This window comes from Actinomyces sp. W5033 (assembly GCF_051303165.1).
Window position 1 is genome coordinate 172384 of record NZ_JBPPGD010000003.1, and the last position, 47424, is coordinate 219807.

The window sequence follows — 47424 nt, forward strand, 5'->3', positions numbered from 1 at the left end:
CATCGCCACAAGCGACTACGACCACGCCGTGCAGGACCTCATCCGCCCGTGGGTGCCCGGCTCCTACCACGTGCTGGGTGCGGACGGCTTCGGCTTCTCCGACACCCGCAAGGCGGCCCGCCGCCACTACCTCATCGACTCGGCCTCCGTCGTCACCAAGGCGCTGCAGGCCCTGGCGCGGGAGGGCAAGGTGGACGCTTCCGTGGTCTCCCAGGCGATCGCCCGCTACGACCTGACCAACGTCAACGCCGGCACCTCCGGCTCCGACGCCGGCGACGCCTGATCCGGGCGGCACCGCCCGAGGACGCGCTCAGGGGCCCGGACCGGCCGCGTGCCGGTCCGGGCCCCTGGCCGTCCCGTCCCTCGGGTGCCCAGTCCCCTCCCGGGGGCTCAGCTCCTGACCTCGGCGGCGGGCACCGACGGGTCGGAGCCCGAGTAGTAGCGGGCGTCGCGGTAGTGGGGGTGCAGCAGGTTCTCCGGGCTCAGCAGCTCGTCCAGCGTCCGCTCGTCCAGCAGCCCCATCTCAAGGACCACCTCGCGCACGCTGCGGCCGCTGCGGGCGCACTCGCGCCCCACGAGGTCGCCGTTGCGGTGGCCGATGACCTCGTTGAGGTAGGTGACGATCCCGATGGAGGACAGCACGTGGCGCCGGCAGACCTCCTCGTTGGCCTCGATCCCGATGACGCACAGCTCGCGCAGGGTACGCATCGCGTTGGTCAGCAGACGGATGGACTCCAGGCTCGTCTGCCCGATGACCGGCTCCATGACGTTGAGCTGGAGCTGGCCGGCCTCGGCGGCGAAGGTGAGGGCGACGTCGTTGCCGATGACCTTGAAGCACACCTGGTTGACGACCTCGGGAATGACCGGGTTGACCTTGGCCGGCATGATCGAGGATCCCGCCGCCCGCTCGGGCAGGCGGATCTCGCCGAGCCCCGCGCGCGGCCCCGAGGACAGCAGCCGCAGGTCGTTGCAGATCTTGGAGAGCTTGACGGCCAGGCGCTTGATCGCGGCGTGCATGGACACGTAGGCGCCCGTGTCGCTCGTGGCCTCCATGAGGTTGGCGGCGCCCTGGACGGGCAGGCCGGTGATCTGCCTGAGGTGACGCACCGCGGTCTGCGGGTAGGAGGGAGGGGTGTTGAGCCCGGTGCCGATGGCCGTGGCCCCCAGGTTGACCTCCAGCAGCAGCGCCGAGTTGTTGCGCAGGCGCACCACCTCCTCCTGAAGCAGGACGGCGAAGGCCTCGAACTCCTGGCCCAGGCTCATGGGCACGGCGTCCTGGAGCTGGGTGCGGCCCATCTTGAGCACGTCCTTGAGCTGCAGGCCCTTGGAGTGGAAGGCGTCGATGAGCCTGAGGAGCTCGGCGACCAGCTCCTCGACGCGCGCGTAGAGCCCCAGCCGGAAGCCGGAGGGGTAGGCGTCGTTGGTTGACTGGGACTTGTTGACGTGGTCGTTGGGGTTGACGACGTCGTAGCGACCCTTGGCGTAGCCCAGGTGCTCCAGGGCGAGGTTGGCGATGACCTCGTTGGTGTTCATGTTGATGCTGGTGCCGGCGCCGCCCTGGAACACGTCGATGGGGAACTGGTCCATGCAGCGGCCGGCCTGGAGCACCTGGTCGCAGGCCCACACGATGGCGTCGGCGATCTCACCGCTGAGGGTGCCGAGCTCCCGGTTGGCCAGCGCCGCCGCCTTCTTGACCTGGACCATGCCGCGCACGACGGCCGGCTCCTCACCGACCGTGCTGCCGGAGATCCTGTAGTTCTCACAGGCACGCAGCGTGTGGATCCCCCAGTAGGCCTCCAGAGGGACCTGCCGCTGGCCGAGCAGGTCCTCCTCGGTACGAGTGGCCTGAGACATCGTCGTCCCTCCTGTCCGCGCCCGCGGCGCGCGTCATCGACTCGGTGCGGCCCGTGCACGGGCGGCGCCGGCAAGCCTATCGGCTTGCAGCCACCAGGGCCGGGTTGTGGCATTCCTACAAGGCTGCTGTCTACGATGTCGGCATGAACGAGCTGAGCCTGCCCGCGGTGGCGGCCCTGCGCCGGGCGCAGGACCCGATCATCGAGCACTCCATCGACCGCATCAGTTCCGCCCACCCCTGGTACCGCACCCTGCCGGAGGCCCAGCGCCGCCAGATCGAGAAGGTCGCGCGCCTGGGCGTGACGATGTTCGTGGACATGGTCGAGACCCCGCAGACCGCCGTCGCCCCCTCCCAGATCTTCTCCGACGCCCCCGCCGCCCTGACCGGCACGATCACCCTGGAGCAGACGCTCGCGCTCGTGCGCACCGTGCTCGACGTCGTCGTCGAGGAGGCGCCGCAGGCCGTGCCCGAGGACATGCAGGACCGGGTGACGATCCTCGTGCTCACCTTCGGGCGCGACGTCGGCTTCGCCGCCGCCGAGGTCTACGCGCGTGCTGCCGAGGCACGTGGCGCCTGGGACGCGCGCCTGGAGTCGGTGGCGGTGGACGCCATGCTCCACGACTCCCCCGAGGACGCCGCCACCCGGGCCGGCTCCGCCGGCTGGTCCGGGACCGGCCCCGTCCTCGCCGTCGCCGCCAGGGCGGTGCTCGACGCCCTGGCAGTCTCCCGCCTGCGGCACCACTGCCGCCAGGTCACCTCCGACTGCCTCGTGTCCGTGCGGGGCGAGTCCGTCATCATCATCCTGGGCGGCTCGGTGTCCTCCCAGGTCCCCGGTGAGACGCCCGAGCGGGCCCTGGACCGCGTCGCCGTCCAGGTGGCCGAGCGGCTGGGCGGTGCTGCCGTCATCGGTCCCGTCGTCGCGGGCGTGGCCCAGGCAGGGCGCTCGCTGCGCTCTGCGCTGGCGGGCCTCAGCGCCCGGGCGGGGTGGGCCCAGGCACCCAACCCCGTCCACGCCGACGACCTCCTGCCCGAGCGGCTGCTCAACGGTGACGAGCTCGCCGTCGAGCAGATCTCCGCCCTCGTCGGCGCGCCCCTGCACGCCATGGGCGAGCCCTTCGAGGAGACGGTCGCGACCTACCTCGCCCTGGGAGGCAGCCTCGAGGCGACGGCGAGGGCCCTGTTCGTGCACGCCAACACGGTGCGCTACCGCCTGGGACGGGTCGCCGAGCAGGTCGGCTGGGACGCCACCGACGCCCGTGACGGCCTCATGCTCCACATGGCGGTCATCATCGGACGGCTGGCGGCACGGCGGGAGGACTGAGGGTGCGCGCCATCCTGTGCCCGGGGCAGGGCGCGAGCCTGCAGACGCTGCTGCCCGGGCTCACCCCCAGCGCCCCGCCACCCGAGCAGGCCGGGTCGGCCGCGCTGTCGCGGGCCATGGACCAGCTCGTAAGCGACGTGGGCTGCGTCTGCGGCCTCGACCTGAGCGCGCTGGTGGGCCAGCGTGCCGGCAGCCCCGACGACGAGCCGCTCGGCACGCACGTGGCTCAGCCGCTCACCGTCCTCGTGTCACTGCTGAGCGCGCTGCGCGCGGGGCTGCTCCTTCCGGCTGCGAGCACGCAGGTGGCCGTTGCCGGAGCGCAGCCGGCAACCGTGGTCGCCGGCCACTCGCTGGGATCCGTCACCGCCCTCGCCCTGGCGGGCGCGCTCAGCCCGCTCGAGGCGGTGAGGCTGGCATCCGTGCGAGGCCGGGCGATGGAGTCCTGCTGCACCGCCGCTGACGGCACCCGCCGGGGCTCGATGACCGCCGTCGTCGGCGGGGAGCGTCAGGCCGTGCTCGCCGAGATCGCCTCCGCGGGGCTCACCGTGGCCAATGTCAACGGCGCGCAGCAGGTCGTCGCCTCCGGGCCCCTCGAGGCCCTGGCGCGCCTGCGGCCGCCCGCCCGCGCCCGGCTCGTGCCCCTCGAGGTCGCCGGCCCTTTCCACAGCCCCGCGATGGCGGGGGCGGCGCCGGCGCTGGCGCAGGAGGTCAGCCACCTGCCTGAGCGTGCCCTGCAGCGGACTGTTGTGGACGACGCGACCGGTGCGCTGCACCCGGCCGGGACCTCCTCACGCGCGCTGCTCGAGGCGCTGGCGGGCAAGCTGACGGCACCCGTGCGCTGGGACCTCGTCCAGGAGCGGCTGCTCGCCCTGGGCACCGATCAGGCCGTGGTGCTGGCCCCTGCCGCGGCCCTGGCCGGCCTGGCCCGGCGGGGGCTGCCGGGGGCTGCGGTCACACGGCTGGGCTGAGGGCGCGGGCGGTCACGCGCACCGCCGACGATGAGGGACAATCGTCCCGGACCGGGCGCACCGCCCGACGCGCCGGGCCCCGGGCACGGCGTCCAGCCCCTGCCGGGCCCTCACGGGCCCGCCCAGCCGAAGGAGCCACCATGGCAGATGAGACCAGCACCGACGTCCTCAGCGCCGTCCTCGAGTTCACCGCGCAGGAGGCCGGAGTGGACGTGAGCGAGGTGAGTGAGGCCTCCCGCTTCGCCGACGACCTCGACATCGACTCTCTGGGCCTGCTCACCATCGCCACCCAGGTCGAGGAGCGCTTCGGCGTCACGCTGGACGACTCGCTCATCCCGACCCTGCCCACGGTCGGCTCCCTCGTCGCGCTCGTCGTCTCCCTCAAGGGCTGAGGCCGGGGTGATCGACGCCGCCACGCTGGCACCGCGCACCGCGGTCGTCACCGGTCTGGGGACCACGAACCCGCTCGCGGGCGATGTCACCGGAACCTGGCAGGCGCTGCGCGCCTCGCGCAGCGCCGTGCGCGCCATCGACGAGGACTGGGCCGAGGCCCTCGCCCTTCCCGTCAGGGTCGCGGCACCGCTTGCCGTCGAGCCCGCCACCGTGCTCACGCCGCGCGAGCTGCGCCGTCTGGACCGAGCCAGCCAGTGCGCGCTGCTGGCCGCACGCGAGGCCTGGGCGCAGGCCGGTGGCGAGGCCCTGGCGGCACGTGCCGGTGCCGAGCGCCTGGCGGTGTCGCTGTCGCCCGGCATGGGGCCGGTGCTCTCGGTCATGGAGGCCTGGGACACCCTGAGGCAGCGCGGCCCGCGGCGGGTCCTGCCGACGGCGGTGCCCGCCCTCATGCCCAATGCTCCCGCCGCCACGGTCGGTATCGAGCTGGGGGCCAGGGCCGGCATCCACGCGCCCGTGTCAGCCTGCGCCTCGGGGGCTGAGGCGATCGCCTACGCAGCGGACCTCATTGCCCTGGACCGGGCCGACGTCGTCGTCGCCGGCGGCACGGACGCGGCCCTGCACCCCATGACGGTGGCGGCCTTCGCGGCGATGAGGGCCCTGTCGACGCGGAACGACGACCCGGCGACGGCGTCACGGCCCTTCGCCGCGGACCGCGATGGCTTCGTCCTGGGCGAGGGGGCGGGCGTGCTCGTCCTCGAGGCGGCCGGGCACGCCGCCGCGCGCGGTGCCAGGGTCCTGGCGGTGCTCGCGGGTGCCGGGGTGAGCGCTGACGCCTACGACGTCGCCCGGCCCGAGCCCAGCGGCGCCCAGCAGGAGCGGGCCCTGCGCCTGGCCCTGGAGCGCGGCGGTATCAACCCGGCCGAGGTGGGGCACGTCAACGCCCACGCGACCTCGACGCCTGCCGGCGACGTGGTCGAGGCCCAGGTCCTGTCCCGCACGGTCCCGTCCGCCGCGGTCTCTGCCACGAAGTCCGCCACCGGGCACCTGCTGGGCGGTGCGGGAGGCCTCGAGGCGGTCCTCGCCGTCATGGCGCTGGTCGAGGGGTGGCTGCCGCCGACGCTGCTGCCGGGGGGGATCGACCCGCAGGTCGTGGCCACGGGTCTGGACGTCGTGGGTCCCGGCGGCCGCCAGGCGCCCGGGGTGCGGGTGGCAGTGAGCACGTCCTTCGGCTTCGGCGGCCACGACGTGGCCCTGGCCTTCACGGCCTGAGCCGGGAGGCCGCCTGCCCAGTGTCCTCGCGGCAGGTGGATCAGCCGACCCGGTGGAGCCAGCGCACGGGGGCCCCCGCCCCGGCGTAGCGGAAGGGCTCGAGCTCGTCGTCCCAGGCCTGGCCGAGTGCGAGGTCGAGCTCGCGGCGCATGACGGCGGGCTCGTCGGCGTGCAGGAGGGCGGCGCGCACACGGTCCTCGGGGACGACGACGTTGCCGTGCGCGTCCGTCTGGGCGTGGAAGATGCCGAGGTCGGGGGTGTGGGACCAGCGTCCGCCGTCGGTACCGGGCGAGGCCTCCTCCGTCACCTCGTAGCGCAGGTTCGCCCAACCGCGCAGGGCGCTGGTCAGGCGCGCCCCGGTGCCGACCTGCCCGACCCAGCTGGCCTCGGCCCGCATCATGCCGGGCGCCGCGGGCTGCTCGGTCCAGTCCAGGTGCACCCGGGCACCCAGCGCCTCGGCGGCGGCCCACTCGACGTGCGGGCACAGCGCGCGGGGTGCGGAGTGCACGAAAAGGACACCGCGGGTGTAAGCACCGTTCACGACGGATCGCCTCCTGTGGTTCGAGAGTCGTCTTCCCCAACGTCCTCGAGCCGGACCAGCGGTCCTCATGACGCACGCGGCGTGCGCCACCAGTATGACGTGGGCGGGCGCACCGGTCCACCCGGCACGCCCGCCCACGCAGCCGTCCCGGGCGGGGACGGCGCCGCGTGCGCCTTACAGCCCCTTGGCCCGCAGGTCCCTCATCGCCTGGGCGCGGTGGCGTCGGTCCAGGCGGTCGAGGTAGAGGTGGCCGTCGAGGTGGTCGCACTCGTGCTGGATGCAGCGGCCCATGAGCTCCTCCCCCTCGACGACGACCTCCTTGCCGTCCAGGTCGGTGCCGACGGCCCGCGCGTACCAGGCGCGCTTGGTCGGGTACCACAGGTCCGGCACGGACAGGCAGCCCTCGTCGCCGTCCTGGTACTCATCGAAGTCGAGCTCCTGGATGCGGGGGTTGAGGATGTAGCCGATCTCGCCGTCGATGTTCCAGGAGAAGGCGCGCAGGCTCACGCCGATCTGGTTGGCGGCCAGGCCCGCGCGGCCCTCGGCGTCGACGTTCTCGAGCAGGTCCTCGACGAGCTGCTTGACGGAGCCGTCGATGTCAGTGATCCAGTCGCACTGCGTGCGCAGGACGGGGTCGCCGATGATGCGGATGTCGCGATGTGCCATGGGGACATCCTCGCACGTGCGCCCCGGGAGCACGCCGGGCGCCGGTAGCCTGTGCGCGTGCCCGCACCCCGTCTGCCCCGTCTGCTGCCCTCACGCAGGGCTCGTGCCACCGCCGTCCCACCGCAGGCGGCCATGAGGGCCCTGCCCCGGGGCACACGCGTGCTGGGAGCGGTGCCGGCCAGCGAGCAGGGCTCCTGCTGGCTGGTGGCGACCCCGGCCGCGCTCCTGGCCGTCGGCACCACCGACGCCGCAGCCGCCCCGCTGCCCGCCCGCCTGACCTGGGACCGCCTGACCCGCGGCTCCTGGGACGCCCAGGAGCGCGTGCTCACCCTGCGCCTGCTCGGCGAGGGCGCCGACCGGCGGGTGCCGGTGCCGCCGGTGCTGCGCTACGAGGTGGGGGCGGATGCGCACGGCACCCTCGAGGAGGTGCGCGACGTGGACGAGGCACCCTTCCTGCGGGCCCTGCGCGAGCGGGTCGAGGCCACGATCGTCCACCACGTGTCCACCACCCTGCCCAGTGGGGTGCGGCTGACGGCCTCGGTGCGCCGGGCGCCAGACAGCGGGCTGTACACCGTCCTGGAGCCGCAGGCACAGGCCGAGGGCGTGGCGGCCTTCCCGCAGGAGGTCACCGAGCTCCTGCGCCGCGTGAACGACGGTGTGGGGCTGCCCACACAGATTGATTCTCGCGGGATTCCGCCGTTGCGGTGAGCTCGGACGATTCGACGCCCACGGGCGCGGTTGCTAGAGTTCTACCCGCGCCCAGCGCGATTCCCGCGTAGCTCAATGGCAGAGCACTCGACTGTTAATCGAACGGTTGCTGGTTCGAGTCCAGCCGCGGGAGCCCTTCGAGGCCCTCACCCTTCCGGGTGGGGGCCTCACTCTGTGCGGGACGCCCCAGCCCCACCGGCCGGGGCGTTTTCCGTGCCCGGGGACCACTGGTCGCCCGGCCCCGGCTGAGGCAGGGCCCACGGTGCCAGGGCCCACAGCGTTGTCACCCGCCGTCGGCGCCCTCACGCCCGCTCCTGCCGGCTCAGGCCTTTGCACTCAGCTGGATGCGCCGGTTCTCCAGGCCGACGATCTCCTCGAAGACCTCACGGTAGCCCTCGTCCTCGGGCGACATGCGCCGCTGGCGCCCGCGCAGCTCGGTCAGGCGCCGGTTGACGTCCATACGGGCCAGGGAGGTGATGACCTCGCGCGCGTAACGCTCGACGGAGGGCCCGTCCACCACCCCGTTGGCGTCGCGGCGCAGGGCCAGGGGCAGCTCGACCACCGCCAGCGCGGTCAGGGCCCGGTCCACCTCGGGGGCCGCCCCCAGCCGGACCTGCGCGACCCAGCGGCTCACGGCCGTGCGCTCGACCGCCTCACGTCCAGCCCCGCCCGCGGTGAGCGCCTGGACCTCCTGCTCGGCACGGTCCACTCCCCCTCCAGCCTCCAGGGCCTCGAACACCGCGCGGTGCACCGGGGTGACGAAGGCTGCGGGCGCGATGGCGTCCGCGCCCGCCCGCGAGCACACCAGCGGCATCTGGACCATGACGGCCAGGACCTGGCGCTCGAGCGCCGTGACGCTGTCCTGGGCGGGGGGGAGGGCGGGACCCGGCCCGCTGCCGGGGCCGGGGTGGTCCTCCTGGGGCGCGGGGCCGCCTCCGCGGCGCTCGGCAGCCTGGACGGCGCCCCGGACCTCGTTCTCGGGCAGGGCGAGCCAGCCGGCAAGCCTGCGGGTGTACTCACGGCGCAGCGCCCGGTCGCGGATGCCGGCGACCACCGGGGCGGCGGTACGCAGGCCCCGCACGCGCCCCTCGGCCGTCTCGAGGTCCACCGAGGCCAGCGAGGTGCGGATGACGAACTCGAACAGGGGCTTGCGCCGCTCAAGCAGGCGCGCGATGCCGTCGGCGCCCTCCTGCAGGCGCACGTCGCACGGGTCCAGGCCGTTGGGGTCAACGGCGACGAAGGTCTGGGCGGCGAAGTGCTGGTCCTCGCCGTAGGCCCGCAGGGCGGCCTTGCGCCCCGCGGCGTCGCCGTCGAAGGTGAAGATGACCTCCCCGCCGCGCACCCGGTTGCCCATGAGGACCCCCGCGGAGGGGTCGGCGGCGTCGCCCAGCAGGCGGCGCACGATGCGCACGTGGTCCTCGCCGAAGGCGGTCCCACAGGTGGCGACGGCGCACTCGACACCGGACAGGTGGGCGGCCATGACATCCGTGTAACCCTCGACGACGACGACGCGCCGGTCCCGGGCGATGCTCCTCTTGGCCAGGTCCAGGCCGTAGAGGACCTGGCTCTTGTGGTAGACGGCGGTCTCCGGGGTGTTGAGGTACTTCGGGACGCTCGGGTCCTCATCGGACAGGCGCCGGCCGCCGAAGCCGACGGTGGCGCCGGTGACGTCGCGGATGGGCCACATCACGCGGTCGCGGAAGCGGTCGTAGACACGCCCGCCTCCCGCCCCGCCCTGGCCGCACAGGCCGGAGGCCACGAGCTCCTTCTCGGTGAAGCCCTTCGCACGCAGGTGCTGGGCGAGGCCGTCCCAGCCGGCGGGGGCGTAGCCGACACCGAAGTGCGCCAGGGCCGCGGTGTCGAAGCCGCGCCCGAACAGGAACCTGCCGGCGTCGGCGGCAGCCGGGTTGGAGGGACTGAGCTGGGCGCGGAACCACTCCTCGGCGACGCGGTTGGCCTCGAGCAGGCGCTGGCGCGTGCCGGGCTCGACGGCGCGCCGGACCTGGCCGCCGCCTTCCTCGTAGCGCAGCTGGACACCGACGCGCCCGGCCAGGTACTCGACGGCCTCGGAAAAGCCCAGGTGGTGGATCCTCTGGACGAAGGTGATGACGTCGCCGCCCTCACCGCAGCCGAAGCAGTGCCACAGGCCCTGCTGGGGCCGGACGTGGAAGGAGGGGGTGCGCTCGTCGTGGAAGGGGCACAGCCCCTTGAGGGAGCCGACGCCGCCGCTCTTGAGCGTGACGTGCTCGCCGACGACGTCCTCGATCCTGGCGCGCTCGCGCACGGCATCGATGTCCTCGCGCTTGATGAGTCCCGCCATGCGCCCATCCTAGACGGGTGCGCCCAGGCGCCGCCCGGGGCCCTGGGGGCTGTGGACGGTGCTCAGAGCTCGGAGAGCATGCCGCACAGGCGGGCGTGCCACTGGCGTGCGGAGGTGTCGGTCAGGGAGGCGATCTGGTCAACGACGGCGCGCAGGCGCCCGGCGTCGTCGTCAGCCTCGCGCCAGGCGTGGGCGAAGACGGGCTCGAGGTGGCGGTCGCCCGACTCGATGAGGGCGTCGGCGAGGTCGAACAGCTCGGTGCGCTGGCGCAGGTAGACCGGCTCGTGCTCGCGCGGCGCCATGACGTAGCGCACGGCCGCGCCCTTGAGCACGAGGATCTCGTCGGCCGTGTCCTGCGGGACGACGAGGTCCGCGTCGTAGCGTGACAGGGGGCCGTCACCGAAGGCCTGCCGCGTGGCCACGGCGACAGCGGAGACAAAGCGGCCGATGAGCTGGCTCGTGAGGTTCTTGAGCGCTGCCGCGTCGCGGGGCGAGCCGGTGTAGGAGCGGAGCCACAAGCCGGTGCCGGTCAGGCGCTCCCAGGCTGCGGCGAGACGGTCGGCGCTGGCGGCCGGCCCGTACCAGTCCCGGGTCGCGGTGATGACGGCCTGCGCCTCGGCCTCGGCCGTGACGGCCCCGGGGTCCATGCGCCCCAGGGCGATGGCGTCCTCGACGTCGTGCACGGAGTAACCGACGTCGTCGGACAGGTCCATCACCTGCGCCTCGAGGCAGCGGCGGTGGGCGGGGGCGCCCTGCCTCATCCAGGTGAAGACGGGCATGTCGTCGTCGTAGCAGCCGTACTTGCGCGCGCTCACGCCCTCGGGCCCGCCCGGTCCCCCGCCCCGGGGCCACGGGTACTTCGCGATGGCGTCCAGGCTCGCCCGGGTGAGGTTGAGGCCGACGCTGCGGCCCTGGGCGTCGAGGCTCTTGGGCTCGAGGCGGGTGACCAGCCTCATGGTCTGGGCGTTGCCCTCGAAGCCGCCGATGGAGGCGGCGACGACGTCGAGGGCCTTCTCCCCGTTGTGCCCGTAGGGCGGGTGGCCCAGGTCGTGGGCGAGGCAGGCGGTGTCAACGACGTCGGGGTCGCAGCCCAGCGCCTGGCCGATCGCCCGGCCCACCTGGGCCACCTCGAGAGAGTGCGTCAGGCGGGTGCGCACGAAGTCGTCGCTCGAGGGCCCCAGGACCTGGGTCTTGGCGCCGAGGCGGCGCAGGCCCGAGGAGTGAAGCACCCGGGCGCGGTCGCGCTCGAAGGGGGTGCGCTGCGGGTTCTTGGCGGGCTCGGGGACGTAGCGCTCGACGTCGTGGCCCCGGTAGCCGACGAGGTCACCGGCGTCCTCATTGCTGGCGAGGGCACCTGCGGGCTCAGGTATTGACATGCGTCCAAGCCTACGCAGGGGCACGCTACTATGACGGTGGGGTTCCCCGGATGCCCTCAGGCAGCCGGTCCCGTCGGTGTCCGGACCCGGCGGCCAAGGGACCCGGCTGCGGGCTACGGCCCGGAGAGAAGGGAGCGGCTCGCGTGACGACCACGACGACTCTCGTCCACCGCGTGCAGAACGGTCCGCTGGAGTGGTGGCGCAAGGCCCTCGTGTACGAGATCGTCTCCCCCGAGCTGGGCGCCGAGGACCTGGAGCAGATGCACGGGGTGCTCGACCACGTGCGCTCGCTCGGCTTCGACACCGTCCTCATGCGGCCGAGCCTGGTGGACGTGCCCGCCGGCTCCTCGGCGCTGGCGGCCCTGGCGCAGGCGGCCCATGAGCGCGGGCTGCGCCTGCTGCTGCGCATCTCGGGGGCGCTGGGGCCGGTGACGGGCCCGCACGCCGGTGAGGAGCGGCGCATCGTCGTCGGCCGCGAGCGCGAGGGCGACGGCCTGCTCGAGCGGGCGGAGGCCTTCCTCGCTGCGGGCGCGGACGGGATCGACCTGGGCATCATCATGCCCCCGGAGGTGGCCGAGGACACCGACCTGCTCCAGCTGACCGAGCACCTCAACGTCCTGCACGGCCTGCTGGCCTCCTACACGGAGGACGGGGTGCTGGGGGCGGACGTCTCCGCGGACTACCCCGAGACCTGGCATCACCACTTCCAGGAGGACTGGCTGCACCACCTGCGCGATGACGCGCTCATGCTCGTGCGCTGGGACGCCGGCTCGATGACCCGCCGTCTCACCCGCTCCCTGGCCGAGCACGACCGCTTCGGTGCCCCGCCCGTGTGGCGGTGCCTGCCCGGGCACGTCCTGGACGCCTCCACGGACCCCGGCGACGGACGGCGCTGGTTCACCCCGCCCGGGGTGCGTGAGCGCCGGGCGCTGGCCCTCCAGGCGCTGCTGCTGGCGCTGCCGGGCTCGGTGTACCTGCGCCAGGGTGACGAGGTCTCGCTGCCGGACGTGCTCCGGCCCTCCTCGCCGCGGGAGGTCCAGGACCTCGTCAACGAGCACGCGGCCACGCAGGGAGCCCTGTTCGGCTCGCCCCTGGCAACGGTGCGCCACGCGACGTGGCTGCGCGGTCAGCGCCGTCTGGCCTCCGCCCCCCTCGCCTTCGTCACGGGCCTGGACTGGTGCGCCCGGCAGGCCCTCACGATGCTCGTGAGGGACGTGCTCGTGCTGGTCAACACGACGGCGGATCCGGTGCTCCTGCCGGAGCACGCCGAGGTGCTGCTGTCCTCGCAGGGGCTGGGCCAGGCGGACGGCAGGGTCGTGGTGCCGCCGACGACGACGGTGTGGCTGGACGCGGCAACCGTCGCCTGAGCCGGGGCGCGTGACGGCCGCAACCCCGGCGTGTAGGCTGCTCATACCCTTGCAGGGTGCAGGTCTTGCACAGCGACGTTACATTGTTTGCACTGCAGGACCTTCCCCCATCTCTGATTCGAAGGAGAATCACGGTGTCACTCAACCGCAGGTCTTTCCTGTCCCTCACGGCCATCGCCGCCACCCTCACCGCCGCAGCCGCCTGCTCCGGCGGCTCCGACAGCTCCAGCACCTCGGCAGGGGCCGACTCCACCGGGGCTGCTGCCTCCGACGGCGCCCTCGTGCGCGACCCCGACGCCGACCTGGTCATCTGGGCCGACGAGAAGAAGGCCAACTCCCTGCGGGCGGCCGCCACCGCGTGGGGTCAGGCGCAGGGCATCACCGTGGCCGTGCAGACCGTGGCCAACGAGCTGCAGTCCACCTTCATCACCGCCAACCAGGCCGGCAACGGCCCCGACGTCGTCATGGGCGCCCACGACTGGATCGGCAACCTGGTCCAGAACAGCTCCATCTCCCCGGTCACGCTGTCCGAGGCGGCCAAGGCCAACATCGCCCAGGTCGGCCTCAACGCCGTCGCCTACGACGGCCAGACCTACGCGGTGCCCTACGCCGTGGAGACCCTGGCCCTGTTCGTCAACAAGGGCCTGACCTCCGTCACCGCCCCCGCCACCATCGAGGAGCTCGTGGCGGCCGGCCAGGCGGCGGGCACCGACGCCGTCCTGTCGCTGCCCGTCGGCGAGGCCGGCGACGCCTACCACATGCAGCCCCTGTACACCTCCGGCGGTGGCTACCTCTTCGGCAAGAACGCCGACGGCTCCCTCAACCCGCAGGACCTGGGCGTCGGCGCCGAGGGCTCCCTGGCAGCCGCCGCCAAGATCGGCGAGCTCGGGGCCGCAGGCGTGCTGAGGACCTCCATCACCGGCGACAACGCGATCTCCCTGTTCACCGAGGGCAAGGCGCCGTACCTGGTCTCCGGCCCCTGGGCCCTGGCCGACGTCGTCAAGGCCGGCATCGACTACGAGATCACCCGCATCCCCGGTTTCGAGGGGATGAGCGAGGCCCACCCCTTCGCGGGCGTCAACGCCTTCTACGTCGCCTCCAAGGGCAAGAACGCGGCCTTCGCCCAGACCTTCGTCACCGATGTCCTCAAGGACACGACCATCACCCGCGCCATGTTCGACCTCAACCAGCTGCCACCGGTCCAGAAGGACCTGGCCGAGGAGCTCAGGGTCAGCAACCCTGACATGGTCACCTTCGCCACCCTGGCCAGCGACAACGCCGACCCGATGCCCTCCATCCCCGAGATGTCGGAGATCTGGTCCCCGCTGGGCAAGGCCGAGGCCAACATCGTCGGCGGCTCCGACCCCGTCAGCACCATGACGAGTGCTGGCGAGCAGATCAAGGCAGCCATCGCGGGCTGAGCCCCGCGGCGTCGGGGCCGGTGCGCGCACGCACCGGCCCCGGCCTTCCTGCGTCCCGACCGGGCCGTGCCCACGGCCCGGAACCTGCCCTGCGCCCGCGAGCGGGCACCCCTCCCTGACCATCGATGCCGCTGCGTGCCCGCGCCGACGGCACGGAAAGGAACAGACAATGTCGTCCGCCCTCACCAACGCGAGCGGCCCGAAGGAGAGGACCTCGACGATCCGTTCGCTGCTCGGTCGCGTCCTCGTCCTCGGGGCCGCCCTCTCCGTGGCGATCTACCTCGTCCCCCTGCTCATCCAGTTCCAGATGTGGATGTGGCTCACCGTCGTCGTCCTGGCCACGCTCGCGATCTTCGCCCTGTACTCCACCAAGCGCTTCGTCCCCGCCAAGTACGTCTTCCCGGGGACCTTCTTCCTGGCCGTCTTCCTCATCATCCCGATCGTGCTGACGGTGCAGACCGCCTTCACCAACTTCGGTGACGGCTTCCGGGGGACCAAGGAGGAGGCGATCACCGCGATCACCAACAACTCGGTCCAGCAGACCGCCGACTCCCCCATCTACAACCTCACCGTGGCCACCACCGGCACCGCCGACGACGGCCCCTACTCCCTGTTCCTGGTCAACCCGGACACCCACGAGGTGCTCTTCGGGGCCGACGGCGAGACCGTGCGCCACGCCGCCCCCGGTGACGTGACCGTCACGGACGGCTTCGTCACCGCCGCCGAGGGCTACAGCCTCCTGACGCCCCAGCAGATCAACGACAACTACGAGGCGATCAGCGCCCTGACCCTGTCGGTCTCCCGGGACTCAGCCATCAAGGTCCAGGGCGTGCGCAACGCCTTCGAGGGCACCAAGACGATGGTCTACGACGAGGCCACCGACACCATCACCGACACGCTCACCGGCAACACCTACACCGTCCAGAAGGTCGGCAAGTCCGAGTACTTCGTTGACGCCAACGGCAACCGCCTGGCCCAGTCCTGGCTGCAGAACGTCGGGATGGCCAACTTCAGGGACCTGTTCACCAACACCTCCCTGCTCAAGCAGCTCGGTGGCGCCTTCGTGTGGACGCTGGTCTTCGCCGCTGGATCGATGGTCCTGACCTTCCTCGTCGGCTACTTCCTGGCCCTGGCCCTCAACGACGACCGCGTGCGCGGCAAGAAGCTCTACCGCTCCTTCCTCCTGCTGCCCTACGCGGTGCCCGGCTTCATCTCCCTGCTCGTGTGGTCGAACTTCTACAACAAGGACTTCGGCCTCATCAACAACGCCCTTCACCTGAGCATCAACTGGCTGGGCGACCCGACCTGGGCGAAGGTCGCCGTGCTGCTGACCAACACCTGGATGGGCTTCCCGTACATGTTCATCGTGTGCACCGGCGCTCTGCAGTCAATCTCCGGGGACCTCAAGGAGGCGGCGCGGATCGACGGCGCCAACGGCTGGCAGGCCACGACGCGGATCACCACCCCGCTGCTGCTGGTCTCGGTCGCCCCGCTGCTGGTGAGCACCTTCGCCTTCAACTTCAACAACTTCAACGCCATCCAGCTGCTCACGCGCGGAGGTCCCTTCGGTGAGGGCGAGTACATCCGCGGTGGCACGGACATCCTCATCTCCGTGGTCTACCGCATCGCCTTCGGCGGCTCCGGCGCCGACTACGGCTTCGCCTCGGCGGTCTCCGTCATCCTGTTCGTCATCACCGGCGTGCTCGCCGCCATCCAGTTCCGGGCGACCCGTGCGCTCGAGGACGTCAACTGAGGCCCGGAAGGAAGTACGACCATGACCACCCGCAACGCGGCCGGACGACCGGCCTCCACCACGACGACGCCCGGTGAGCCCCTGGCGCAGAACCACATGTCCTTCTCACGGTGGTTCGCGGAGATCGGCTGGCGCCACCTGGTGGGCGTCATCGCCCTGGCCTTCGCCGCATTCCCGGTGCTGTACGTCATCAGTGCCTCGCTCAACCCGGTGGGAACCGTCGCCTCGACGAGCGTCATCCCCACGCAGGTGTCCTTCGTGCACTACGAGACGCTGCTGTCCGGCGCCAAGGGGCCCTTCATCCGCTGGTACGCCAACACCCTCATCGTGTGCGCCGTCGTGGCCGCCGCACAGATCTTCCTGTCGGTGCTGGCCGCCTACGCCTTCAGCCGCTTCCGCTTCAAGGGCCGTCGCGGCGGCCTGCTGGCCCTGCTGCTCATCATGATGTTCCCGGCGACCCTGTCGATGATCGCCATCTACAACATGATCTCCGACATCGGCACGATCATCCCGGGCATCGGGCTCAACACCCTCACCGGATACTGCCTGGCCCTCATGGGCGGCGCCCTGGGCCAGGTGTGGCTCATCAAGGGGACCTTCGACACCATCCCGAAGTCCCTGGACGAGGCCGCCATCCTCGACGGCTGCACCCACTGGCAGGTCTTCTCCAAGATCCTGCTGCCCTCGCTCAAGCCGATCCTGGCCACGACCTTCCTGCTGGCCTTCGTCGGCATCATCTCCGAGTTCCTCCTGGGGTCGATCTTCCTGACCGACGACTCCAAGAAGACCCTCGCCGTGGGCCTGTACGGCATGCTCTCGGGCGACCGCTCCAACAACCTGGGCCTGTTCGCCGCCGGCGCCGTCATGACGATGATCCCGGTCATCGCCCTGTTCCAGTACCTGCAGAAGTACATCGTCGGCGGCGCCACCGCCGGCGCCGTCAAGGGCTGAGCCCCCGTGGCCAGCAGGCTCGGCCAGGCCCGCCCCGGTGCCGCCCCCTCGGGCGCGCTGACCGGGGCGTGCCTGGCCGAGCCGCACCACGACACCGGCCCCTCCCACCTGGTGGGCCACCGGCGGCCCGGCGCCGTGCTCACCGCCCGCCTGTGGGTGCCGGCCGGGCTGGAACCCGAGCAGGTGGTGCTGCGCCAGGTCGTCGACGGCGAGCCCGCCATCACCCTCATGGACAGGGCGGGCCACGACGAGGCCGGTACCTGGTGGCACGGCCCGGTGCGCCTGGTCAACCCGCTCAACCGCTACCGCTTCCTGCTGCTGGAGCCGGGTGCGGCCGAGCCCTACCTGTGGCTCACGGCCGCGGGCACGGTGGACCACGACCCCGCCGACGCCACCGACTTCGCCGTCCTGTCCCAGGACGACGGCCCCGACTGGGTGCTCGACGCCGTGGTGTACCAGGTCTTCCCCGACCGCTTCGGCCGGCGCACCGACCCGCGCGAGCGCCAGGCCCCCGACTGGGCCGAGCCCCACGGCTGGCTCGACGAGCCGCCCGTCGCCGGCGACGCCACCGCCACCGCCTGGTACGGCGGGGACCTGGACGGCGTGGCCGACCACCTCGACTACCTCCAGGGCCTCGGCGTCGACACCGTCTACCTCACCCCCGTCTTCCAGGCCCGCTCCGTCCACCGCTACGACTCGGTGAGCTTCGCGCACATCGACCCGCTGCTGGGAGGCGACGAGGCCCTGGCGCGCCTGTCCCGGGCCCTGCACGCGCGCGGCATGCGCCTGCTGCTGGACCTGACCACCAACCACACCGGCGACGCCCACGAGTGGTTCCACAGCGCCGTCGCCGACCCCCGCGCCCCCGAGGCCTCCTTCTACTCCTTCCGCCACCACCCCGACGACTACGCCGCCTGGCTGGACGTGCCCAGCCTGCCGAAGCTCGACCACCGCTCCGGGCTCCTGCGCGACCGGCTCCTGCGCGGCCCGGGCTCCGTGACCGCGCGCTGGCTCACCGGGCCCGTCAGCGCCGACGGCTGGCGCACCGACGTGGCCAACATGACCGGCCGCCACGGCATGATCGACCTCAACCACCAGGTCGCGGCCGACATGCGCGCCACCATGGCCGAGGTCGAGGAGGGGACCGGGCGCCCGCTGTGGCTGGTCGCCGAGCACGGGCACGACGCCAGCCGCGACCTGGAGGGCGCCGGCTGGCACGGCACCATGAGCTACGTCGGCTTCACCCGGCCGCTGTGGTCCTGGCTGTCCGACCCCGACCCAGCCGACGCCCTCACCTGGCTCGGCATCCCCACCGCCATCCCCCACCGGCCCGGCGGCGCCGTGGTCCGCGGGGTGCGCGCCTACCACGCGCACGTGCCCGCCACCAGCGTGGCCCGCTCCATGAACCTGCTGTCCTCCCACGACACCCCGCGCGTGCGCACCGTCGTCGGCTCCCGAGACGCCCACCTGGTGGCGGCCACAGCCCTGTTCACCGCCCCGGGCGTGCCCACCGTCTTCGCCGGGGACGAGCTGGGCGCCACCGGGCGCACCGGCGAGCACGCGCGCACCACCATCCCGTGGGCGCCGGCGCCCACGGGCGCCCACCACCCCACCGAGCTGGCCGACCACGGCTCGTGGGGCCCGGTGGACCGCGTCGTCCTCGAGCGCTACCGGCAGCTGTCTGCCCTGCGCCGGGCGCTGCCGGCCCTGCGCCGGGGCGGTCTGCGCTGGGTCCACGCCGGTGACGACGTCGTTGCCTGGGTGCGCACCCACCCGGCCGGTGACGTCCTCGTCGTCCTGGCCCGCTGCGCCGCGGCGGGCCTGCGCCTGCCGCTGGCCGCGCTGCACGCCCGCGGCACGGGCGCGGCGACGGCCTTCGACGGGGTCGCTATCGTCTACGGTGAGACCGGTGTGCTCGAGCTGTCCGTCCGGGGCCCCGGCTCCGCGGTCGTCGTGCTCGAGCCGGCCGTGCCGGCGGGCACGGCCCCGCCCACCGAGAACGGAGACTCACGTGCCTCAGCGCATCACCCTGACTGACATCGCAGACCAGGCCGGTGTCTCGACGGCGACCGTCTCCCGGGTCCTCAACGGCAAGGCGAACGTCGCCGACGTCACCCGCAGGCAGGTGCTCGTGGCGCTCGACCTGCTGGGCCACGAGCGTCCCTAGACCCTGCACCAGGCCTCGCGCGGGCTGGTCGGCCTCATCGTGCCGGAGCTGAGCAACCCGATCTTCCCCCATGTACGCCCAGGAGATCGAGCAGCTGCTAGCCGCCAGCGGCCACATCCCCCTGCTGTGCACGCAGACACCCGGCGGCACCAGCGAGGACGAGTACATCGAGATGCTCGTGGACCGTGGCGTGGCCGGGATCGTCTTCGTCTCCGGACGCCACTCCGACACCACCGGGGACGTCACCCGCTACCAGCGGCTGCGGGAGCGCGGCGTGCCCCTGGTGACCATCAACGGCAACGCCCCCACCATCAAGGCGCCGGGCTTCACCACCGACGACCGTGTGGCCGCACGCATCGCCGTGGAGCACCTCATGAGCCTGGGCCACCGGAGCATCGGGCTGGCGACCAGCCCCACACGCATGGTGCCCGCACAGCGCAAGCGCGCCGGCTACCAGGACGCCATGAGCACCCACCTACCCGGTGAGCCGCTGCGGGTGGTCGAGCGCCTGTACACCTACGAGGGCGGGGCGAGCGCGGTCCGGGCGCTGCTGGAGCAGGGCTGCACGGCCGTCGTCTGCGGCTCGGACCTCATGGCGCTGGGCGCCATCCACGGGGCGCGTGCCGCGGGCCTGGAGGTCCCGCAGGACCTGTCGGTCATCGGCTACGACGACTCCCCGCTCATCCCCATGACGGACCCGCCGCTGACCACCGTGCGCCAGCCGGTGACGGCCATCAGCCGGGCGGCGGTCACCAGCCTGCTCAACGCCATCGCCGGCGAGGAGGTGCCCGACGCCGAGATGCTCTTCCTGCCCGACCTCATTGTGCGTGGCTCGAGCGCACCCGCCCCTCACGGCCGCTGAGGCGCGCCCGTGAGGGCGCAGGCCGCCCCAGGGCGCACCGCCCGGCCGTCTCAGCGCGACCATGTGCGGGCCAGCCGCTGCCCCATCTGCTCCAGCCGTCCGGCAACGGCCTGCGGCCCCGACTCCTGCCAGCTGGTGGCCGCCGCCGTCGGCTGCAGCGAGGCGAGGCAGACGATGCCGGCCTCAGCGAGCTCGCCGCGCGGGACAAGAGCCCGGCCGGCCACAAGCACGGCGGGCACGGCGTGGTCCACAGCCGCCTGCCCGACGACGGCCGGCACGCTGTCAGCCAGCACGTCGTAGGCCTCCCCCTGGGACGTCACCAGCAGGTCCGCGGTGGCGGCCGCGGCCTCGAGCCCCAGGAGCCCGGCCATGACCCGGGCCCCAGGCAGGGCGCGCGCACCCAGGGCCCGCAGCACCATCGCCGCGCCCCCACCCGCGCCGGTCCCCCAGGAGGAGACCGTGAGCCTGCGCCCCTGCGCCTGCCCGCCGTAGTGCAGCACCGGCGCGGTGGGCCCTGACCCGGCCAGCGTCTGCGCCAGCCGGCAGGCGCAGGCGCAGGCGACGCGGTCGGCCTCCTGGGCCTGCTCGGGGCTGAGGCCCGTGAGACCGACCAGCCCCTGGCCGGCGCCTGACACGCCCCCGAGGCTCACGCCGTCAGCCAGGGCGAGGACGACGTCGCGCCCGTCCATGAGGCCGCGTGCGGCCTCAGCACCGCCCAGGGCCTCGATCAGCCCCGCCCCGCCGTCGTGGACGGCGCTGCGGGCCAGGCCGATGACCAGGGTGTCTCCCGGCCGGGTGCGCCGCAGTGCCTGGGCGGTGGCGAGGCCGAGCCCGCCAGTGCCGCCCTCCAGCGCCTGGCGGGCGGCCACCGTGGCGTCCTCAGGCAGGCTCATGAGGCGGGCGGCGTCGAGCAGCCACATACGGGGGGCGCGCGGGGGCGCGCTGCCCGTGGCGGGTGCGAGGCGCAGCAGGTCGGCCTCACGCAGGTCGCCCAGGGGGCCGGGAGCCGTCACGACCTCGTGTGAGCGCACCCGTGCCGGCGCCACCGACTGGGCGCTGCCGGGGCCGCCGTCGGGCAACGGCAGGAGGGCGAGATGGTCGTGCGGACGCACGCGGGACCACCCGGTGGCCAGGGCCCGGGTCACAGCAGCGGCCCCGAGCCCCAGGCCGGGCAGGGGCACGCCCTGGGGCTCGGGGTGCATGGGCCCGCAGGCGAGCAGGACCCGCATCGCTCAGGCCCTCAGGCCGTCCTGGCCCTCAAGGGCGCCGCCCAGGCGTGCCAGCAGCAGGGCCTCGGCGGTGACGATGTGCTCGAGGTCGCCCAGGTGCATGGACTCGTCCTCGCTGTGGGCGCGGGTGTCGGGGTCCTCGATGCCGGTGACAAGCACCTGCGCCTGCGGGAAGGTCTCCTTGAGGGTGGCGATGAAGGGGATGGAGCCTCCCTGGCCGATCGCCACGCAGTCCTCGCCGAAGGCCTCGGTGAGCGCCCAGCGGGCGGCCCGGCCGGCGGGGCTGTCGCAGGAGCCGTCGAAGGCCGGCCCGGCCTCACCGCTGGACAGGCTCAGGCGGGCGCCGAAGGGGACGTGCGCCTCCAGGTGGGCCTCCAGCGCCTCGAGGGCCGCCTGCGGGTCCTGGCCGGGGGCGATGCGCATGGACAGGCGGGCGGTGCACGACGGCGCCAGGACGTTGCCGGCCACGCTGAGGGGGGTGACCTCCATGCCGATGACGCTCAGGGCTGGCTTGGTCCACAGGCGGGCGGTGAGGTCCCCGGTGCCCGCGAGCCGCACGCCGTCGAGCACGCCGGAGTCCGCACGGAAGTCCTCCTCGGGGTAGTGCGGCGCGTCGGCCCCGGCCTGGGGGCGTGAGACGAGGCCGGCGACGGCCACGTCCCCCGCCTCGTCGTGCAGGCTCGCCACGAGACGGCACATGCAGGTGACAGCGTCGAGGACGGGGCCGCCGTACTGCCCGGAGTGCAGGGCGTGGTCGAGCACGTCCACGCGCACGTCCACCCCCACGACACCACGCAGGGAGGTGGTCAGGGCGGGCACGCCGACCCTCCAGTTGGAGGAGTCGGCGACGACGATGACATCCGCCTCGAGCCGCTCGCGGTGGGTGCGCAGGAAGCTCTCGAAGGACGGCGAGCCGACCTCCTCCTCACCCTCGATGAAGACGGTGACGGAACAGGGCAGGGTGCCCTCACACAGCTCGGCGAGCAGGCGCAGGGCGTGGACGTGGGTGATGACGCCGGCGCCGTCGTCGGCGGTGCCGCGCCCGAACAGGCGCTGGCCACGGCGCTCGGCGGCGAAGGGGTCCGGCTGCTGCCACAGGGCGGGGTCGCCTACGGGCTGGACGTCGTGGTGGGCGTACAGCAGCACCCGGGGAGCGCCCTCGGGGCCCTCGCGGTGGGCCAGGACGGCCGGGCGACCGGGCACCCCGTCAGGGCCGGCGACGCTGAGGACCTCTACCTCAAGGCCGGCGCCGCGCAGCAGGCCGGCCACGTGCTCGGCGCTGCGCAGGACCTGCCCCTGGTCGTGGGTGGCGGCGGAGACGGAGGGGATGGCGACGAGCTCAGTGAGGTCGTTGACGATGTCCTCGAAGGAGGAGCGGACGAGAGAGCGCACGGCGTCAGCAGTCAGCATGGTGTGCAGGGTAGCGCCCCCGAGCCGGTAGCCTGTGCGGGTGAACATGTTCAAGAAGGACAAGGGCCAGGTGCCCGCACCGTCGTCCCCAGCCGTCGTCAGCACGAGGGGCGCCGGCAAGGGGCGCCCGACGCCCAAGCGCAAGGACGCGCAGGCACGTGGCCTGCACCCGGTGGTTCCCACGGACCGCAAGGCCGCCAAGCGCGAGCAGCGCGCCCGGCAGGACGCCGCCTGGGAGCGTCAGCGCATCGCCATGGTCACCGGCGACGACCGTTACCTTCCCGCGCGCGACAAGGGGCCGGTGCGTCGCTACATCCGCGACTACATCGACGCGCGCTGGTGCCTGGGCGAGCTCTTCCTGCCGGCCTCGCTGCTCATGCTGCTCGTCATCGTGGGCCTGTCGCTCCGCTCGACGACGACGATGGCGGTGGTCTCCTTCTGGGTGCTCACCGCGGTCTACGGGCTGCTGGCCCTGGCGCTGGTGGACGCCGTGTGGTGCTGGTACCGCCTGCGCGGCCAGCTGCAGGAGAAGTTCGGGCGTGAGCAGGTGCGGGCCACGGGCATGATCGCCTGGTACGTGTTCGGCCGCTGCTTCACGACCCGCCGCTGGCGCCAGCCCAAGCCGCAGGTCGCGCGGGGGCACTACCCGTCCTGAGCGCGGGAGGCCTGCGCCCGTCGGGCCCGTCCACCCTGGTGGGCGGGCCCGACGTCGTGACCGCACCATCACGTCGTGACCGCACCATCACGTCGTGCCCGCACCAGCCCTGTGCCCACCGTCCCTCAGGGCGCGGCTGAGGTCCGTGGGCCGTGCTGCGCCGGGACCACGCGGACGCCGAGGACGACGAGCACGCTGCCGGCGAGGACGGCCGGGGCGTAACCCAGGTGGAGGTTGTGCCCGATGAGTCCGGTGACGACGCTCGAGGCGGAGACACCGAGGATGTTGGCGGTGGCCCCCAGGGTCATGAGGCTCGTCACCCGGCCGCCCACCGCCTGCGCCTCCAGCAAGGTGTAGGCGGTCACGAGGGTGGTGCCGACGCCGGCGCCCATGAGGAGGATGACCCCGACGGTCACCGCCGTGCCGGGCAGCGTCATGAGCGCGGCCGAGCCGAGGGCCACGAGCAGGCCGCCGACGACCATCTTCGTGGCGGGGCCGCGGGGCCAGGACGGGGTGAGCACGCCGGCCAGGGCGCTGGTCAGCCCCATGCTGCCGTAGACGGGGCCGGTGAGCCCCGGCGTGCCGTGGGCGGTGTGGACGGCGGTGAGCGCGGTCTGGGTGGTGCCGAAGACGACGCCGACGGCGGTGATGGCCGCCAGCACGGGTGCCAGTGACCGCCAGGGCGTCCCGGTCCGGGCCGTGCCGGCCGCGCCACGGGTGCCGGCCGCGCCGCGGGCGTCGGCGGCCCCGGCGCCCGGGCCGGTGGCCGGGGTGCGCCGTGCCGGGCCGAGCAGGCCGGGGCGGCTCAGGAGCCAGGCGATGAGCAGTCCCTCCCCCACGACGGTGCTGACGATGAGGCCCGCCGTCGCCCCCTGGGCGCCGAGGAGGGTGACCAGGACGCCCACGCTCACGGGCCCGACGACGAAGCTCACCTCGTCGGCGGCCGACTCCACGCCCAGGCCGGCGCGGATGGTCCTCAGGCAGTGGGAGGGGTCCTCCTCGCGCCTGGAGAGGGCGGACCAGGTGGCCCGGGTGATGGACCCGGCCTGCGGGTTGGCGAGCCCGACGAGCGCCGCGCAGGCGAGCACCACCGTCCCGGGCAGGGACCGGTCGAGGGCCGTGAGCACCCCGGCCAGCCCTGCGACCTGGCCCGCGGCTCCACCGGCCAGGACGGCGACGGGCCCGTAGCGGTCCACGAGGCGCCCGATGACGGGTGCGGACAGCGCCGTGCCGAGCCCGACGGCGGCCACCGTCGTCCCGGCGAGGGCGAGCCCCCGGCCCGAGGCGGAGACGATGAGCAGCAGCCCGAGCTGGTTCATGGCCGCGGGCAGCCTGCCGAGGAACCCGGCGACCAGGAAGAAGGCGCCCGCGGCCGCCACCAGGGTGCGCAGCCCGGTGGCCGGCCCCTGGGCGCTCACCGGGAGCGGCGGGTGGTGGCCAGGGCGCGGTTGACACGGCCCGGCCAGGCGGGGCCGTTGTAGATGAAGGCCGTGTAGGCCTGGAGCAGGTCCGCACCGGCGTCGAGCATGAGCTCGGCGTCCATCGTGGAGGAGATGCCGCCGACGCCGATGATCGTGGGGCGCTCCCCCAGCCGGGCGCGCAGGCGGCGCACGACCTCCAGGGAGCGAGGCAGCAGCGGGGCACCGGAGAGCCCGCCCTCGCCCAGGTCGTGGTCAATGGTCGTGTTCGTGGCGACCACGCCGTCCAGGCCCATGTCGAGCACGAGGTCGGCGACGGCGTCGACGTCCTCGTCGGCGAGGTCCGGGGCGATCTTGACCAGGAGCGGCACGTGGCGGCCGGCGGCGGCGTCCGCGGCCTCGCGCACGGCGGCGAGGATGGGGCGCAGCGTCTCGACGTTCTGCAGGGTGCGCAGTCCCGGGGTGTTGGGGCTGGAGACGTTGACCACGAGGTAGTCCGCCCAGCGGGCCACGCGCGAGGCCGAGTAGCGGTAGTCCTCCACCGCGTCCTCCAGGGCGACGGCCTTGGTCTTGCCGATGTTGGCCCCCACGACGATGCTGCGCCCGCGCACGGTCGAGCGCAGCTCGCGCAGGCGGCGGGCGGCGGCGTCCGCACCGTGGTTGTTGAAGCCCATGCGGTTGCGGATGGCGCGCGTGCGCGGGTAGCGCCACATGCGGGGCTTGTCGTTGCCCGGCTGCGGCTGGGCGGTGAAGGTGCCGACCTCGACGAAGCCGAAGCCGAGCATGTCCATGGCCTCGACGACCTCGCCCTCCTTGTCCATCCCGGCGGCCAGGCCGAGGACCCCGGGCACGGGCCGGGCGAAGGGCCCGCCCTGGTTGCTGCTGGGCACCGGAAAGGCCGGACGCCGGCCGAGGGCCTGGCGGATGACGTCACGTGCCAGGGGGACCCGCTGGGCGACGCCCAGGCCACGCACGACGACGTCGTGGATGACCTCGGGGTCGATGCGAGTCAAGAGGGTCGAGTACAGCAGGTGGTAGAGCACGCCACCAGGGTACCCGCGGCCACGTCGGGGCCGTCCGCCGGCCCGGGAGGTGGTCACCGGGGCGCGCAGCGGCCGGTGCCGGGGCTGACGGGGTCTTAGACGTTGAAGCCCAGGGCGCGCAGCTGCTCGCGGCCCTCAGGGGTGATCTTGTCAGGGCCCCACGGCGGCAACCACACCCACTGGATGCGTACCTTGTCCGCGATGAGGGACAGGGCCTGGGAGGCCTGCTCCTCGATGACGTCGGTGAGCGGGCAGGCCGCCGTCGTCAGCGTCATGTCGAGCACCACCGTGCCGTCCGGCTCGATGGTGACACCGTAGAGCAGGCCCAGGTCCACGACGTTGATGCCCAGCTCGGGGTCGATGACGTCGCGCAGGGCCTCCTCGACCGCGGCGACGTCGATGTCAGCAGGGGCGGCAGGCACGTGCTGGGCGGCCATCGGGTTGTCGGTCCCGGCGGGGCCCGGGGCAGCGGTCTCGCTCATGGCGTCTCCTCACGGTGGTGGTCGGTGGACAGTATGGCGCAGGTCTGGCGGGCGCCGTCAGGGGCGCTCACAGGCCGTCGGGCTCCGGCAGGGCGACTCCGGCCTGGGCGAGGGCGTCCTTGAGGGCCATCCAGCCCAGCAGAGCGCACTTGACTCGGTTGGGGTACTTCGAGGTCCCCTCGAAGGCGGCGGCGTCCTCCAGGTCGTCCAGGAGCGCCTCGTCCACACCCTTGCCGCGCGAGTGCATGAGCGTGTCGAACTCCCGCTCCAGGCGGGCCACCGTGGCCAGGTCGGCGCCGTCGACGAGGTCGTGCATGATGGAGATCGAGGCCTGGGAGATGGAGCAGCCGTCGCCCTCCCAGCCGACGGCCTCGACGCGGCCGTCCACCACCCGGACCCCGAGGGTGACCTCATCGCCACAGGTCGGGTTGACCTGGTGGGACTGGGCCTGGGGGTCGGCCAGCGCGCCGGCGCCGTGGCGCTCACGCGAGTGGTCGAGGATGACCTGCTGGTAGAGCTGGTCGAGGTCGTTCATGCTCACCTCTGGAAGTAGGAGCGGACGGAGGCGACGGCCTCGAGGAAGCGGTCGATCTCCTGGGGGGTCGTCGTCGGCCCGAAGGATACGCGTGAGGAGGCGTGGACCCCGAAGGCGGCGTGGATCGGCTGGGCGCAGTGGTGACCGGTTCGCACGGCCACGCCGGCGGCGTCGAGCACCTGGCCGACGTCGTGCGGGTGGACGCCCTCGACGCTGAAGGCGATGACGCCCAGGCGCTCGTCGGTGCCCGTGGGTCCCAGGACCCGCACCCCCTCCACGGCTGTCAGGCCGTCCAGGGCGCGCTGCGTGAGGAGCCTCTCGCCCGCGTGCAGGCGGTCGAGCCCCAGTGAGGCGAGGTAGCCGGCGGCCGTGGCCCAGCCGGCGGCCTGGGCCAGGGGCTGGGAGCCCGCCTCGAAGCGCGCTGGGCCGGACATGTAGGTGGACGACTCCATGGTGACGACCTCGATCATGGAGCCTCCGGTGAGGACCGGGGGCATGGCCTCGAGCAGCTCCTCGGTGGCCACGAGGGCACCGATGCCCGTGGGCCCGAGCATCTTGTGGCTCGACAGGACCATGGCGCTGACCCCGGTCGCGCTGAGGGCGCAGAAGTCCAGGGGCACGTGCGCGCCGGACTGGCAGGTGTCCAGCAGGACCAGGGCGCCGGCGGCGCGGGCGGCCGCCAGGACAGCGTCCAGGGGGGTCAGCGCGCCGGTGACGTTGGAGGCGTGGGTGAGCGCGATGACGCGGGTGCGCTCGGTCACCAGGCGCGAGACGGCCTCGGCGCCGGCCTCGACGCGCCCGTCCTCGGTGAGCTCGAGCCAGCGCAGGCGGGCGCCGGTGCGCGCGCACAGCTCCTGCCAGGGCACGAGGTTGGCGTGGTGCTCGGCGCGGGAGACGAGCACCTCGTCCCCCGGCCTCAGGGCCAGGCGGCGAGCACGGTCCGTCTGCCCGGCCCGGGCCCCTCCGTGGGAGGCGGGACGCCCCGCGCTGGCGTGGCCGATGGCCAGGGCCACGAGGTTGACGGCCTCGGTGGCGTTCTTGGTGAAGACGACCTGGCTCGCTCGTGCCCCCACGAGGGCGGCGACGTCCTCGTGGGCGTCGTCCCAGGCGGCTGTCGCCTCGTCGGCGATCTGGTAGGTGGAGCGGCCTGCGGCGCCGTTGCTCATCCGGTAGAACTCGGCCTCGCGCTCGATGACGCAGGCCGGCTTCTGGCTGGTGGCGCCCCAGTCGAGGTAGGCGAGCGGCTGCCCGCCACGAGCCGGGCGGCGCAGGTAGGGGAAGTCGGCGCGCAGGGCGGTGACCTCCGCCTCGGTCAGGGGCTGGGCTGCGCTGTGCTGGCTCATGGGCGTGCTGCCTTCACTGGTGGTGGGCCGCCGGGGACGGCTCCGGCGGGGGGCGGGAGCCTCCACGGGGCGGGGACGGGCCTGCTCGGGTGGGTGCCGGGCCGGAAGGAGAGCCTCCCGGCCCGGCACCTCACTTGAGGAAGCGGTCGTAGCCCTCCTCCTCCAGGCGGTCGGCGAGCTCGGGCCCGCCCTGCTCGGCCACGCGCCCGTCAACGAAGACGTGCACGTGGCTGGGCTTGATGTAGCGCAGGATGCGCGTGTAGTGGGTGATGAGCAGGAATCCGGCGTCGGAGGAGTCGTGCAGGCGGTTGACGCCCTCGGCGACGATGCGCAGGGCGTCAACGTCCAGGCCCGAGTCGGTCTCGTCCAGGACGGCGAAGCGGGGCCTGAGCAGCTCCATCTGGAGGATCTCGAAGCGCTTCTTCTCACCGCCGGAGAAGCCTGCGTTGACGTCACGCTGGGAGAAGGACTCGTCCATGCGCAGGCGGTCCATGGCCCCCTTGACCTCACCGACCCAGGAGCGGACCTTGGGAGCCTGGCCGTCGATGGCCGTCTTGGCGGTGCGCAGGAAGTTGGAGACGGTCACGCCCGGGACCTCGACCGGGTACTGCATGGCGAGGAAGAGGCCGGCGCGGGCGCGCTCGTCAACGCTCATCTCGAGCAGGTCGACGCCGTCGAGCAGGACCTGGCCATCGGTGACCTCGTAGTCGGGGTGGCCGGCGATGGAGTAGGCCAGGGTGGACTTGCCGGAGCCGTTGGGGCCCATGATGGCGTGGACCTCGCGGGAGTCTACGGTGAGGTCCACGCCCTTGAGGATCGGCTTGGGGCCGTCATTGGTGGCGACCTGGACGTGGAGGTTCTTGATCTCGAGGGTGCTCATGATTCGCTTTCGGTGCTAGGTGTGGCGTCGGGGCTGGCTCAGGCCTGCTCGCGTGCCTCGATGAGGCCGGAGAGCTCGAGCTCCTTCTCGATGGCGGACATCAGGGTCTGCTCGACCTCGGGCACGCCGATCTCGGTGACGATCTCGTTGAAGAAACCGAGGACGACCAGCCGGCGGGCCTCGGCCTCCGGGATGCCTCGGGCACGCAGGTAGAACAGCTGCTCGTCGTCGAAGCGGCCGGTGGCGCTGGCGTGCCCAGCACCCTCGATGTGGCCGTTCTCGATCTCGAGGTTGGGGATCGAGTCCGCCTTCGCGCCCTCGGTGAGGACGAGGTTGCGGTTGAGCTCGTAGGTGTCCGTGCCACGGGCGGCGGCGCCGATGAGGCAGTCACCCACCCACACGGCGTGCGCGCCCGCGCCCTGGAGGGCGCCCTTGTAGGTCACGCGCGAGTAGCAGTGGGGCTCGGTGTGGGCGACGTAGGGACGGTGCTCCTGGTGCTGGCCGGCGTCGGTGAAGTAGACGCCGAAGGCCTCGATGCGCCCGCCCTCGCCGCTGAAACCGAGGTCGGAGCTGATGCGCACGTCACCGCCCAGGGAGACGACGACGTGCTTGAGGCTGCCGTCGCCGTGGACGCGCACACGGTGGTTGGAGGCGTGGACGGCGCCGTCCTGCCAGTCCTGCACGGTGACGAGCGTGAGCTCGGCCGTGGGCTCGACGACAACCTCGACGCTCTGGGTCAGGGCGGCGCTGCCGGTGTGCGACAGCACGACGGTGCCTCGCGAGCCCCGGCGGGCGCTGATGAGCAGGTGGCAGGCGGCGGGGCGGGTGAAGCCCTCGCTGCCGCTCTCCTCGTGCCCGGTGGTCAGCACGCGCACGGCTCGCTCGAGCTCGGCGCCCTCGTCGAGGCTGACGCAGGTGGCGGTCTGGAAGGCGGCCCAGGCGACGACGCCGGTGCGGTCGCTGGGCGCCCCGACGGTGCCCAGGCGGGCGTCGTCGCGGGCGAGCTCCTCAACGGTGACGCCGGCGGGGGCATCGACCTCGACGCGCACGGAGCCGGTGGAGGTGCCGGCGGCGACGGCCTCGAGGTCGAACAGGGGACTGAAGCGCCTGACGGGGGTGAAGCGCCACTCCTCCTCGCGCCCGCGCGGGACCGGGATCTCGGCCGGGTCGAAGGAGGTGGGGCGCTCGGCCCGGGAGGAGACGTATCGGCCCTGCGGGGCGCCGTGGGAGTGGGCGCCGTCGAGGGCCGCCCGGGAGTGGTCGGTGGACAGTCGCATGGAGTGTGCTCCTTGGCCAGGGTCTCTGGCAGGTCGGTGCGGTGGGTGAGTCGGTGGGAGGGACCAGTGGCGTCAGCCGACCGAGTTCTCCATCTGGAGCTCGATGAGCCGGTTGAGCTCGAGGGCGTACTCCATGGGCAGCTCGCGGGCGATGGGCTCGACGAAGCCGCGCACGATGGTGGCCATGGCCTCGGTCTCGGTCAGTCCGCGCTGCATGAGGTAGAAGAGCTGGTCCGCGCTCACCTTGGACACGGTGGCCTCATGACCCATCTCGACGTCGTCGGTGCGCACGTCCACGTAGGGGTAGGTGTCGGAGCGGGAGATCTCGTCCACGAGCAGGGCGTCGCACAGGACGTTGGACTTGGAGTGGCGGGCGTTCCTCATCACCTGGACCAGACCGCGGTAGCCGGAGCGCCCGCCGTGACGGGCCACGGACTTCGAGACGATGTGGCTCGAGGTGTGGGGCGCCATGTGGACCATCTTGGCGCCGGTGTCCTGGTGCTGGCCGGCGCCGGCGAAGGCGATCGACAGCGCCTCGCCGCGTGCGTGCGGCCCCATGAGGTAGACGGCCGGGTACTTCATGTTGCGCTTGGAGCCCATGTTGCCGTCGATCCACTCCATGGTGGCGCCCTCGGCGCAGGTGGCGCGCTGGGTGACGAGGTTCCACACGTTGGTGGACCAGTTCTGGATCGTCGTGTAGCGCACGCGGGCGTTGCGCTTGACGATGATCTCGACGATGGCCGCGTGCAGGGAGTCCGTGGAGTAGATCGGCGCCGTGCAGCCCTCGACGTAGTGCACGTAGGAGTCCTCGTCGGCGATGATGAGGGTGCGCTCGAACTGGCCCATGTTCTCCGTGTTGATGCGGAAGTAGGCCTGGAGCGGGATCTCGACGTGGACGCCCTTGGGGACGTAGATGAAGGAGCCGCCGGACCACACGGCCGTGTTGAGGGCGGCGAACTTGTTGTCGCCGGCGGGGATGACGGTGCCGAAGTACTCCTGGACGAGCTCGGGGTACTCCTTGACCGCGGTGTCGGTGTCAACGAAGATGACGCCTTGCTTCTCCAGGTCCTCGCGGATCTGGTGGTAGACGACCTCGGACTCGTACTGGGCGGCGACTCCGGCGACCAGGCGCTCGCGCTCGGCCTCGGGGATGCCGATGCGGTCGTAGGTGTTCTTGATGTCCTCGGGCAGGTCGTCCCAGGAGGTCACGGGCCGGTCCGTGGCGCGCACGTAGTACTTGACCGAGTCCATGTCGAGGTCGGACAGGTCCACGCCCCAGGTGGGCATGGGCTTGCGCTCGAAGATCTCATAGGCCTTGAGCCGCTTGGCGAGCATCCACTCAGGCTCGCCCTTGATAGCGGAGATCTCCCGGACGACCTGCTCGTCGAGGCCGCGCTTGGCGTTGGCGCCGGCCTCGTCGGAGTCGTGCCAGCCGAAGTCGTACTGCGTCGAGATCGAGTCGATGATCTCGTCGTCAGTGGGACGCGGCCTGTCGGTCGTGGGTGCGGTCATCGGGTTCCTTCCGTTCGCTGGGGCCGGCGGCCCCGCGTGTCAGATGCGGCTGCCCTGGCGGCGCGCTTGCGCAGCGCGGGCATGGCGATGGGGACGTGGGTGGTGCACACGTGCGCGCCCGCGGCCAGGGTGGCCAGGCGCTGGACGGGCACCCCGAGCAGCCGGGCGAAGGCCTGGGTCTCGGCGTCGCACAGGACGGTGAAGTGGCCGGCGACCTCGCGCACGGGGCAGTGGCCCTGGCACAGCTGGACCGCGAAGGAGCCGTCGCCGACGTCGCGGATGGAGGCGGCGTAGCCGTCGAGGGTCAGGGCGTCGGCCAGCGCCTTGGCGCGGTCGGAGGGGTCCTTGCCGGCGGCCTCGACGACGGGCATGTAGCGGCGCTCGAGATCGCGTCCGCGCACCGCGGCGAAGGAGTCCACGGCCTTGGAGCCGGCGACCTGCTCGAGGTAGGACAGGGCGCGGTTGGCGATGTCGGAGTAGCCCTCAGCGAAGGAGGCGTGGGCGCCCGGGGTGGCGACGTAGTAGCGCGCGGGACGGCCGCGGCCGCGCTTGCCCAGGGCGGCTGGGAGCCGCACCTGGATGTCTCCGGCCTCCTCCAGGGCGGTGATGTGCCGGCGCACGGCGGCGGGCGTGAGAGACAGGACCTTGGCCAGCTGCGCGGCGGAGACCGGCCCCTTCTCAACGATGAGGTCGAGGACCTTGGCCCGGGTGGACTCGTCGTCGTTCTGCCTCATCGCCGCTCCTCCCTGGTCTCGCGCTGCGGTGGCGGGCGGCCGGTGGCGGACGCCCTGTAGCGGAGAACACTTTAGCCAAGAAGTGTGTTCCGATATTCACGCCAGGCGGGTTCCAGGCCGGGAAGTGACGTGGTGTCCAGCACGCTTGCCAATGAAAAGAGCGGCTTATGCAGGTTAGCCTTACCAGTGGAGGGGGTCGAGCCCTCGGGCCGGCCAGCCCGCGGGCCGGCCGCAGCTCGCCGGTGAGGACGCACGGGTGGGCCCGACGTCGACGCGCCAGGCCCACCCGCACCCACCAGGGTACTCCGACGGCGCTCAGCCGCGCTCGGTGAGGACGACCTCCTCCCACGGGACCGGGTCGGGGGCGGTCCCCGTGAAGGCCCCGTCCTTGCCGTCGTCGAAGCCGCTGAGGCCCCCCCTGGCCGTCACGCAGCCGCACGAGCTGGCCGGCGTACAGGTAGGTGGGCTCGACGTAGCGGCTCGCGCGGTGACCACCAGGTGCCACCGCCCTCATGCCCGACGGCGGTGGGACCGCCTTGCCTTTCCGGGCCGTGGCCGGCCCACCGCCGTCGGGACCCGGCCTCACATGCTCCTGGGGCTGCGCAGCCAGGGCGCACCGGGCTCGCGCAGCCCCTGCCAGCCCCGGGCGCGCGCACGGTCCGCGGCCAGCACCCCGACGACGGTCGCCGGGTTGTGCAGGCGCCCGCCCGCCACGGCCTCGACCACGTCGTCCAGACGGAACCACGTGGGAACGAACTCGGCCTCCTCCGCCTCGCGCGGGGTGCGCCGCTCAGGCGGCAGGACGCTCAGGCCACGGGCCAGGAAGCAGCGGACCCCCTCGGTGGTGAAGCCCGGGGAGGCGTAGTAGTCGGCGAGCACCTGCCAGTGCTCGGCCTCGTGGTCGGTCTCCTCAGCGAGCTCGCGCCGGGCCGCCACGACCGGCTCCTCCCCCTCGACGTCGAGCAGCCCGGCGGGGACCTCCCACAGGTCCGCGCGCACCGGGTGGCGGTACTGGCGCACCATGAGGATCTCGGCCGCGCCGTCCTCCTGCGAGGAGTCCGGCCCCTCGCGCAGGGCGACGACGGTGACGGCGTCATGGTGCACGACGCTCTGGCGCCGCACGGGATCCTGCCCGGGCGTCAGGTGCACGAGCTCGTCGTCAACCGCGCAGATCGGCCCGGCCCACGCCCGCACGCTGTGCGTGACCGGGCGCTCTGCGCGCTCGTCCCTCAGCTGTCCGGCGCTGCCGGTCGGGTACCCGCTCACACGTCCTCCTCGGCCTGTGACACCGCGGCCTCGGTCGGCGCGCGTGCGCCACCGAGTCTACGGGCGCCCGCTCACGCCCCCGTGCCGCGCAGGACCCGCTCGAGCTGTGAGGCCAGCGCCTGCTCGCCGGGCAGCGAGGCGGCAGCCCGCCGGGAGGCCTGCCGAGCCTCGTCCAGGGCCCCGGCGTCCGTCAGGAGGCGGTGGACGGCCTGGGCCAGGGCCTGGGCGCTGGGTTCGACGAGCACCGCTGCCCCGCCCGCGGTCACGGCCGTACCGCCCACGTCGGTGGCGACGACGGCGGCCCCGGCGCGCAACGCCTCCTGGATGGTCAAGGGCTGGCCCTCCCACTGGCTCGTCTGCACGACGACGTCCGCCGCGGACAGCAGCACCGCGACGTCCTCGCGGTGACCGAGCAGACGCACGGGCAGGCCCTGCGACGCGATCCGTCCGGCCAGGGCGGCCTCGAGGGGACCCGCGCCCGCCACGGCCCACACGAGCCGGCCCCGGGAGCCCGGCAGCCGCTCAGACAGCAGCGCGGCGGCGTCCAGGAGCATGTCGAGCCCCTTCTGGGGGGCGAGCCGGGCCACCGTGAGCAGCTTGAGGTCGGCGCCGTGCCAGGCGGACTCGATCGAGGACGCGACCGGGGCCGTGGCCTGCCCCAGGTGGCTGGGCGCGGGGATGACGGCGATCTCCACGTCCCGCGCCCCCCGGCGGCGCACGCTCTCGGCGAGGTCGGGGCTCACGGCGAGCACGACGTCTGCCCGGGCAGCCACCAGCGCCTCCAGGCGGGCCCCGATGGCGGTGGTGAGCCAGCCCCCGACGGGCCGGTTGTGCACGCTCACGACGAGGCGGCGACGGCGCGGGCCCAGGGCGAGGGCGGCCAGGGCGCCGGCCCGCAGGCCGTGGGCGTGGACGGCGTCCACTCGTCGCGCCAGGCGGCCGATGCGGCTGACGAGGACGGCGTCCTCAAGGCTGGGCCGGGGCCCGATGTCCATCTCCCGCACCCGCGCACCGCCCAGGTCCGCCCCGTCGGTGACCGCGGCCGGGGCGGCGACGACGACGTCGTGGCCGCCCGCGCTCAGCAGCCGGGCGCAGTCGGCCAGGTGGGCGCGCACGCCCCCGGCGGCGGAGCCGGCCAGCTCGAGCACGCGCAGCGGCGTGGTGGGGGTGCCATGGGCGGTGCTCGTCATCGGTTCTCCTGGGTCGTCTGGCTGGGTGGACGGGTGCCCCGCGCCCGCAGCACGGCCAGCAGCCCGCGGTCGGCCGCGGCCACGGCGCCGAGCGTCACCGCCGCGACCACCAGCGCCCCGCTCAGCGCGAGGGAGAGCGCCCCGATGGTGCCCGTCGTCCTGTCCACGAGTATGCGCCAGGTCAGGCCGCCCGCGGCGGCGACGGGCGTGGCCACCGCCAGGCTCCTGAGCACCGGGCGCAGGACGGCTGGCCCCAGGGCACGGGCCATCGCCGTCAGCAGCGCCGCCCCTGCCACGCACATTCCCACGCTCGTCCCGGCGGACAGCGCCAGCAGGGTGGCGGCGCCGTCGCCCCCACCGGGCACGGCCAGGCGGACCGCGAGCACGGAGGCGACGCTGAGCGTCAACCACCCCGTGCTCGCGGCCAGGGCGGCGGCCCGGGCGCGGTCCGCCGCGAACAGGACGCGGGTGACCTGGTGGATGAGCGCGTAGCCCACAAGCGCCGGGGCGAGGGCCGCCAGCGCCGCGGACATGCCCTCGACCTCGGTGAGCAGGCCGAAGAACCTCTCAGCCGCCGGGCTGGCAGCCAGCAGCGCACCCGCCCCCGCGGTGGCCACCGCGACCACGAGCGCGGTGGAGGAGCCGGCCAGTGACTGCGCCGTGGCGCGGGGCGTGCCGGTGGCGGCGAAGGCGGCGGACAGGCGCGGGTACAGGACGGTGGACACGGGCACGACGAGCACCGCGTGCGGCAGAAGGTAGACGGCCTGCGTGTACTGGTAGACGGCGACGGTGCCTGTCTCACCGCCGGCGCGCGCCAGCGCCAGGACGACGAGCACGCTCAGCTGCTGTGCCAGGAGGGTGAGCACCCCCGCGCCCCCCAGGCGCAGCACGCGCCGCCCGAGCCCCCGCTCCAGGCGCAGGCTCGGGCGCAGGCGCAGCCCGGTGCGGCGCGCCGGCCACAGCAGCGGCAGGCTCAGGGCGGCGACCCCGGCGGTGGTGCCCCAGCCGAGCACCTGCAGGGCGGCGGGGTCGGCGCCGTCACCTCCTGCCGTCATCGCCCCGTAGACGCCGTAGGCGGCCATGACGACGAGGCTGGAGGCGATGGGCGTCAGCGCGGGCCAGGTGAAGCACCCGTGGGCCTGCAGGGCGCCGGTGAGCACGACCCCCACCCCGTACAGGGGCACCTGGAGGGCGAACATGCGCAGGAAGGCGGCGACGAGCGCGTGCTGGGCCTCGGGGTCGGTGCCCACGGACACCGGGAACAGGCCCGCCACCGGCTCCGCGGCCAGGGCGAGCAGCGCGCCCAGGGGCACGAGGACCGCGAGCACGAGGCCGAGCAGCCCGTTGACGGTGCGGCTCGCGCGCCCCGCCGGGCCCCGGGTGGCCCCCGCAGCCAGCAGGGGGACGACCGTGGCCGCCAAGGCACCGCCGACGACGACCTCGTAGAGCACGTTGGGGACCTGGTTGGCGGTCGTGTAGGCGCCGGCGACCGTGCCGGCTCCAACCGTCGAGGCCTGCACGACCCAGCGTAGGAAGCCGAGGGCCCGTGAGGCGAGGGTGAGCCCAGCGAGGCCGCCTGCGGCCCCGGCCAGGCCCCTGGGGCCCGACGGCCGGCCGTCCTGGTCGCCGGCCCGCGCCGGGTGCGTCTCAGCGCGCACGGCGGCCCAGGGCGTCGAGGGCGTTGAGGACGGGGGTGCGGGCGATGACCGAGCTGAAGGACACCTTCTCGCTGGCGAGCACGAGCGCCGTGCCGAGGCAGGCGGCGGCCACCCGCAGGCCACGCGCCGGGTGAGCGGCCATCGCGGTGCCCACGAGGGCGCCCAGGGCGTTGGAGCCCGTGTCGCCCAGCATCGTGTCCTCCCGCAGGTCCTCGGGCAGGGCTGCCACCGAGGTGGCCAGCGCCCCGGCGGCCAGCGCGCGGCTCGCGGCCGTCCCCGGTCCTGGAGCGGCCGCCAGGGGCGCGCACAGCAGGCAGGCCGCCTTGAGGGCCCTGCCCGGACGCAGGTCGAGCAGGTTGTGGACATTGGCCCAGGAGGCGATGACGACGGCACTGGTCAGGGCGTCCGCCACCAGGGGCACAGCGCCGGGAACCGAGGTCCGTCCGGCCGTGACCAAGCCCTGCGCCAGCGGCCCGGGGCGGCGCCCTGCGGCCAGCAGGCCGCCGGCGCCGGCGGCCCCGGCCCCGATGACGACGATCTTGAGCGCCCCCGTCGTCACCCGTCCACGGCGCAGGGCCGCAAGGTGGCCGCGCAGCCCCTTGGCGGGGGTGGCGCCGTCGTGAGCGCCGGCGTCGAGGTCGTCGGCCAGCCCGGCCAGGGCCGCGGCCGTCGAGGCGACGGCCGCGGCCAGCGAGCCGCTCGAGCGCGGGCCGTCGTGGAGCAGGCACCCGGCCTGAGCACAGGCCACGACGGTGCCCAGGGCCACACCGACCCCGCCACGCAGGCTCACGGCACGCCCGTGGAAGTTCGTGCGCCCCAGGTGCCGCTCCGCCCAGTGCGCCCCGCGCAGGGCGCGGCTGCCCAGAAGGGTCGTGGCCAGGCCGGCGAGGGCGACGGGCACCAGGGGGGTGCGGCGGAGGGGGACCGTGGAGGACCGGGGGCTCATGGGCTCAGGCTATGGCCATCAGCAGCCGGTGAGGGCGCTGACGGGGCTCAGCCCTCGCTCCTGGCGGAGGACTGGGCCTGGGCGCCGGGCACCGGCGGCATCACCGCGTCCGCCCCGTCGTCGAAACCGTAGTGGCCCCGGCCCCCGGCCAGGGCCTGCGCCAGCGCCAGGGGCACAGAGACGGTGGCCGCGGCCTGGCCGACGGAGTCCACGGTGGACACGGGGACAGCGGCGGTACGCAGCCCGGCCACCAGGTCGGTGGAGGCGTCCGCGGAGCCCAGCACGAGCGTGGGCACGGCCGAGGCGAGGCCCACCATGGCATCACTCCACCCGGCGGGGTCCTCGGCGTCGGTCGGGGTGGCGGTGGCCTGTTCCCCGGTGTCCTGGCTCGCGCGCGGACCGATGACGACGACGCCCTCCGCCGTCGCGGTGAGCCCGGCATCCACTGTCATGAGCGGCTCCGTGCCCTGGGCGGAGGCGGTGAGCATGCCGGTGAGGGTCGAGGCGTTCTGGTCCGTGCCGGTCAGGGCGGCGGCCAGGGCCTGCCCGAGGACGGCGTTGGCCTGCGAGGCGGCCGCTGCCCCGCCCAGGTAGCCGGCGACGGAGCCGGAGTAGGTGGAGCGGTAGGTCGCCCGGGAGGACTGCACCCAGGCGCTCGTGAGGCTTACGCGGCCGACGACGGTGGCGCCGGCCGTCTCCAGCCCGGTGGAGGCCGCGTCGATGTCCTCGCCCAGCGCCCCGGGCAGGATGACGAGGGCGACGGCTCGGCCCTTGAGCGTGCCGGGAAGGAGGGCGGAGGCGCCCGCCATGATGTAGTCGTCGCGCTCGATGACGGCGCCCTCGGTGGCCTCGAGACGGGCCTGGGTCTGGTTGCGGTCCTCGCGCAGGGAGGAGACCTGGTCGTTGAGCGCGGTGCCCAACGAGTTCTGCAGCGGCCCCGCTCCGAGCACCACGCCGACGGCGAGGGCGAGGAAGACGGAGATGAGCGAGACGAGGTGGTAGCGGAAGTCGATCATGTCGTGTGTGCCTGTCGTGGTCCTCGGGTACGGGGCGTGTGCTCAGACGGAGGGTCTGTCCGGCACGAGGCCGACCAGCGAGCGGAGGAAGGTCAGCAGCTCGTCCCACACGGCGCCGGACAGTCCCAGGAAGGTCTGACCGGCCGGGGTGAAGGCGAGGGCGACGAAGAGCGCGACGAGCCCGGACAGCGCCAGCAGCAGCAGCTGCCAGCCGGAGATCCGGGTGCGGTAGAGCCGCGAGACGCCCTTGGCGTCAATGAGCCGTCCGCCGACCTTGAGCCGGGTGAGGAAGGTCGAGGACATGCCCTCGCGGCCCTTGTCGAGGAACTCCAGCAGGGTCGCGTGGGTGCCCAGGGCGACGATGAGCTCGGCCCCGGCGGCGTCGGCCAGGAGCATGGAGATGTCCTCGCTAGTGCCGGTGGCGGCGAAGACGAGGTGCTCCACCCCCAGCTCCTCCACGCGCCGCAGCCCGGGGGCGCGGCCATCGCGGTAGGCGTGGACGACGACCTCGGCGCCGCAGCGCAGCGCCTTGTCCGAGACCGAGTCCATGTCGCCGACGATGATGTGGGGCGTGAAGCCGGCCTCGAGGACGGCGTCAGCGCCGCCGTCCACACCGATGATGACGGGCTTGTACTCGCGGATGTAGGGGCGCAGGGCCGCCAGGTCCTCCTTGTAGGAGTAGCCGCGCACCACGACCAGGACGTGGCGTCCGCTCATGGGGGTGCGCACGTCGGGCATGCCGACGCCGTTGAGCAGCAGGTCCCGCTCACCGCGCATGTACTCCATGGTGTTGACGGCGAAGGCCTCGAGCTGGACGGCCAGCCCCTGCTTGGCGGCCTCCATTGAGGCCGCCACGCTCTGGGGGGTCTGGACGGTGCCCTGGGCGAGGACGTCGTCGGAGCCGAGCAGGCGCACGGTGCCGCGGGCCTCGGAGTCACTGAGGTCGATGACGACGCGCTGGCCCTCGCGCAGGCGCATGACATCGGGGCCGAGGTCGTCGACGAGGGGGATGCCGCCCTCCAGGAGGATGCCGGGGCCGAGGTTGGGGTAGCGGCCCGAGACGGAGGGTGCCGCGTTGAGGACGGCTACGGGCCCGGCCTCGACCAGGGACTCGGCAGCGACCCGGTCGAGGTCGGTGTGGTCGATGACGGCGACCTCGCCGGCCTGGAGCCTCTTGGTCAGCTTCTTGGTGCGCGCGTCCACCCGGACCACGCCGCTGGGGCGCGAAGGGTCCAAGGCCGCCTGCTTGCGGAACGGGTTCCTCACGGCTGGGATTGTGCCACGCGCGCCTCGTCGAGCAGCTCAACGGCGTGGCGCAGGGCGGCCTCGGAGTCCTCGTGCCCCGACAGCATGCGGGCGAGCTCACGGACCCTGTCCTGGCCGCTCACGTCGAGGACCTGGGTGCGGGTCCGGCCCGCGGTGGCGGGGCCGTTGCCGGCGACGCCGTCCTGACCGTGGTCGGTTGTCTGCTCCTTGTGGACGACGAGCTGGGTGTCCGCCCAGGCGGCCACCTGGGCCAGGTGGGTGACCACCACCACCTGGTGGCTGCGGGCCAGACGGGCGAGACGGCGTCCGATCTCGCGTGCCGCGCGCCCGCCGACGCCGGCGTCGATCTCGTCGAAGACGAGGGTGCGCTGGTGTCCTTGGCGGCTGGGACCGTCCTGCCCAGCCTGGGAGGCCTCGGCGAGCACCACCTCGAGGGCGAGCATGATGCGGCTGAGCTCACCACCGGAGGCTCCCTTGCCCAGCGGGAGGGCGGGGGCCCCGGGGTGCGGGCAGAGGAGCAGGGTGACGGTCTCAGCGCCGGTGGGCCCCGGCTCGTCCAGGCGGTCGAGCTCGACGACGAGGCGCGCTCCCCTCATGTGCAGGCCCTCGAGCTCGGCGGTGACCGCCTGCTCGAGGCGTCCGGCCAGCTGGGTGCGCGCGGTGGTCAGCTCACGGGCGACGGCGTTGAGCCCGTCGCGCGCGGCGTCGCGCCGCTCGCTGAGCGCGGTGGCGGTGTCCTGGGGCCCGTCGATCTGCGCCAGGCGCTCGGCGGCGCGCTCGCACAAGGCGAGGAGGGCGTCGATGTCCTCGATCTGCTCCTCGGGACCGCCCACCTGCCTGAGCAGCCGGGCGAGCTCGCCGCGGCGGTCCTGTACCCAGGCCAGGCGGGCCGGGTCGGCGTCGAGGGAGGCGAGGTACTCGCCGAGCTCTGAGGCCGCGTCCGCCGCGAGGACGGACAGCTGCCTGAGGCGGTGCGCGAGCTCGGCCAGGACCGGGTCGACGTCGGCCCCGAGCGCCAGGGCCCGCTCAGCGTGGGCGATGAGGGCCAGAGCATCGGGCGCCTGCCCGGTCAGGTCCTCGTCACCTGTGAGCGCGGTGAGCGCGCAGCGGGCCGCCAGGCGCAGGTCCTCGGCGTGGTCGAGCCGCTCGGCCTCGATGGTCAGGGCGGTGTCCTCCCCCGGCCGGGGAGAGACCTCCTCGACGGCCTCGAGCCAGTGGCGCAGGCGGGCGGCCTCGGCGGCCCGGTCCTCGGCGTCGGCCTGCCAGTCGGCCAGGTCCTTCTCGCAGCGCTGGAGGAGACGGTAGGCCTCTAAGTAGCGCCGGCACAGGGCGGTGTGCGCGCTGCCGCCCAGGGAGTCGAGGGCCGCGCGCTGGGCGGAGGCCGAGCGCAGGCGCAGCTGGTCCGCCTGGCCGTGGACGCTGACGAGCTGGGCGCCGACCTCGCTCAGGACGGCGGAGGGCACGGCGCGCCCACCCAGGTGGGCGCGCGAGCGGCCGGCGGCGGGCACGGTGCGTGAGGCGATGAGGAGGTCCTCATCGAGCTCGGCCCCGGCGTCGAGAGCGCGCTGGGCGGCGCGCGAGGCCGGGTCGAGGACGAAGGTGCCCTCGACGAGCGTGCGCTGGGTGCCAGCACGCACGACCGTGGTGTCGGCGCGCTGGCCAAGCAGCAGGCCCAGGCAGGTGAGCACCATGGTCTTGCCCGCACCGGTCTCACCGGTGAGGGCGGTCAGGCCCGGGCTCAGGCGCAGGTCGGCCCGCTCCATGACGCCCAGGTCCTCGATGTGCAGGGACTCGATCACGCGGCGCCGCCCTCGCTGGAGACGGCGCCCTCGCTGGAGGGGGCGATCGCCGTGGTCTCGCGCCACCCGGCCACGGGAAGGGAGAACTTGCGCACGAGGCGCTCGGAGAAGGGCGCCTCGTTGAGCCGGGCCAGGCGCACGTTGCGCTCACCACGGCGCACGCGGATGACGCTATGGGAGGGAACCGGCAGCATCCGGCGTCCGTCGCACCAGATCTCCGCCTGCTGCATGCCGGTGTCCTGCACCCGTACCTCGAGGCAGGAGCGGGGCCCGACGACGAGGGGGCGGGTGAACAGGGCGTGGGCGGCGATGGGCACGAGCAGCAGGGCCTCGACCTCGGGCCAGATGACCGGGCCCCCGGCCGAGAAGGCGTAGGCGGTGGAGCCAGTGGGGGTGGCGAAGAGCAGGCCGTCGCAGCCGAAGGAGGAGACGGCCTGTCCGTCGACACCGGCGGCGACCTCGAGCATGCGGGCGCGGTCGCGCTTCTCCAGGGCAGCCTCGTTGAGCGCCCAGCCCCGGATGACGGTGCCACCAGCGGTCTCGACCTCGACCTCGATGGTCATGCGCTCGTCGACGGTGTAGCGGCCAGCGACGAGGTCGGTGACGACCTGCTCGACGTCGTCCGGGTCCGCCTCCGCCAGGAAGCCGACGTGACCGGTGTTGATACCGACGAGCGGGACGTCGAGGTCGCGGGCGATCTCGCAGGCGCGCAGGATCGTGCCGTCGCCACCGAGGACGAGCACGAGGTCGGCGGCGCCGTCCCCGGGGGCGACGGGCTGGACGCCGTGGGAGCGCAGGGCCCGGCGCACCTGCTCACCCACGAGGGCCGTGGAGCCGCTGCGGCGGGAGGCGGGCACCGGCTGGTCATTGTGCTCGCGCTGGAGGACGAGCACGCGGCGAGGGGTCGGGACGGGGCTCACGGGTTCCTCCTGTCTCGGGGTCGTCGGCCGAGGCCCCCAGCTGGGCCCTGCTCGACGGCGCGGATGACCTCGTCCCTCAGGGCGTCGCCGTCGAGGTCATCCTCGGCGCCCAGGCGCCCGGCGTGCATGGACACGAAGTACTCGACGTTGCCTGCGGGTCCGGGCAGCGGGGAGGCGACGACGGCCTCAACCCCCAGCCCGAGGCGGTGCGCGGCCTGCGCAACGGCCAGGACGGTCTCGACGTGCAGCTGGGGGTCGCGCACGACCCCTCCGTGGCCCAGGCGCTCCTTGCCGACCTCGAACTGGGGCTTGACCATGAGCAGCAGGTCGGCGTCGTCGGCCGCAGCGGCCACGAGGGCGGGAAGCACGAGCGTGAGGGAGATGAAGGAGAGGTCGCCAACGACGAGCCCGGGCGCGGGGGCGACGGCGGCGGGGTCGAGGGTGCGGACGTTGGTGCGGTCCAGGACCGTGACGCGGTCGTCAGACTGCAGGGACCAGGCGAGCTGTCCGTAACCGACGTCCACGGCGACGACGTGGGCGGCGCCTGCGCGCAGGAGCACGTCGGTGAAGCCGCCGGTGGAGGCTCCGGCGTCCAGGCACCTGCGACCCTCGACCCGTGGGGCGCTGCCGCGGGCAGCGAGGGCCTCCAGGGCCCCGGCGAGCTTGTGGGCGCCGCGTGAGACATAGTCGTCGCCGCTGGGGGTGACGACCTCGATGGCCTGGGCCGGGTCAACCTGCCGGGCGGGCTTGGTGACGACCTGGCCGTCGAGGGTGACGTGGCCGTCGGTGACCATCTGGGCGGCCTGGGAACGTGAGCGTGCCAGGCCGCGGCGCACGAGCTCGGAGTCGATGCGGATGAGTCTGGCCACGTCAGTCCTCCGCCCCCCGCAGGACGGCGGTGAGGTCCTCGTGGAGGCAGGCAAGCGCCGCCGCCCGCTCCTCGAGGGGCAGCGCGCCCGCCTGCGCGAGCCGCTGCCTCACGTGCGCACCCGCCTGCTCCAGCCGTGAGGCGGTCTCCTGGGCGGCCGCTGCCCGTGGTGGGGCGGGCAGGGGACGGGACGCTCCGGCGGGCAGGGCCGGGCGGGGGCCCGACGCCGTGGGGCTCACGGCTGGCCGGCCTCGTAGGTGACGGTGAGGTGAGGCACCGTCACCGCACCGGCCGGTCCACCGCCGACCCGGGCGGCGTCGGCGTGCTCCCAGGCGGCGCTGACGAGGGAGCGGTAGGCATTGAGGCCGACGGTGACGTCGGCTCCTGCCAGGCGGGTGCCGTCCACCTCGAGGGTGCCGTCCTCACCCACACGTGCCGTGGAGGCTCCGCAGTGCCAGGCTCCCTGGGCGTCGCGGGTGGGTTGCGGGTGGGGCTCGAGCAGCCCCCTGAGGTCGGTGTGGAGGAAGGAGGGGCGCTCAGCGGGGTCTGCCAGGACGACGTCGCGCGCGGAGCTGACGCCGGTGAGCACATGCATGCCGGGGATGGCGCTGGCACGCGCGCCTGTGAGGTCCGTGTTGAGCCGGTCGCCGACGGCGAGGGGCCGGGTCCCGCCGGAGCGGAGCAGGGCCCGCTGGTAGATGCCGGGGTGGGGCTTGCCCGCGGAGAGGAAGTCCTTGCCGGTGGCGTTGGCGACGGCCCGCACGAGGCTGCCGTTGCCCAGGGCGAAGCCGCGTTCGGTGGGCAGGGTCGCGTCCGTGTTGGTGGCGACGTGCAGCGCGCCGGCGGTGATGGCGTAGCAGCCCTCGGAGAGCATCGCCCAGTCCACGGCGGGGTCCCAGCCCTGGACGACGGCGTCCGGTGCGTCGGTGGCGGAGCCGACGACGACGAAGCCCTCGTCGGCCAGCGCCTGACGCACTCCCTCGCCGCCGACGACGAGGACCTTGGCCCCCGGCTCCAGGTGCTCGCGAAGGAGAGCGGCAGCGTCCATGGCGGCGGAGAAGACCTCGGTGGCCCGGGCGCGGATGCGGTTGCGGGCGAGCTTGTCAACGACGGTCTGCGGGGCGCGGGACGCGTTGTTGGTGACGAAGGTGAGGTGCATGCCCTCGTCACGCGCCGCGTTGACCGACTCGGCGGCGTGGGGGACCTCGGCCTCGCCGGCGAAGCAGACGCCGTCGAGGTCGAGCAGGGCGCAGTCGTAGGCCTGCGCGAGCGGCAGGCTCGAGCCCAGCAGGACGGTGCTCATCGGATCAGTCCTCGTCACTGCCGCGCGCTGCGGTCGAAGGGGCGTCGGTGGAGGAGGCGTCGGTGGAGGAGGTGTCGGCGACCTCCTCGCCGAGCAGCTCGGCCATCTCCGCCTCGACACGTTGGGCGAAGGAACCGGTCCAGCTCTCGTCCTCGTTGTCCAGGACCTCGTCGGTGCCCGCACCGCCGTCGTCATCACGGGCGTCCTCTGGGTCGGCCGCGGTCCCCTCGGCGGGCTCGTGAGAGGGTGCGCCGGCCGACGCACCCGGCTCGCCGGTGACCTCGGCGCCGGTGACCTCGGACTCGTCCTCCATGTCGTAGACGGCGACGTCCTCCGGCAGGTCCTCAGGGCCCTGACCAATGCGCTCGCGTACCACCTGCGCCTCCTCGAGGCGCCCGAGCTCCTCGAGCCTGTCCGCACGCACAGAGTGCAGGCGGCGGCGGGTCTCGCGGTCGCCGCGGAACATCATGATGGCTTCCTCGATGACGACGAGACCGAGCTCGGTCTCCCCCATCTCGTGCCGCACCCCCGAGACCACCATGGCGATCTCGGCCTCCTCGGTGTCGTCGAGCTGGCTCGGGTCCGCCTCGGCCGCCGCCTTGAGAGCCCGGCCAAGGTGACCGAGGGCGCGCTCGCAGTCGGCCTCGATGGCCCGGTGAAGGTCCAGGCCCGACAGACGGCGCGCGGCGCGGATGTCGCGCAGGGCCTCGACGTAGTGGCCCGAGAGATAGGCGGCGATGCCCGCCGACTCACGGACGACGGCGATGCGTCCGGCGTGCGAGGCGGCATAGCGAGCGTGCTGGTACGCGAGCTCGGGGTCGGTGTCGAGCAGCCGCTGGACCATGACAAGGTGCCGTGCGACGTTCTCGGCGTTGGCGCGTCCGAGGGCGCGCAGCTCACGCCTGGCGGAGGGCTCGAGGTCCTGCGGAACCACGTCCTCAGGCACACGGGGCTCAGGCACGCGCTGGCGCTGCGGGGGCCGTGAGTCGCGGCGGTCGTCCCGGGTGAAGCGGCCCGTCCGCGATCCGCCTGTACGCTCGCCGCTCCGGCCGTAGGAGCGGCGCTCGCCACCATCGCGCTCACCGTAGGAGCGACGCTGACCGTCACCGTAGGAGCGGCGCGGTGCGAAACCGTGCCGGTCTCCGTTCCCGTTGTGCCGCGCTCGACGGGCGCCAGGTCTGTCGTCAGCCATGCTCATCTCTCATTCACGTGTGTGGTGGTGCCCGTCAACGAGCTTCTGGCAACAGACTATCGACCCACGGACACTGCCCGGTGGCCTGTTGTGTGTGGTGTTGGGTGCACTGTGTGGGGGGGTGCCCCTATGTGGTGTGTCAAGCGGCGGCGGGTAGTTTCGTGGCTGGTTGTGGGTCGTAGAGGGCTCCATCTCGGATCATGGCGTGCAGGGTCAGGATGCGGCGGTGGGCCAGGGCGAGAACGGCCTGGTTATGACGCTTGCCCTGGTCTCGTTTGCGCTGGTAGTAGGCCCGGGAGACGGGGTCGGAGCGCAGGGAGGCGAAGGCGGACAGGAACATGGCGCGCTTGAGCCTCTTGTTGCCGCCGTGGGAGACGTGCTCACCACGGATCGATGAGCCGGAGCGGCGTGTGACGGGAGCGAGCCCGGCGTAGGAGGCCAGCTGGGCGCCGGTGTCGAAGGTCTTGCCCAGGGTCTCGGCCAGGAAGACGGCGGCGGTCCTGACCCCGATCCCGGGCATGGAGATCAGGACCTCATAAAGAGGGTGGGCCTCCACCAGGGCCTCGACCTGGGCGGCGACATCGGCCCGCTGAGCGTGCAGGGCGATGAGCTGCCTGGCCAGGTGAGGTAGCACCGTTGCGGCGGCGTCGGTGCCGGCGACCACCACGGTCTGGTGCTCCAGGGCCGAGACGATCTGGCCGGCCCAGGTGGCGTGCCGCCTGCACCCGTGCTTCTTGAGCCTGGCGTCAATCCTTGCCTTGCCCGCTCGCTTCAGATCGGCTGGGGTGGGCCAGGCGGCGATGACCTCCAAGACGGCGTCGTGCTCCAGCCAGGGCCCCACCACGGCCTCGAGGGCGGGGTGGATCTGGGTGTACAGGCCCCGGATCCGGTTAGCGCTCTGGTTGACCTGGCGGGCCAGGTCCAGGTCGAATCCCGTGAGCATCGACAAGGCGGCCGCGTCCTCGTCCGAGGCGCTGACGGCTCTCAGGGTGTGAGGCATGCTCCTGGCCGCGCCGGCGATGACGGCCGCGTCCTTCGCGTCGGTCTTGGCGCTGCCCGGCGTCAGGTCGGCGATGCGTCGCATCGACAGTCCGGGCAGGTAGCCCACGGTGATGCCCATGTCCTGGGCCACCGCCACGGCCAGGGCCCCGATGGTGGCGGGCTGGTCGACCACCACCAGCAGCCTCCCGTGGTCGGCCAGCTTGCCGTAAAGGGAACGCAGACGTGCCTCGTCATTGGGAAGGGGCTTGTCGAGGACCTTCCGCCCGTCCCGGCTCAGGGCCGTGGCCCAGTGGTCCGTCTTGCCGACGTCGATGCCGATGAAGACCTCGATGTCCTCGATATCCATCTCTCCTGCCGCCTCTCGGTCAAGTCGATACGGGGCCAGCCGGTGGACGACCGGTTCCGCACCCACGTTACGAAAGACCTCACACGCGGTGGGTCGTTCCCCTTATCAGCGGTCACCAGCGTCCGGCTGCTGCGGGTGACAACACCCCCCGGATCATCTACGGACAGGGGCAAGACATCATGCCCACAGCAACTGG

41 protein-coding genes, 1 tRNA gene and 1 pseudogene (1 of these 43 only partly in view) are annotated in these 47424 nt (G+C 73.3%); 14 read left to right on the top strand and 29 right to left on the bottom strand.

All coding sequences use genetic code 11. The annotated features are described in order from the left end of the window. A protein-coding gene (gene aceE, locus ACSJJR_RS03280; RefSeq protein ID WP_435942032.1) for a pyruvate dehydrogenase (acetyl-transferring), homodimeric type crosses the window boundary here: on the top strand, positions 1–283 show its end. Its footprint begins 2474 nt before the window's first position; the window shows 283 of its 2757 coding nt (coding positions 2475–2757); its start codon lies beyond the left edge, outside the window; its stop codon occupies positions 281–283. A 107-nt stretch (positions 284–390) separates the two neighbouring features. Here the strand turns inward: aceE and aspA are convergent, their stop codons facing one another. Next, positions 391–1854, bottom strand: a complete 1464-nt coding sequence (gene aspA, locus ACSJJR_RS03285; RefSeq protein ID WP_435942034.1) for an aspartate ammonia-lyase — start codon at positions 1852–1854, stop codon at positions 391–393. Between the two features lie 143 nt (positions 1855–1997). On the opposite strand from aspA, the gene ACSJJR_RS03290 reads away from it, so the two are divergent. From ACSJJR_RS03290 to ACSJJR_RS03305, 4 genes are all read left to right on the top strand, one after another. After that, a complete protein-coding gene (locus ACSJJR_RS03290; protein WP_435942036.1) occupies positions 1998–3176 on the top strand; it encodes a PucR family transcriptional regulator in 1179 nt (392 codons plus the stop codon). Between the two features lie 2 nt (positions 3177–3178). Continuing rightward, a complete protein-coding gene (locus ACSJJR_RS03295) occupies positions 3179–4144 on the top strand; it encodes an ACP S-malonyltransferase (RefSeq protein WP_435942038.1) in 966 nt (321 codons plus the stop codon). Between the two features lie 140 nt (positions 4145–4284). Next, positions 4285–4536 carry an acyl carrier protein gene (locus ACSJJR_RS03300; protein ID WP_435942040.1) on the top strand — a complete coding sequence of 84 codons (252 nt, stop codon included), beginning with the start codon at positions 4285–4287 and terminating at the stop codon, positions 4534–4536. A 7-nt stretch (positions 4537–4543) separates the two neighbouring features. Beyond that, positions 4544–5806: a beta-ketoacyl-[acyl-carrier-protein] synthase family protein gene (locus tag ACSJJR_RS03305; RefSeq protein WP_435942042.1), complete on the top strand. Its 1263-nt coding sequence runs from the start codon at positions 4544–4546 to the stop codon at positions 5804–5806. Between the two features lie 40 nt (positions 5807–5846). Here the strand turns inward: ACSJJR_RS03305 and ACSJJR_RS03310 are convergent, their stop codons facing one another. Continuing rightward, positions 5847–6347: a DUF3145 domain-containing protein gene (locus tag ACSJJR_RS03310; protein ID WP_435942043.1), complete on the bottom strand. Its 501-nt coding sequence runs from the start codon at positions 6345–6347 to the stop codon at positions 5847–5849. 174 nt (positions 6348–6521) lie between these two features. Then, positions 6522–7013: a peptide deformylase gene (locus tag ACSJJR_RS03315; protein ID WP_435942045.1), complete on the bottom strand. Its 492-nt coding sequence runs from the start codon at positions 7011–7013 to the stop codon at positions 6522–6524. Between the two features lie 57 nt (positions 7014–7070). Here ACSJJR_RS03315 and ACSJJR_RS03320 point away from each other — a divergent pair, with 57 nt between their 5' ends. Together ACSJJR_RS03320 and ACSJJR_RS03325 are read left to right on the top strand one after the other, a co-directional pair. Next, a complete protein-coding gene (locus tag ACSJJR_RS03320) occupies positions 7071–7721 on the top strand; it encodes a hypothetical protein (RefSeq protein ID WP_435942046.1) in 651 nt (216 codons plus the stop codon). A gap of 61 nt (positions 7722–7782) precedes the next feature. Next, a tRNA-Asn gene (locus ACSJJR_RS03325) sits at positions 7783–7854 on the top strand. A gap of 189 nt (positions 7855–8043) precedes the next feature. Here the strand turns inward: ACSJJR_RS03325 and dnaG are convergent. Continuing rightward, on the bottom strand, positions 8044–10041 hold the full coding sequence (gene dnaG, locus ACSJJR_RS03330; protein ID WP_435942048.1) for a DNA primase: 1998 nt from the start codon (positions 10039–10041) through the stop codon (positions 8044–8046). Between the two features lie 62 nt (positions 10042–10103). After that, on the bottom strand, positions 10104–11417 hold the full coding sequence (locus ACSJJR_RS03335) for a deoxyguanosinetriphosphate triphosphohydrolase (RefSeq protein WP_435942050.1): 1314 nt from the start codon (positions 11415–11417) through the stop codon (positions 10104–10106). 143 nt (positions 11418–11560) lie between these two features. Here ACSJJR_RS03335 and ACSJJR_RS03340 point away from each other — a divergent pair, with 143 nt between their 5' ends. The 6 genes and pseudogenes from ACSJJR_RS03340 to ACSJJR_RS03365 all read left to right on the top strand — a co-directional run bounded on the left by ACSJJR_RS03340 (position 11561) and on the right by ACSJJR_RS03365 (position 19938). Further along, positions 11561–12784 (top strand): glycosidase, encoded by a 1224-nt coding sequence (locus tag ACSJJR_RS03340; protein WP_435942051.1) that lies wholly within the window; start codon positions 11561–11563, stop codon positions 12782–12784. Positions 12785–12918: 134 nt separating this feature from the next. Continuing rightward, a complete protein-coding gene (locus ACSJJR_RS03345) occupies positions 12919–14205 on the top strand; it encodes a sugar ABC transporter substrate-binding protein (protein WP_435942053.1) in 1287 nt (428 codons plus the stop codon). A gap of 169 nt (positions 14206–14374) precedes the next feature. Beyond that, on the top strand, positions 14375–15958 hold the full coding sequence (locus tag ACSJJR_RS03350; protein ID WP_435942054.1) for an ABC transporter permease subunit: 1584 nt from the start codon (positions 14375–14377) through the stop codon (positions 15956–15958). A 21-nt stretch (positions 15959–15979) separates the two neighbouring features. Continuing rightward, positions 15980–16909 (top strand): sugar ABC transporter permease, encoded by a 930-nt coding sequence (locus ACSJJR_RS03355; RefSeq protein ID WP_435942056.1) that lies wholly within the window; start codon positions 15980–15982, stop codon positions 16907–16909. Positions 16910–16915: 6 nt separating this feature from the next. Beyond that, positions 16916–18946: a glycoside hydrolase family 13 protein gene (locus tag ACSJJR_RS03360; RefSeq protein ID WP_435942058.1), complete on the top strand. Its 2031-nt coding sequence runs from the start codon at positions 16916–16918 to the stop codon at positions 18944–18946. After that, positions 18921–19938 (top strand): annotated as a pseudogene (locus tag ACSJJR_RS03365) (LacI family DNA-binding transcriptional regulator). Before ACSJJR_RS03360 ends, ACSJJR_RS03365 begins: the two are co-directional and overlap by 26 nt. 50 nt (positions 19939–19988) lie before the next feature. Here ACSJJR_RS03365 and ACSJJR_RS03370 read toward each other — a convergent pair. Together ACSJJR_RS03370 and ACSJJR_RS03375 are read right to left on the bottom strand one after the other, a co-directional pair. Beyond that, positions 19989–21167 (bottom strand): glycerate kinase, encoded by a 1179-nt coding sequence (locus ACSJJR_RS03370; protein ID WP_435942060.1) that lies wholly within the window; start codon positions 21165–21167, stop codon positions 19989–19991. 3 nt (positions 21168–21170) lie between these two features. Beyond that, positions 21171–22577 carry a M20/M25/M40 family metallo-hydrolase gene (locus ACSJJR_RS03375; protein WP_435942061.1) on the bottom strand — a complete coding sequence of 469 codons (1407 nt, stop codon included), beginning with the start codon at positions 22575–22577 and terminating at the stop codon, positions 21171–21173. A 46-nt stretch (positions 22578–22623) separates the two neighbouring features. Between ACSJJR_RS03375 and ACSJJR_RS03380 the strand changes: the two genes are divergently transcribed. Then, the gene (locus ACSJJR_RS03380; RefSeq protein WP_435942099.1) at positions 22624–23232 is read left to right on the top strand and encodes a DUF3043 domain-containing protein; all 609 of its coding nucleotides are present in this window, start codon (positions 22624–22626) and stop codon (positions 23230–23232) included. A gap of 125 nt (positions 23233–23357) precedes the next feature. Here ACSJJR_RS03380 and ACSJJR_RS03385 read toward each other — a convergent pair whose 3' ends face one another. The 22 genes from ACSJJR_RS03385 to ACSJJR_RS03490 all read right to left on the bottom strand — a co-directional run bounded on the left by ACSJJR_RS03385 (position 23358) and on the right by ACSJJR_RS03490 (position 47228). After that, entirely contained in the window at positions 23358–24650 is a 1293-nt protein-coding gene (locus tag ACSJJR_RS03385; RefSeq protein WP_435942062.1) for an MFS transporter, read from the bottom strand. Beyond that, positions 24647–25693: a quinone-dependent dihydroorotate dehydrogenase gene (locus ACSJJR_RS03390; RefSeq protein WP_435942064.1), complete on the bottom strand. Its 1047-nt coding sequence runs from the start codon at positions 25691–25693 to the stop codon at positions 24647–24649. Before ACSJJR_RS03390 ends, ACSJJR_RS03385 begins: the two co-directional genes overlap by 4 nt. Positions 25694–25788: 95 nt before the next feature. Then, entirely contained in the window at positions 25789–26175 is a 387-nt protein-coding gene (locus ACSJJR_RS03395; RefSeq protein WP_435942065.1) for a metal-sulfur cluster assembly factor, read from the bottom strand. Between the two features lie 67 nt (positions 26176–26242). Beyond that, positions 26243–26710 carry a Fe-S cluster assembly sulfur transfer protein SufU gene (sufU, locus tag ACSJJR_RS03400; RefSeq protein WP_435942067.1) on the bottom strand — a complete coding sequence of 156 codons (468 nt, stop codon included), beginning with the start codon at positions 26708–26710 and terminating at the stop codon, positions 26243–26245. 2 nt (positions 26711–26712) lie between these two features. After that, positions 26713–28053 (bottom strand): aminotransferase class V-fold PLP-dependent enzyme, encoded by a 1341-nt coding sequence (locus ACSJJR_RS03405; RefSeq protein WP_435942069.1) that lies wholly within the window; start codon positions 28051–28053, stop codon positions 26713–26715. A 130-nt stretch (positions 28054–28183) separates the two neighbouring features. Beyond that, positions 28184–28933: a Fe-S cluster assembly ATPase SufC gene (gene sufC, locus ACSJJR_RS03410; protein WP_435942070.1), complete on the bottom strand. Its 750-nt coding sequence runs from the start codon at positions 28931–28933 to the stop codon at positions 28184–28186. A gap of 38 nt (positions 28934–28971) precedes the next feature. Continuing rightward, a complete protein-coding gene (locus ACSJJR_RS03415; RefSeq protein ID WP_435942072.1) occupies positions 28972–30210 on the bottom strand; it encodes a SufD family Fe-S cluster assembly protein in 1239 nt (412 codons plus the stop codon). A gap of 72 nt (positions 30211–30282) precedes the next feature. Next, positions 30283–31722 carry a Fe-S cluster assembly protein SufB gene (sufB, locus tag ACSJJR_RS03420; protein WP_435942074.1) on the bottom strand — a complete coding sequence of 480 codons (1440 nt, stop codon included), beginning with the start codon at positions 31720–31722 and terminating at the stop codon, positions 30283–30285. Then, positions 31719–32456, bottom strand: a complete 738-nt coding sequence (locus ACSJJR_RS03425) for a helix-turn-helix transcriptional regulator (protein ID WP_435942076.1) — start codon at positions 32454–32456, stop codon at positions 31719–31721. The genes sufB and ACSJJR_RS03425 overlap by 4 nt, the downstream gene beginning before the upstream one ends. A 582-nt stretch (positions 32457–33038) precedes the next feature. Continuing rightward, a complete protein-coding gene (locus ACSJJR_RS03430) occupies positions 33039–33689 on the bottom strand; it encodes an NUDIX domain-containing protein (RefSeq protein ID WP_435942101.1) in 651 nt (216 codons plus the stop codon). Between the two features lie 104 nt (positions 33690–33793). Beyond that, positions 33794–34912, bottom strand: coding sequence for a glycosyltransferase (locus ACSJJR_RS03435; protein WP_435942078.1), 1119 nt, complete (start codon positions 34910–34912; stop codon positions 33794–33796). Continuing rightward, on the bottom strand, positions 34909–36570 hold the full coding sequence (gene murJ / locus ACSJJR_RS03440) for a murein biosynthesis integral membrane protein MurJ (RefSeq protein ID WP_435942079.1): 1662 nt from the start codon (positions 36568–36570) through the stop codon (positions 34909–34911). Before murJ ends, ACSJJR_RS03435 begins: the two co-directional genes overlap by 4 nt. Beyond that, positions 36560–37516: a hypothetical protein gene (locus ACSJJR_RS03445; protein WP_435942080.1), complete on the bottom strand. Its 957-nt coding sequence runs from the start codon at positions 37514–37516 to the stop codon at positions 36560–36562. The genes murJ and ACSJJR_RS03445 overlap by 11 nt, the downstream gene beginning before the upstream one ends. Positions 37517–37563: 47 nt before the next feature. Next, positions 37564–38532, bottom strand: a complete 969-nt coding sequence (locus ACSJJR_RS03450; protein ID WP_435942082.1) for a copper transporter — start codon at positions 38530–38532, stop codon at positions 37564–37566. A gap of 42 nt (positions 38533–38574) precedes the next feature. Then, positions 38575–39798, bottom strand: coding sequence for a putative cytokinetic ring protein SteA (steA, locus tag ACSJJR_RS03455; RefSeq protein ID WP_435942084.1), 1224 nt, complete (start codon positions 39796–39798; stop codon positions 38575–38577). Next, positions 39795–41597, bottom strand: a complete 1803-nt coding sequence (gene recN / locus ACSJJR_RS03460; RefSeq protein ID WP_435942085.1) for a DNA repair protein RecN — start codon at positions 41595–41597, stop codon at positions 39795–39797. The genes steA and recN overlap by 4 nt, the downstream gene beginning before the upstream one ends. Further along, on the bottom strand, positions 41594–42517 hold the full coding sequence (locus ACSJJR_RS03465; protein ID WP_435942087.1) for an NAD kinase: 924 nt from the start codon (positions 42515–42517) through the stop codon (positions 41594–41596). Before ACSJJR_RS03465 ends, recN begins: the two co-directional genes overlap by 4 nt. Next, positions 42514–43386 carry a TlyA family RNA methyltransferase gene (locus ACSJJR_RS03470; protein ID WP_435942089.1) on the bottom strand — a complete coding sequence of 291 codons (873 nt, stop codon included), beginning with the start codon at positions 43384–43386 and terminating at the stop codon, positions 42514–42516. Before ACSJJR_RS03470 ends, ACSJJR_RS03465 begins: the two co-directional genes overlap by 4 nt. Position 43387: 1 nt before the next feature. Beyond that, positions 43388–43624 carry a hypothetical protein gene (locus ACSJJR_RS03475; protein WP_435942090.1) on the bottom strand — a complete coding sequence of 79 codons (237 nt, stop codon included), beginning with the start codon at positions 43622–43624 and terminating at the stop codon, positions 43388–43390. After that, positions 43621–44688 carry an HAD-IIA family hydrolase gene (locus ACSJJR_RS03480; protein WP_435942092.1) on the bottom strand — a complete coding sequence of 356 codons (1068 nt, stop codon included), beginning with the start codon at positions 44686–44688 and terminating at the stop codon, positions 43621–43623. Before ACSJJR_RS03480 ends, ACSJJR_RS03475 begins: the two co-directional genes overlap by 4 nt. A gap of 4 nt (positions 44689–44692) precedes the next feature. Next, positions 44693–45649, bottom strand: a complete 957-nt coding sequence (locus ACSJJR_RS03485; protein WP_435942094.1) for a hypothetical protein — start codon at positions 45647–45649, stop codon at positions 44693–44695. A gap of 370 nt (positions 45650–46019) precedes the next feature. Continuing rightward, a complete protein-coding gene (locus ACSJJR_RS03490; protein ID WP_435941460.1) occupies positions 46020–47228 on the bottom strand; it encodes an IS110 family transposase in 1209 nt (402 codons plus the stop codon). Positions 47229–47424 lie beyond the last annotated feature (196 nt).

Bases quoted from the DNA above. Each gene is read 5' to 3' on its own strand.
- aspA (WP_435942034.1), bottom strand. From the start codon at position 1,854: ATGTCTCAGGCCACTCGTACCGAGGAGGACCTGCTCGGCCAGCGGCAG.
- ACSJJR_RS03290 (WP_435942036.1), top strand. From the start codon at position 1,998: ATGAACGAGCTGAGCCTGCCCGCGGTGGCGGCCCTGCGCCGGGCGCAG.
- ACSJJR_RS03300 (WP_435942040.1), top strand. From the start codon at position 4,285: ATGGCAGATGAGACCAGCACCGACGTCCTCAGCGCCGTCCTCGAGTTC.
- ACSJJR_RS03315 (WP_435942045.1), bottom strand. From the start codon at position 7,013: ATGGCACATCGCGACATCCGCATCATCGGCGACCCCGTCCTGCGCACG.
- dnaG (WP_435942048.1), bottom strand. From the start codon at position 10,041: ATGGCGGGACTCATCAAGCGCGAGGACATCGATGCCGTGCGCGAGCGC.
- ACSJJR_RS03335 (WP_435942050.1), bottom strand. From the start codon at position 11,417: ATGTCAATACCTGAGCCCGCAGGTGCCCTCGCCAGCAATGAGGACGCC.
- ACSJJR_RS03350 (WP_435942054.1), top strand. From the start codon at position 14,375: ATGTCGTCCGCCCTCACCAACGCGAGCGGCCCGAAGGAGAGGACCTCG.
- ACSJJR_RS03355 (WP_435942056.1), top strand. From the start codon at position 15,980: ATGACCACCCGCAACGCGGCCGGACGACCGGCCTCCACCACGACGACG.
- ACSJJR_RS03370 (WP_435942060.1), bottom strand. From the start codon at position 21,167: ATGCGGGTCCTGCTCGCCTGCGGGCCCATGCACCCCGAGCCCCAGGGC.
- ACSJJR_RS03375 (WP_435942061.1), bottom strand. From the start codon at position 22,577: ATGCTGACTGCTGACGCCGTGCGCTCTCTCGTCCGCTCCTCCTTCGAG.
- ACSJJR_RS03380 (WP_435942099.1), top strand. From the start codon at position 22,624: ATGTTCAAGAAGGACAAGGGCCAGGTGCCCGCACCGTCGTCCCCAGCC.
- ACSJJR_RS03395 (WP_435942065.1), bottom strand. From the start codon at position 26,175: ATGAGCGAGACCGCTGCCCCGGGCCCCGCCGGGACCGACAACCCGATG.
- sufU (WP_435942067.1), bottom strand. From the start codon at position 26,710: ATGAACGACCTCGACCAGCTCTACCAGCAGGTCATCCTCGACCACTCG.
- ACSJJR_RS03405 (WP_435942069.1), bottom strand. From the start codon at position 28,053: ATGAGCCAGCACAGCGCAGCCCAGCCCCTGACCGAGGCGGAGGTCACC.
- sufC (WP_435942070.1), bottom strand. From the start codon at position 28,933: ATGAGCACCCTCGAGATCAAGAACCTCCACGTCCAGGTCGCCACCAAT.
- ACSJJR_RS03415 (WP_435942072.1), bottom strand. From the start codon at position 30,210: ATGCGACTGTCCACCGACCACTCCCGGGCGGCCCTCGACGGCGCCCAC.
- sufB (WP_435942074.1), bottom strand. From the start codon at position 31,722: ATGACCGCACCCACGACCGACAGGCCGCGTCCCACTGACGACGAGATC.
- ACSJJR_RS03425 (WP_435942076.1), bottom strand. From the start codon at position 32,456: ATGAGGCAGAACGACGACGAGTCCACCCGGGCCAAGGTCCTCGACCTC.
- ACSJJR_RS03435 (WP_435942078.1), bottom strand. From the start codon at position 34,912: ATGACGAGCACCGCCCATGGCACCCCCACCACGCCGCTGCGCGTGCTC.
- ACSJJR_RS03445 (WP_435942080.1), bottom strand. From the start codon at position 37,516: ATGAGCCCCCGGTCCTCCACGGTCCCCCTCCGCCGCACCCCCCTGGTG.
- ACSJJR_RS03450 (WP_435942082.1), bottom strand. From the start codon at position 38,532: ATGATCGACTTCCGCTACCACCTCGTCTCGCTCATCTCCGTCTTCCTC.
- ACSJJR_RS03480 (WP_435942092.1), bottom strand. From the start codon at position 44,688: ATGAGCACCGTCCTGCTGGGCTCGAGCCTGCCGCTCGCGCAGGCCTAC.
- ACSJJR_RS03490 (WP_435941460.1), bottom strand. From the start codon at position 47,228: ATGGATATCGAGGACATCGAGGTCTTCATCGGCATCGACGTCGGCAAG.